Below are 56620 nucleotides of genomic sequence, written 5' to 3'. Positions count from 1 at the left end.
CAGCCGCCGCCCCAGGGTGGCGTTGAGCAGCGGGGACGGGCCGAGGACGTCGGCCTGCCGGATGTGCAGCCTCGGCAGCCGGGCGCGCGCCTCGCGCAGGACCGAGGGGATGTCGGTCTTGGCGTGGAACGCCCGGGTGAGGAGGAGCGGGAGGGCGACGACCTCGTCCGCGCCCTGGGCCGCCAGGCGCTCCAGCACCCGGGGCACGGACGGGGCGTTGAACTCCAGGAACGCCGTCTCCACCCGCAGTCCAGGCCGCTCGGCGCGGACCCGCTCGGTGAGCGCGTGCACGGTCGCGGCGTGCCGCGGGTCGCGGCTGCCGTGGGCGATGACGAGGAGAGTGGGATGCGTCATAGGAGGGCTCAGTTCTTGACGAGGAGACCGCGGCTGCGCAGCACCCACCGCTCCAGCGGACTGAAGATGAGCAGGTCGATGGCGATGCCGACGAACAGGATGAGCAGGATCGAGAGGAAGATCCCGGGCATGTCGAAGTTGCTGCGGCCGTTCTCCAGCAACTGACCGAGACCCAGGCCCAGTTCGGGCGACGAGGCGATGATCTCGGCGGCCATCAGCGAGCGCCAGGAGAACGCCCAGCCCTGCTTGAGGCCCGCCAGATAGCCGGGCAGCGCAGCCGGGAGCACGATGTGCCAGGTCCCGCGCAGCCCGGTCGCGCCCAGCGTGCGGCCCGCCCGGAGGAACAGCGGCGGCACCTGGTCGACGCCGGAGACCAGGCCGTTGGCGATCGAGGGCACCGCGCCCAGCAGGATCACGGCGAACATCATCCGGTCGTTCAGCCCGAGCCAGATCACCGCCGGGGCCACCCACGCCACCGAGGGCAGTGACTGGAGCCCGGACAGGATCGGGCCGATCGCGGCCCGGACCAGCTTCACCCGGGCGACCAGCAGCCCCAGCGGCGTACCGATGGCGACCGCGAGCAGGAAGCCGAGCAGACCGCGCGAGACGCTGGTCCAGACGACCTCCAGCAGCGTGCCCGCCAGCCACATCTCGCGCGCGCTGTCCCACACCGCGGACGGCGGCGGCAGCTTGTACGTCTCCGTGACCTGGGCGCGGACCAGCAGCTCCCAGACCACCAGGACCAGCGCCACCGCCACGACCGGCGGCAGCACCTTGCGCAGCAGGATCTCGCGCACCGGGGTGCGGCGGATCTGCACGGCGTCCAGGGCGTCGAGCCCGGCCTCCAGACCCGCCAGGTCGTCGGGCTTCTTGTCGACCGGTCCGGCCGTCCCGTCCGGCCGTTTCCGGTCGGACGTGATGTCAGTGCTGGCCATGTCGGCGGATCTCCCCACGCAGTTCTTCGGTGATCTCGACGGACAGCTCCGCCACGGCGGTGTCCTCGATGCGGCGCGGCTGCTCGATGTCGACCGTCCACTCCCGGGCGATCCGGCCCGGCCGGGACGAGAGCAGCACGACGCGCTGCGCGAGCCGTACGGCCTCACGCACGTTGTGGGTGACGAAGAGGACCGAGGCGTTCGTCTCCGCCCAGATCCGGGTCAGCTCGTCGTGCAGCACATCGCGGGTGATGGCGTCCAGCGCCGCGAACGGCTCGTCCATCAGCAGCAGTTGGCTGTCCTGCGCGAGCGCGCGGGCCATCGCGACGCGCTGCCGCATACCGCCGGACAGCTCGTGCACCCGCTTGCCGTACGCTCCGCCGAGCCGGACCAGTTCGAGCAGCCGCTCCGCCTCGGTGCGGCGCTCCGACTTCGGCACCCCGCGCAGCCGCAGGGCCAGTTCGATGTTCTTGCCCGCCGTCAGCCACGGGAAGAGGGCGTGCTCCTGGAACATCAGGGCCGGCCGCCCGCCGGGGGTCTCGATGGACCCCTTCGACGGGCGGTCGAGTCCGGCCACCAGATTGAGCAGCGTCGACTTTCCGCAGCCGGACGCCCCCAGGAGGGTGACGAACTCACCCGGAGCGACATCGAGGGTGATGTCGTCCAGCACGAGCTGCTGCCCCGTGGGCCCGGCGAAGGACTTCGAGACATGCGCGAGACGGGCTGCGTGCTCGACCGTCGTACGGTCCTCGGCCTTGGTGAGAGTGGGGGTCGCCATGGTCGTCACCTCCTGGGATTCCTGACGTCCTGCTGCGGATGGGCGGGCTTACTTGACGCCGAGACCGGCGTCGGCGACCTCGGGCAGGCCCTCGGCCTTGAGGATCTTGTTCAGCGGGCCCAGGTCGTAGATGCCCTGGAGGTTCGGGTCCTTGAGCAGACCGGACTTGACCGAGTAACCGGCCTGCGTCTTCAGCGTCTGGGCCAGCGGGTCGTCGGTGATCTCGATGGACTCCCACGCCGGGTCGAGGATCTCCTGCGGCAGCGGCTTGCCGCTCAGCTTCTCCAGCGCCTTGTTGGCGGACGCCTTGGCCTTGTCCGGGTTGGCGTTGATCCACTTGTTGGTGGCGACCGAACCCTTCAGCACCGCCTCGACCACGTCCGGGTGCTCCTTGAGGAACTTCTGCGACACGATGATGTTCGTGATCACGAACTTCTTGTCCGGCCACAGGTCCGTCTCGTCCAGCAGCACCTTCGCGCCCTCGGAGACCAGCTTGGAGGCGGTCGGCTCGGGCACCCACGCGCCGTCCAGGTCACCGGACTTGTAGGCGTCCGGGGTCACCTTGTTGTCCGAGCGGACCACGGAGACATCGCCCTTGCCGCTCTGGGCGTCGACCTTCCAGCCCTTCTCGGAGATCCAGTTGAGGAAGGCCACGTCCTGGGTGTTGCCGAGCTGCGGGGTGGCGATCTTCTTGCCCTTGAGGTCGTCCAGGGTCTTGATCTTGTCCGGGTTGACGACCAGCTTCACCCCGCCGGAGGCCGAACCGGAGATGATCCGCAGCCCCTTGCCCTGGGACTTGGTGTAGGCGTTGATGGAGGGGGAGGGGCCGATGAAGCCGATGTCGATGGAGCCGGCGTTCAGTGCCTCGATCTCGGACGGGCCCGCGTTGAAGGTCGTCGACTCGACCTTGGTGCCGCCCAGTTCCTTCTGGATGGTGCCTTCCTGGATACCGACCAGGGCGGTGGCGTGCGTGAGGTTCGGGAAGTACCCGATCTTCACGGTGTCGGAGGAGAGCTTCTTCCCTCCGGCGGAGACGTTCGTCTTGGCGTCGTCGTCCTTCGATTCGGAGCCGTAGCCGCAGGCGGTGGCCGCCAGGGCGAGCAGCGGCAGGGCGGCGACGGCGGCGAGGCCGCGGCGAACGGTGGAACGGGGGGCAGGCACGGGAGGCTTTCCTCTCGTTGGCCCGGTCTCACGTCCCGCTGTCTGTTCAGGGGGGCGTGGCCGGGAGGTCGGCAGGTCTTCGGCGGTACGGGTGCGGGGGGTGCGGGGCGCGCGAGCGGTGCGCGTACGTCATCACGCACATCGCCCGACCCCGCCCTGGCCGCTGCCGAGGGCGCCGCTGCCCACCCGGCCGCCCTCCTTCGCGAAGGAGGAGAAGAAATCGGTCACGGTCAGAAGTCCCATTCGGCGTCGTCGTCGGCCGCCACGACGGCTTCGGCGGCCGCGGCGAACGCGGCGCCCGCCATCCCGGCGCTCAGCGTCGTACCGTCCGCCGGGTCGATCAGCAGGAACGAGCCGGTGCGCCGCGAGTCCTCGTACGCGTCGAGCGCGAGCGGCTCGGCGGTGCGCACGACGACCCGCCCGATGTCGTTGGCGACCAGCTGCCCGGGCGCCGGGTGCTGGGAGAGGTCGTCCAGGGTGAGCCGGGACGGGATGTCCTTGACGATCGCCTTGACCGTGCGGGTGGTGTGCTTGAGCAGCACCCGCTGGCCCACCGAGAGCGGCTGGTCGGCCACATGGCAGACGGTCGCCTCGACGTCCTGGGTGACCGGCGGGGCGTCGTCGGCGGGGGCGATCAGGTCGCCGCGCGAGATGTCGATGTCGTCGGCCAGCCGGAGCGTCACCGACTGCGGGGCCCAGGCGATGTCGACGCTCTCGCCGAGCGCGTCGATGCCGGTGATCGTCGTCGTACGCCCCGAGGGGAGTACGGAGACGGGCTCGCCGACCCGGAACACCCCGGCGGCGATCTGACCGGCGTACCCCCGGTAGTCGGGGTGCTCGGCGGACTGCGGGCGGATCACGTACTGCACGGGGAAACGCGCGTGGCAGGCGGTGAGGTCATGGCTGACCGGCACCGTCTCCAGGTGCTCCAGGACGGTCGGCCCGCCGTACCAGTCCATGTGCGCGGACGGTTCCACCACATTGTCCCCGGCCAGCGCCGAGATCGGGATCGCGGTGATCTCCGGGACGCCGAGGGACGCGGCGTACGCGGTGAACTCCTCGGCTATCGCGGCGAACACGGGCTCCGCGTAGTCGACCAGGTCCATCTTGTTGACGGCCAGCACCACGTGCGGGACGCGCAGCAGCGCGGCGACGGCGGCGTGCCGGCGGGTCTGCTCGACGACCCCGTTGCGGGCGTCGACCAGCACCACGGCCAGCTCGGCGGTGGACGCGCCGGTCACCATGTTCCGGGTGTACTGCACATGGCCCGGGGTGTCGGCGAGGATGAACCGCCGCCGGGTGGTGGCGAAGTAGCGGTAGGCGACATCGATGGTGATGCCCTGCTCGCGCTCGGCGCGCAGCCCGTCGGTCAGCAGCGCCAGGTCCGGCGCCTCCTGCCCCCGGTTCAGCGACGCCTGCTCGACGGCCTCCAGCTGGTCGGTGAGGACCGACTTGGAGTCGTGCAGCAGCCGGCCTACGAGGGTCGACTTGCCGTCGTCGACGGACCCGGCGGTGGCGAAGCGCAGCAGGGTGGTGGCGCTCAACTGCTCGGCTGTGGTCGTCATTTAGAAGTACCCCTCGCGCTTGCGGTCTTCCATCGCGGCCTCGGACATCTTGTCGTCGGCGCGGGTCGCGCCCCGCTCGGTGAGCCGGGAGGCGGCGATCTCGGTGATCACGGCGTCCAGCGTGGTGGCGTCGGAGTCGACGGCACCGGTGCAGGACATGTCGCCGACCGTGCGGTAGCGCACGAGCCGGGTCTCGGTGGCCTCGTGCTCCTTCGGCCCGCCCCAGTGACCCGCCGTCAGCCACATGCCGTTGCGGTTGAACACCTCGCGCTCATGGGCGAAGTAGATCTCCGGCAGCTCGATGCCCTCACGCTCGATGTACTGCCAGACGTCCAGCTCGGTCCAGTTGGAGATCGGGAAGACCCGGACATGCTCACCCGGCGCGTGCCGGCCGTTGTACAGCTGCCACAGCTCGGGCCGCTGACGGCGCGGGTCCCACTGGGAGAACTCGTCGCGCAGCGAGAACACCCGCTCCTTGGCACGCGCCTTCTCCTCGTCGCGCCGCCCGCCGCCGAACACCGCGTCGAACCGGTGCTGCTGGATCGCCTCGGTCAGCGGCACGGTCTGGAGCGGGTTGCGGGTGCCGTCGGGGCGCTCGCGGAGCTTCCCGGCGTCGATGTACTCCTGCACGGAGGCGACGTGCAGCCGCAGCCCGTGCTTCTTGACCGTACGGTCGCGGTAGTCGAGGACCTCGGGAAAGTTGTGCCCGGTGTCCACGTGCAGCAGCGTGAACGGCACCGGCGCGGGCGCGAACGCCTTCAGCGCCAGGTGCAGCATCACGATGGAGTCCTTGCCGCCGGAGAACAGGATCACCGGCCGCTCGAACTCACCCGCCACCTCACGGAAGATGTGGACCGCCTCGGACTCCAGGGAGTCCAGGTGGCTGAGCGCGTACGGGTTCGATGTCCCCTCGGACACGGTGGTGGTGACGGCACTCACGCCAGGCCCCTCTCGGTGAGCAGCGCGTGGAGCGCCGCCGCTGACTCCTGCACGGTCTGCTGGTGCGACTCGATCCGCAGGTCCGGCGATTCGGGGGCCTCGTAGGGGTCGTCGACCCCGGTGAGCCCGCTGATCTCGCCGGCCGCCTGCTTGGCGTAAAGGCCCTTCACATCGCGTACGGAGCACACCTCGACGGGCGTCGCGACGTGCACCTCCAGGTAGGTGGTGGACTCGGCGGCGTGCCGCTTGCGGACGGCCTCGCGGCTGTCGGCGAACGGGGCGATGACGGGGACCAGCACCTTCACGCCGTTGGCCGCGAGGAGTTCGGCGACGAAGCCGATCCGGGCCACGTTGGTGTGCCGGTCCTCGCGGGAGAAGCCGAGGCCCGCGGAGAGGAACTCGCGGATCTCGTCGCCGTCGAGCACCTCCACCTTGTGGCCCTCGGTCCGCAGCCGGCCCGCCAGCTCGTACGCGATGGTGGTCTTGCCCGCGCTCGGCAGACCGGTCAGCCAGATGGTGGCTCCCGTCTCCGTCACGCTCATCGAACTCTCCTGATCAGTCGTCATCAGCCGTGCAGCCCGCATTCGGTCTTGCCGCGTCCGGCCCAGCGGCCGGCCCGTGCGTCCTCGCCCTCCAGCACCCGGCGGGTGCAGGGCGCGCAGCCGACGGAGGCGTAACCGTCCATCAGCAGCGGGTTGGTGAGCACCCCGTGCTCCAGGACGTACGCGTCCACGTCGTCCTGGGTCCAGCGGGCGATGGGGGACACCTTCACCTTGCGGCGCTTGGCGTCCCAGCCCACGACCGGGGTGTTCGCCCGGGTCGGCGACTCGTCGCGGCGCAGCCCCGTCGCCCACGCGGCGTACGCGGTCAGGCCGTCCTCCAACGGCTTCACCTTGCGCAGCGCGCAGCACAGGTCGGGGTCCCGGTCGTGCAGCTTCTCGCCGTACTCCGCGTCCTGCTCGGCGACCGTCTGGCGCGGGGTGATCGTGATGACGTTGACGTCCATCACCGCGTCCACCGCGTCCCGTGTCCCGATCGTCTCCGGGAAGTGGTAGCCGGTGTCCAGGAAGACCACGTCCACGCCCGGCAGCACCCGCGACGCCAGGTGCGCGACCACGGCGTCCTCCATCGAGGAGGTGACGCAGAAGCGCGGCCCGAAGGTGTCGGTCGCCCACTTGAGGATCTCGGTCGCGGAGGCGTCCTCCAGCTCCCGTCCGGCCCGCTCGGCCAGCTCCCGGAGCTCCTCGTCGGTCAGCTCGCCGCTCAGCAGAGTGTCCGTCATATCGCGTCCCCTTCACCGTCGTTGCGCTGAACGCCCCGGGTCAGCAGACCCAGGAACTTCAGCTGGAACGCACGGTTGCAGGAAGCACATTCCCAGGCGCCGTGACCGGTCTCGTTGGGGCGCAGGTCCTCGTCGCCGCAGTACGGGCAGTAGAACGGGGCGGCTCGTTCGCTCATGACAGCGACTCCGCACTGGCGCGCGCCGCCCAGGTCGCGAAGCGCTCGCCGTCCTCGCGCTCCTCCTGGAACCGGCCGAGCACCCGCTCGACGTAGTCCGGCAGTTCGGCCGACGTGACCTTCAGGCCGCGGACCTTGCGGCCGAACCCGGCCTCCAGGCCCAGCGCTCCGCCCAGGTGCACCTGATAGCCCTCGACCTGCTCGCCGTTCTCGTCCAGCATCAGCTGGCCCTTGAGACCGATGTCGGCGACCTGGATCCGGGCGCAGGCGTTGGGGCAGCCGTTGATGTTGATGGTGATCGGGTGGTCGAACTCCGGGATGCGGCGCTCCAGTTCGTCGATGAGGGAGGCGCCGCGCGCCTTCGTCTCGACGATCGCCAGCTTGCAGAACTCGATGCCGGTGCAGGCCATCGTGCCGCGCCGGAACGGGGACGGCGTGACCTTGAGGTCCAGCGCCTCCAGACCGGCGACCAGGGAGTCCACCTGCTCCTCGGCCACATCCAGCACGATCATCTTCTGCTCGGCGGTGGTCCGCACCCGGCCGGAGCCGTGCGCGTCCGCCAGATCGGCGATCTTGCTGAGCGTGGAGCCGTCGACCCGGCCCACCCGCGCGGCGAAGCCGACGTAGAAACGGCCGTCCTTCTGCCGGTGCACCCCGAGGTGGTCGCGCCAGGTCTGGGCGGGCTGCTCGGGCGCGGGCCCGTCGACCAGCTTCCGCTGGAGGTACTCGTCCTCCAGGATCTGGCGGAACTTCTCCGCGCCCCAGTCCGCGACCAGGAACTTCAGCCGGGCGCGGGTGCGCAGCCGCCGGTAGCCGTAGTCACGGAAGATCCCGATGACCCCGCCGTACACGTCGGGCACCTCGTCCAGCGGCACCCAGGCGCCGAGCCGCACCCCGAGCTTGGGGTTGGTGGAGAGGCCGCCGCCGACCCAGAGGTCGAAGCCGGGGCCGTGCTCCGGGTGGTTCACGCCGACGAACGCGACGTCGTTGATCTCGTGCGCCACGTCCAGGTGCGGGGAGCCGGAGATCGCCGTCTTGAACTTGCGGGGCAGGTTGGAGAAGTCGGGGTTGCCGATGAACCGGCGCTGGATCTCGTCGATGGCGGGGGTGCCGTCGATGATCTCGTTCTCCGCGACGCCCGCGACGGGCGAACCGAGGATCACACGGGGCGTGTCACCGCAGGCCTCGGTGGTGGACAGGCCCACCCCTTCGAGCCGCCGCCAGATCTCCGGCACGTCCTCGATGCGGATCCAGTGGTACTGCACGTTCTGCCGGTCGGTGAGGTCGGCGGTGCCGCGCGCGAACTCCTGCGAGATCTCGCCGATCACCCGCAGCTGCTGCGTGGTCAGCCGGCCGCCGTCGATCCGGACCCGCAGCATGAAGTACTTGTCGTCCAGCTCCTCCGGCTCCAGCACGGCCGTCTTGCCGCCGTCGATGCCGGGCTTGCGCTGGGTGTACAGCCCCCACCAGCGCATCCGTCCGCGCAGGTCGTTCGGGTCGATGGAGTCGAAGCCGCGCTTGGAGTAGATCGTCTCAATACGTGTCCGTACGTTGAGACCGTCGTCGTCCTTCTTGAACTGCTCGTTCCCGTTCAGCGGGGTGTGGTGGCCCACGGCCCACTGACCCTCGCCACGGTGGCGTCCGGCCTTGCGGCGGGGCGTGGCGGTCGCAGGCTGTTCCGGGGTGGCGGCCATGACAATACGTCCTTCGGGACTGCGGGAGGGCGGCTCTGAGCGGCACACTCGCGCTGAGGCGCGGCGGTGCGCAGGTCGGTTCAGAGGTAAGAGAAGAGCGGCGGTGCTGGGGCGGTCAGCTCACCGGACAGATGGCGCTGGACATGCGGCCGAGGTCGACGTGGCGTCGACTCACCAAGGCAATTCCAGTTCCAGACATGACGGAAGCGTGTCACGGGCATCTCGGGGCAGTCCACCACTATCCGCTATGTGGACGGCTGGGTCTCGAAGGGTGGGACGGTGTGGCGCCGGTCACGGAATGCTCCATCGGCATTACCGACAAATCGCCCCGCTTGGCGCCCGGAGGGGGGCGGCCGCTCCGCCGCCCCCTCGGGGTCTCCGCACGGTCAGGAGGCGTACGCCCCGGGCCACGGGCCGGGCGTCGCCACCTCCGGCTCCACCTCGGTCTTCGTGTCGAAGAGCCGGAAGCCGCGCCGCAGGTAGTTGTCCATCGCGTACGGGCCGTCCTTGGAGCAGGTGTGCAGCCAGACCCGCTTCGTCGCCGGCCGCTCCGGCCAGCGTTCCGCCAGGTCCCAGGCGCGTGCCACCCCGTAACCGAGGAGGTGACCGCCGATGCGCCGCCCCCGGAACGCGGGGATCAGCCCGAAGTACATGATCTCGACCACGCCGTCGTCCTGCGGGTCCAGCTCGACGTACCCGGCCGGCGTCCCGTTCGCGTACGCCACCCAGGTCTCCGCGCCGGGCCGCCGCAGGGCCTCCTCCCACTGGGCGTACGTCATGCCCAGCCGGTCGGTCCACCGGATGTCGCCGCCCACCGCCGTGTAGAGGAACCGGCTGAACTCCGGCAGCACCACCTCGGACCGGACGATCCGGATGTCGCCCTCCGGCGCGGCGGCCGGGCGGAGGTCGGCGGGCGAGGTCTGCTCCAGGGACCAGACGGTCACCTCGGTGGTCGGCGCTGCGGGCTGCGGGATGTCGCTCATGACGGCCAGAAAACCATGGAGCGGCACGTCGGCGCACAGCGGCCCCGCACGGGAGCCTTCCGCTGCCCGCACGGCCCGGGCGGGCCTCAGGTCGCCCGCGCCGCCCCGCGGGCCTCCGTCACCACCGGCGCCTGGGAGTGCGGCAGCAGATCCGCGCCGTGCTCCGGGTGGATCACCTCCACCTCCACCCCGTCCCCGAAGCGGTACGGGCGGTGGGCCAGGACCTCCGCCAGATGACGCCGCAGCCGCGAGATCTCGGCCCGGACCGTCACCGTCCGGGTCGCGTCCCCGAAGATGTCCCGGGCCAGCTCCGACGCCGTCCGCCCCTGCCGGTGCACCGCCAGCGCGTACAGCAGCTCCGCGTGGCGCGGCGAGAGCCGCTGCTTCACGCTGCCCAGCGGCCCCGTCACATGCACGGCGAGCGCCCGGGGCCGGCTCAGGTCCAGCACCACCCGGCGCGGCGTGCCCCGCACCGCCCGCACGTCGTCCACATGCACCAGCCAGCCGCCCGGCAGCGGCTCGACCTGGCACATGCCGAGCGAGGGCAGCCACACCGGACCCGGCCGCAGCGACTTCGGCAGCGGCAGCCGGTCCACCGGCGGCATACCGGTCACCGCCGCCAGCCGCCCGTGCACGTCCACCGCCAGCGCCCGCCCGCCGATCCGGCACAGGATCGGCGCGGCCACCGCGCGCAGCCGCTCGATCTCCGCCAGGTGCCGGGTGCGGATCTCGCCCTCGGCGAGCCGGGCCACCGAGTCGACCAGGGCCAGCGTCGCCGGATGGAACGTGGACGCGGGCCCGCTGATGTCGACGATCCCGATCAGCCGCCCGTCGCGCGGATCCCGCACCGGGGCCGCCGCACAGGTCCAGCCGTGCAGCGCCCGGATGAAGTGCTCGGCGGAGTGCACCTGGATGGGGACCCGGGCGGCCAGCGCCGTCCCGATCGCGTTCGTCCCGGTCGCCGCCTCGGCCCAGGCCGCGCCCTCCTCCAGGCAGATGTCGTGGGCCCGGCGCAGCACCCCCGTGTTGCCCTGCCGCCACAGCACCCGGCCCTCGGTGTCGGTCACCACCATGATCTGCTGCGCGGCGTCCGCGATCGAGGCCAGTCCGGACCGCAGCAGCGGCATCAGCTCGCCGAGCGCCGTGCTGCGCCGCCGGTGCTCGATCTCGTCCGCCTCCAGCAGCTCGCTCTCCGGCGACTGGTCGGGATCGATACCGCTGCGCACCACCCGGTCCCAGGAGGCGTCGATCTCCGCCCGGGGCACGACGGCGGACGGCTCGCCCGTCAGCCGGGCCTCCCGAGCCCGGTGCAGCAACCGGGTGGCCTGGCGCCCCGCCCCCTGGCCCGTCACCCGCAGCGCCCCCGCCGAACCTGTCTCCGTCATGGTCCCCGTTCCCCCCGAACGCTCCCCGACCCCCCGGTCCGGCCCATCCTGCCGGGCCACCGAGCAGTCCACACAATGGTTGCAACCCTTTGCAACTCTGGCGATGCCCTGCGGGTCCGTACAAGACTGGCAGAAACACTGTGCGCCGGGTCTCCCGGCCGCCCGGTGTCGCATGAGCATGGAGGGTGGTGCCGTGTCGGCGCAGCACCACCCTCCGTCGCTTCCCGCCGTTCAGTGATTACGCCGCGGACGGCCGGGCCCGCGCCACCACCGAGGCCAGATCCAGGCTGTGCGGCAGCGTCCCGAACACCGCGCCCCCGTCCCCGCCGAGCCGCGAAGCGCAGAACGCGTCGGCCACCTCCGGCGGAGCCCAGCGCACCAGCAGCGAACCCTGGAGCACCAGCGCGAACCGCTCCACCAGCCGCCGCGCCCGCGCCTCGATGCCGTCCAGATCGGCCAGCTCCGTCAGCAGCCCCTTGATCGCCGCGTCCAGCCGGTGATCCGCCCCGCGCGCCTTCCCGACCTCCCGCAGGAACGCGTCCAGCGCCCGCGGCTCCCGCTGGAGCGCCCGCAGCACATCCAGCGCCTGGACGTTCCCCGAGCCCTCCCAGATCGAGTTGAGCGGCGCCTCGCGCAGCAGCCGCGGCATGCCCGACTCCTCCACGTACCCATTGCCGCCCAGGCACTCCAGCGCCTCGCCCACCACAGCGGTGGAGCGCTTGGTGACCCAGAACTTCGCGGCGGGCAGCGCGAGCCGCAGGAACGCCCGCTCCTCCTCGGTGTCCGCGTCGTACGCCACCGCCAGCCGCATCGCCAGCACCGTCGCCGCCTCCGACTCCAGCGCCAGATCCGCCAGCACGTTACGCATCAGCGGCTTGTCGATCAGCGGCCCGCCGAACACCCCGCGGTACGTGCTGTGGTGGACCGCCTGCGCCACCGCCTGCCGCATCAGCGCCGCCGAACCCACCACGCAGTCCAGCCGGGTGGCCGCCACCATCTCGATGATGGTGCGCACCCCGCGCCCCTCCTCGCCGACGAGGCGGGCCCAGGTCCCGTCGAACTCGACCTCGGCGGACGCGTTGGACCGGTTGCCCAGCTTGTCCTTCAGCCGCTGGATCAGGAACACGTTGCGCGTGCCGTCCGGGAGCACCCGCGGCACCAGGAAGCAGCTCAGCCCGCCCGGCGCCCGCGCCAGCACCAGGAAGCCGTCCGACATCGGCGCCGAACAGAACCACTTGTGCCCGGTGAGCAGATACGCGCCCGCGCCGGACAGCGGCTCGGCCCGGGTTGTGTTCGACCGTACGTCGGTGCCGCCCTGCTTCTCCGTCATGCCCATCCCGAAGAGCACTCCGGCCTTCTCGCGCGGATTCCGCAGCCCCTCCACGTAGGTGTGCGAGGTCAGCAGCGGCTCCCACTCGGCCGCCAGTGCCGGATCGGTGCGCAGCGCGGGCACCGCGGCATGCGTCATCGACAGCGGGCAGCCGTGCCCCGCCTCGGCCTGCGTCCAGACCAGGAATCCCGCCGCGCGCCGCACATGACCGGCCGGCCGCCCCCAGGCGTCCGTCAGCCCGGCGGATACGGCATGGCCCAGCAGCCGGTGCCACGCCGGATGGAACTCCACCTCGTCGACCCGATGCCCATAACGGTCATGAGTGTGCAGAACGGGCGGGTGCGCGTTCGCCTGCGCACCCCAATCCTGCGCCTGGGCGGACCCCGCGGCCCGGCCCAACTCCCCGAGTTCCTCCAGCGCCACGGGCAGGATCCCGGGCTCGACGTGCCGTTCGACGGCCTCGGACAGGACCCGGTCGGTGGCGAAGACGTCATGGCCGACCAGCGGCGGAACCTGATTGGTCACGGTGTGGGTGGTGGCTGCCATGCCGATACGGTAAGGAGGTGCAGGCAGCAAAAGAAACACCCGAACGGCCACCGGGCCGGCTTCACCGGGCGCGAGTGCTCTACCGCAACGTCTCCAAACGGCGCATGGCATGGCACTTGCTCAAGGACACCGTCAACTCGTGCATCGAGTACCGCATTCTGGGCCTCGCGGCCGAGGCGGCGTTCTTCACCCTGCTCTCGCTGCCCCCGCTGCTGCTCGGCATGATCGGACTGCTCGGTTACGTCGACGAGTGGACGGCCACCACCACGGTCGCCTCCATCGAGCGCAACATCCTCTCCGCCTCCCAGACGGTGCTGTCCGAACGCGGGGTCAACGACTTCGCCAAACCGCTGCTCGCCGACGTCACGACCGGGGCCCGCCCCGACGTCATCTCCCTCGGCTTCGCCATCGCCCTGTGGTCGGGCTCCCGCGCGGTGAACGTCTTCATCGACACCATCACCGTCATGTACGGCCTCGACGGCCACCGCGGCATCGTCAAGACCCGGCTGCTCGCCTTCCTGCTGTACGTCGTCGCCCTGCTGCTCGGCGCGGTGGTGCTGCCGCTGCTGGTCGTCGGCCCGGACCGGGTGGTCGAGTTCGTGCCCTGGGGCACCGAGGTCATAGCCGTCCTGTACTGGCCGCTCGTGATACTCCTGACCATCGCGTTCCTCACGACGCTCTACCACGTGTCCGTGCCCGTGCGTTCGCCCTGGATCGAGGATGTTCCCGGGGCGCTGGTGGCGCTCGGCATGTGGGTCCTCGGCAGCTTCCTGCTCCGGATCTACCTGACCAGCACGGTCGAGGGCCCGACCATCTACGGCTCGTTGGCCGCGCCGATCGCCGTCCTGCTGTGGATCGGTATCTCCGCCTTCGCGGTCCTGGTGGGAGCCGCGGTCAACGCGGCCATCGACCGGGTGTGGCCCTCGCTCGCCACGGCCGCCGCCCGCGAGGCCACGGAACGCGTCCGGGCCGCCCAGGCCGCCGAGTTCGTCGCCCGTACCCGCTCGGCCGCCTACGTAGGCGCGGACGACGACGATGACGAGGACGAGGAGGACGACGACCCGGCGTACATGCCCTCCGAGTTTCCCGAGCGCTGGTCCCGCTTCCTGCCGCCCGACGACGTGAAGTCCCGGCTCCACGCGACTTGGGAGAAGGAGCCCAAGGACGCGAAGGAACCCAGGGAGGAGAAGGAGACGAGGGAGTCCGCGGAGGTCAGGGAACCGCCCTCCCCCTGACCGCGTTAGCGTGGAAGCATGCCCCGGCGACACCAGCGGTACCAGGAGCGGCCCTCCCGGCTGGACGGCTCGGTCGTCTGGACCCTGGACGTCCCGCCGGGCCCCGAGCAGCCCGCCCGGTCCGTCCTTCCCGACGGCTGCATGGACCTGATCTGGACCGCCGGCCGCCTGGTCGTCGCCGGGCCCGGCACCCACGCGTTCGAGGTCGCCCCGCGCAACCGGGGCTCCTGCGCCGCGATCCGGTTCGCGCCCGGCACCGCCCCCGCACTCCTCGGCGTACCGGCGCACGAACTGCGCGACCACCGGGTCGACCTGGCCGCGCTCTGGCCCCGTACGACCGTCGCGACGCTCACCGAACGGATCGCCGGGGCCGCCGACCCCGCCGCCGCCCTGGAGGAGTTCGCGCTCGCCAGGGCCGCCGACACCGGACCGCCCGACCCGCTCACGTCGGCCGTCGCGGAGGGGCTGCGGCGCGGCAGATCCGTGGCGTCGACGGCCGCCGAGGTCGGCCTCGGCGCCCGCCAGCTGCACCGCCGCTCCCTAACCGCCTTCGGCTACGGCCCGAAAATGCTGGCCCGGATCCTCCGCCTGCAACGCGCCCTGGCCCTGGTCCGCGCCGGCCTGCCCTACGCCGATGCGGCCTGCGCGGCGGGCTGTACCGACCAGGCGCACCTGGCCCGGGAGATGCGCGACCTGGCCGGCACGACCCTCGGGGCCTACTTCGGGGCAGGCGACGCGGAGGCGAACAGCGACACCCCGCACCCGTCCGGGTCCAGCACCACCGCGTAACGCTGCCCCCACACCGCGTCCCACGGCTTCAGATGCCCGGCGTACCCGGCGTCGACCAGCTCCGCGTACAACGCGTCCACCTCCGCCGGACTGTCGCAGACGAACGCCAGGGCGACCCGCTCACCGCCGCCCGCCGGACGCCGCCACTCCGGGTCGAACGAGGCGATGACCTCCTCCGTGTCCCACAGCAGCCGTTGCCCGCCCGGCAGGGTCACCTCGACATGGGGCGCGGACTCCGCACCCTCGGGAATGTCGAGGCCGAGCCGCCGGTAGAAGGCGAGCGAGGCCGCGAGGTCGGAGGTGATGATGCTGATGGCGTCGAGTCGTGGAGTCATGCCCCGACCGTAGGCACGCGGCACCGCGACCGTCTTGTACGAATCGGTCACCCGCGGGTCCACTCCAGGCTTCACCCCAGGCAGTCGGCCGGCGACGTCCCCGGATCGGTCAGCGCGAGACCCAGGGCGGCCCGCTCCGTGACCCACCGCGTCGGGCGGTGGCGCTGATCGCCCGTCGACGCGTGCAGGGCCCGCTGGAGCGCCAGCATCCGTACGGCCCCGATCCGCTCGCCCCACGCCAGCGGACCGGCCGGGTAGCCGAGGCCCGTGGTGACCGCGAGGTCGATGTCGGCGGGCGCGGCCAGCGAGCGTTCCGCGATCGAGCAGCCGACCGCGACGACGGAGGACAGCAGCCGCTGCGCGACCGACCCCGCGGTGTCCCGCACCACCGACACCGCGTACGGCTCGTCGCCCCCGGCGGCCCGCGCCAGCACCGCCCGCGCGTCCCGGGCGGCCGCCGGGTCACCGGCCGCCGTCACCGCGAGGACCCGCCGCCGCCCCGCCGGAGGCAGCACCTCCACGCCGAACGTACGCTCCCGGGGCAGCCCGCCCTCCGCGACCGCCGCCGACACCGGCGTCCCCCACGCCGGCACCAACACCACGGCCCCGGCCGACGGCCCGTCGCCCCGCTCGACGCGAACCCCCGCCGCCTCCAGGGACGCGGTCAGCTCCTCCTCGTACGCCACCGTCTCCGGCCGCCCGGCCGAGGTCAGGAACACCGGGCGATCCGCGTCCCCGGTGACCGGGCTCTCCGAGGCGGGGCCGGACGCCACGTCGCCGTACGCGTACCAGCCCCGGCCCGTCTTACGGCCGTGCAGCCCCGCCACCACCCGGTTCGGGGTCAGGAAGGACGGGCGCAGCCGGTCCTCGTAACGGAAGCCCTGCCAGATGGAGTCGATCACCGCGGCCGTCACATCGAGACCGGTCAGGTCCATCAGCTCGAAGGGGCCCATGCGCAGCCCCAGCACGTCCCGGGCGATCCGGTCGATCTCCGCCGGGTCCGCCACCGACTCCTCCAGCAGCGCCAGCGCCTCGGTCACCAGCCCCCGCCCGGCGTGGTTCACCAGGAAGCCGGGGGTGTCGGCGACGGTCACCGCCCGGTGCCCGCAGCCCTCCACCAGCTCGGTGAGCAGCACCGGGATCTCCGGGCGGGTGGCCGCGCCCGGCACCACCTCGACGATCCGCATCAGCGGCACCGGGTTGAAGAAGTGCAGCCCGGCCAGGCGCGAGGGGTCCTGGAGCGTCGCCGCGATCCGGGTCACGGACAGGGAGGAGGTGTTGGTCGCGAAGACGGCGGAGGCGGGCAGCGCCTCCTCCAGCCTCCCGAACACCTCGGCCTTGGTCTCCAGGTCCTCCCGGACCGCCTCGATCACCAGCTCCACGTCCGGGCCCGCCGCCCACGGCTCGGCGAGCGGCACCAGCCGGGCCACCGCCGCGTCCCGGTCGGCGGCGGTCGCCCGGCCCTTCGCGACCGCCCGGTCCAGCATCGACCCGACGAAGTCCAGGGCCTCCTTCACCGCCTCGGGCCGTACGTCACCCAGCTCCACGGTGTGTCCCGCGCTCGCCGCCCACTGGGCGATGCCCCGGCCCATGGCCCCGGCTCCGACGATCCTGATACGCATGGCAGTTACGGCCCTTTCAGCGGAGATAGACACGGTTCGGGTCGACATCGTCGCGCAGGAGCCGCAGCTCCGCAGCGGTGGGCGGGGCCGTCGTCACGAGCCGGTCGGCGGTCTTCAGCTCCCAGCCGGTCGCGGCCCGCACCTGCTCGACGCTCACCCCGGGATGCACGGCGACCAGCCGCAGCTCGTCCCCGACACCGGCCCGGGCGAGGACACCCAGCTCGGTGATGACCCGGGTGACCCCGGCGCCGAGCGGGCGGATGCCGTCCGCGAGCGCCCGGTCGGGACCCGGCGTCGTACAGAAGTCGAGTACGTCGGCGAAGGAGCGCGGGGTGTGGCGGCGCATCACCACGAACACCTCCCGGGCGTTCGCCATCACCTCGACCGCGCCCCCGGAACCCGGCAGCCGCACCGACGGGCGCTCCCACTCCCCGATCACCGAGGTGTTGAGGTTGCCCCACCGGTCGATCTGCGCGGCCCCCAGGAAACCGACGTCGATGTGCCCGCCCTGGAGCACCGAACCGAACAGCGTGGCCATGGACACCACCGCCTCGGCCCCCGTGATCAGGACGGCGTCCGCGATGGTCTCCGGCAGATGGGAGGGGTGCGCCCCGCAGACCCCGGACTCGTACACCACCTCGATGCCCGGAGCGACGGTCAGCCGCGCCAGCTCGGTCGCGAGCGTCGGCAGCCCGATCCCCGCGAACACCATGCTGCGGCCGGCCAGTTCACGCGCGGCGACGACGGAGAGCAGCTCGGACGGGGTGACGGGCCGGGAGGCCTCCGCCAGGTGCTCGCTCACAGCCGCCTCCGGTCGGTTCGAAGGCCCGCTCACAGCCGCCTCCCGTAGTCCACCGATCCGCTCGGGGCCTCGCCGACCGCGAGCCCCGCCCAGAACTCCTCGCCCAGCTTCGCCACGTACGCGGCGTGGTCGGCGGTCCCGTACACCCACTCCGCCAGCCATCCCCGCAGCCGCGCCGGATCCTTGCTGATCGCGGACCAGGCCCGGTAGAAGGCGTTGTCCCGGTCGTAGTAGCCCTGCGCGAACGACGGGTGCGCCCCGCGCGGACAGACCACCACCGCGTCCACAGCGTGGGCGGGGACGAGGGTGCGGTTCGGGTCCGCGCGGATCACCTCGTCCGCCACCAGCTCCTCCACCACCACGACCGCCTTCTCCGCCGCGTACACCGCCTCGGCCTGGACCCCGGTCAGCCCCCAGATCTGGGTGTTGCCCCGGCGGTCGGCACGCTGGGCGTGGATGAACGTCACGTCCGGGTGGACGGGCGGCACGACGTAGATCTCCTCGGTGGAGCCGTCGGCGGCCGGATAGGGCGAAGTGACCTTGCGGATACCGGGGTTGACCGACGGCAGATCGCTGCCGCCGTACGAACGCAGGGGGTGGAAGGGCAGCCGCTGCGCACCGGCGAGATACCGGCACACCATCCCGTAGTGGCTGTACTCCTCGAACGCCAGCGGCTCCGGATCGGCGTGCTCGATCCGCCGCCGCAGCTCACCGAGCGAACCGGCGGAGGAGTTGCCCACGAACGAGGAGACCAGCCGCGTCACACACCCGGCGGCCAGCATCTGGTCCACCACGATGTCCGCCGTCATCCGGACGACCGTGAGATCCCGGCGGCCCTGCCGGATGATCTCGTGCCCGGCGGCGGTCGGGATGAGATGGGTGAACCCTTCGAGGCTCACGGTGTCCCCGTCGTGGACGAACGCGGCGACGGCCTCCCGCATCGACATGACCTTGCCGGCCTCTTCGCCCGCCCCGGCCGTCCGCTCCACCGTGCCCCTCACCCTCCGTATGCGCCGATCCCACGGTGTCAGGGCCATTGATGGGTGTCCAATACCGAATTAAGGTCGGATCGAGACGCCAGAAGTATCAATGACCCGGGGAAGCTCCATGGAACTACGCCACCTCAACGCCTTCCTCGCCGTCGCCGAGGAGCTGCACTTCGGCCGGGCCGCCAAGCGGCTCCAGATGGCCCAGCCGCCGCTGAGCCAGCAGATCCGCCAGCTGGAGAAGGAGCTCGGCGTCCAGCTCTTCCAGCGCAACACCCGCTCGGTCCGGCTCACCAGCGCGGGGGAGTCCTTCCTCGAACCGGTACGGACCGTCCTGGACGACCTGGACACCGCGGTCCGGGCGGCCAGATCGGCGGGGATCGGCGAGTACGGCCGGGTCACCATCGGCTTCGCCGGGGCCTCCAGCCACGAGACGCTGCCCCGGCTCACCCGGGCCGTGCGCGCCGCCCACCCCGGGCTCGAACTCGTCATGACCGGTCAGACGTACGCCAACACCGCCCTGGCCCGGGTCGCCGACGGCTCGCTGGACCTCGGCTTCGTCCGGCTGCCGGTGACCCGGCCCGGCGTCGCCCACCGGGTGATCGACGAGGAGGAGCTGGTCTGCGCCCTGCCCTCCGACCACCCGCTCGCCCGGCGGGAGACCGTGCCGCCGGCCGTACTCGCCGGCGAACCGTTCGTCTCGTTCCCCGCCAACTCCGGCTCCACCGTCCGCGACGCCATGACCGAGGCCTGCGAGAGCGCCGGGTTCACGCCGCGCATCGTCCAGGAGGCCCCCGACTCGTACACGATCCTCGCCCTGGTCGCCGCCGGGGTCGGCGTCACCCTCACGGTCACCTCCGTCCAGCACATCCAGCAGAACGGCCTGGTCTACCGCCCCCTCGCCGGCCCGACCGTCCGCCTCCGCGCCGCCCTGGCCTGGCGCGCCGACAACCCCTCCGCCGCCCTGCGCGCGGTGCTCGCCGTGGCGGAGGAGGCGCTGCCGACACCCGTGCGTACCCTCGATTGAGACGTACAGCCTCTCAACCCGGTGCGGATTCGATATTGGACCGACTCAGTGCCGGATGCGAAGGTCGTCCCACCGCACCACCCGCCCACCGCAACGCGCCCCTGTTTCCCCGCGCCCGACCCCAGGGAAGGCCCTCCGTGCCGCACGACGTCGTCATCTGCGAACCCCTGCGCACCCCCATCGGCCGGTTCGGCGGGGCCTTCGCCCAGCAGACCCCGGCCGCGCTGGCCGCACGGGTCATCGCGGAGATCGTCACCCGTACCGGCATCGACCCCGGCCGGGTCGACGAGGTGATCCTCGGCCACGCCTACCCGACCAGCGAGGCCCCCGCCATCGGCCGGGTCGCCGCCCTGGACGCCGGGCTGCCCACCACGGTCACCGGGTCCCAGGTCGACCGCCGCTGCGGCTCCGGGCTCCAGGCGGTGCTGGACGCGGCGATGCAGATCCGGGCCGGGTTCAGCGACGTCGTGATCGCGGGCGGCGTCGACGTGATGAGTGCTGCCCCCTACTACACCCACGACGGACGCTGGGGCATCAAGGGCCCCGGCCTCCAGCTCCACGACGCCCTCGCCCGGGGGCGCGTGACCGCCGGTGGCGTCAACCACCCGGTCCCCGGCGGCATGATCGAGACGGCGGAGAACCTGCGCCGGGAGTACGGCATCGGCCGCGCCGACCAGGACGCCCTGGCACTGCGCTCGCAAGCGCGGGCGGCCCGCGCCGCCGCCGAGGGCCGCTACGACGCGGAGACCGTCCCCGTCACCGTACGCACCCGCAAGGGCGAGACGACGGTCACCGCCGACGAACACCCCCGCCCCGACACGACGGCCGAGCAACTCGCCGCCCTCCGACCGGTGATGGCGAAGTCCGACCCGGACGCCACCGTCACCGCGGGCAACGCCAGCGGCCAGAACGACGCGGCCGCCGCCTGCCTGGTCACCAGCGCCGAGACCGCCGAACGCCTCGGCCTCACCCCGCTCGTCCGCCTCGTCTCGTTCGCCCGCGCCGGGGTGCCCGCCGCGACGATGGGCATCGCCCCCGTCGCCGCCACCCGCACCGCCCTGGACCGGGCGGGCCTCACGCTCGCCGACCTCGACCTGATCGAGCTGAACGAGGCGTTCGCCGCCCAGGTGCTGGCCTGCACAAGGGAGTTGGGCCTCGGCGAGAAGGACCACGAACAGCGGATCAACGTCAACGGTTCGGGCATCTCGCTGGGCCACCCGGTCGGCGCCACCGGGGCCCGCATCCTCGCCACCCTCACCCGCGAACTCCACCGCCGCGAGGCCCGGTTCGGCCTGGAGACGATGTGCATCGGCGGCGGCCAGGGCCTCGCGGCGATCTTCGAACGCATCGCGGACTGAGGGGCGTTCGCGGACTGAGGCCGGTTCGCGCGGAGCCCCCTCACCGGCCGACGGCCGCCTCCGGGCCCGCACCGAGGCCGGGGCGGCGCGCGGACGGGGCGGCGGTAGTGGTCGGACCCGCCGCCGTGGTCCCGGCGGCCTTTCCGGGCTCCTCGTAGAGGTAGTGCCACGTCCCTGCCAGCACCCCGCGGAACCAGACGTCCACCTCGTCCTGCCCCATCGCCGGCCAGTCGGGCACCTTCTCGACCAGGGCGCGTCCCATCCGGCGGCCCAGCTCCACCAACTGTGCGCCCGCCGCCGTCCGTTCGTCCGCGTACCGCTCCAGCGCCGTCGGGAGATCCGGTCCCTCGCGCAGGACCCGCTCCAGGCACAGGGCGTCCTGGAGCGCCTTGACCGCGCCGGTCGCGGTGTGCGGCCTGGTCACCCCGGCCGCGTCCCCGGCCAGCAGCAGGGGCGGGCGGGCGACCCGGGGGGCCTGCACATCGGCGACCGGGTGGCAGGCCGTCGCCCGGCGGCCGCCCCGCGCGACGATGTCCGCCCAGGCCGCCGGAAAGTGCTCCTTCGCCAGTTCCTGGACGTACGGTCCGGGGTCGGCGCCCTCGGGCGGCCGGCCGTAAATGGCGTACGCGAGCAGCCGGTTGCCCGCCCCCGTGCTGCCGTCGCCGTCCTGCGGGCCACCGGGGATCAGGTAGAAGATGCCGTGCCCGCCGGGGAAGCCCAGCGTCACCCACGCGCCGCGCAGGAGTTCCAGCTCCCGCGGGTGCCCGGTCAGCGCGCCGAGCGGGATCGCGCCACGCCAGACCAGGTACGGGGCGGGCTCCGGCCGGAGCCCCGGTGCGAGCAACTGCCGGGTGGCCGAGGCGTGTCCGTCGGCGCCCACGACCACGTCGTACGCCTCCTCGCCCCGCGCGGAGGCGATCACCGCGCGCCCGGCCGCGTCCTGCCGGACCGAGGTCACCGGCTCCCCACGGAGATAGCGCACGGCCCCGACGCTCGCGCGCAACGACCGCCACAGCAGACCCCAGTTGCACGGGGTCACGGGGGAGGGCTGGCGGGCCAGTTCGCGCGCGGACCGCCCGCCCGGCTCCCGCGTCAGCCAGACCCGCGTCCCGACGGGCGCCGTCGGCATGTCCGCGTCCAGATAGCCGGACCCGACCAGTTCCGCGTGGAGCGGCGGCGGGATCACGATGCCGACCCCCCGGTCCTGGAGTTCGGCGCCGCTCCGTTCGTACACGGTCACGTCCGCCCCGGCCCGCGAGCCCGCGACGGCCGCCGCGCACCCCGCGATGCTGCCGCCGACCACCCCGATGCGTAACGCTGCTGCCACGTCCCCGGCCCTTCCCGTTCGTCGCCCTGGTGTTCCGCGCGGTGCGTGGTGCGTGGTGCCCCGCTCATCGTTCCACCGCCCGGCCCGGCCTTCCCGGAGAACGGCCCTTCGCACACGCGGAAGGTCCGGCCGGACAGTCCCCGCTGTCCGGCCGGACCTCGTTCTCCCGCAGGAGCTCTATCAGTCCCGCGCGTTACGGGTGCGGCGCATCAGCACCGCACCGCCGAGCAGGAGCGCGGCGCTCGCGCCGGCGGCCAGGCCCAGGTCGGCGGCGCCGGTGTCGGCCAGGTGCGCGTCAGGGGCGTTGGACCCCGGCGCGCCGGACCCGGGAGTGTCCGAGCCAGGGGTGTCGGTGCCGGGCGTGTCGGTACCAGGCGTGTCGGTCGGCGGCTCGTCGACGGGCGGCTGGTCCACGGGCGGCTCGTCCACCGGGGGCTCATCCACCGGGGGCTCGTCCACCGGAGGCTCATCCACCGGCGGCTCATCGACCGGCGGTTCGTCCACGGGGGGCTCATCGACCGGAGGCTCGTCCACGGGGGGCTCATCCACGGGCGGCTCGTCCACCGGGGGCTCATCCACGGGAGGCTCATCGACCGGCGGCTTGACCGGCGGGTGGCCGTGCTTCGGGCCGTCGGCGTTCACGCACTTGTTGCCGAAGGCCGGGTTCAGCAGAGCGATCACATTGACGGTGTTGCCGCACACATTGACCGGGATGTGCACCGGCGCCTGCACGGCGTTGCCCGAACCGACCCCCGGCGAACCGACGGCCGCGCCCTCGGCCGACGCATCGGCGTGCGCGGTGCCGCCCACCGCCGCCAGGAGGCCCGATGCGGCCGCCATGACGATCATGCTTTTATTCAAGACCTGTCGCATTACTTGCCCTTTCTGAGGACATTCGCGAGGACATCGCGTGGGTGCTTCGCGCGCGGACAACGGGCAGCCATCGGGCGGAGCCGCTGCACAGCCGGATCCGGCGGGAAGCCATGGTGAAAGTGGTGAAGACGTGCGCGCTGGACGACTGCCATAACGACACAGACGTCACGCGGGAAACTTGGAGTTGCGTGGAAATTGTGTAATCACCCGTACGGGTGGTTCGGTTGCGCCCCGCCCGTCCCGGTTCGCCGAACGAGAAAAACGATTCGCCCTCAACTGCGCTGCTCTCCGCCGGTGTTGACTGTGTCCGGGTATCCGTTCGCGGCCGTTTCGCGGCGTCAGGTGCAGTGGTGCCCGCCCACCCGTTCGGGCGAAATGAGTCGGAGGGGGCCTGTGCAATTTCTTCACGAACAGACTGCCGTACGAAATAGCTGTACGAAGGAGGGGCGGGGAGCCCCTCGTGTCCGGCATTCGGGTGAATGGGCGGAACCTAATGTCGCGTGGTGAGTTGACCAGGGGGCTCCGCCACGGGGCGACCAGTACGAGAAGGGTTAATCGTGATCAAGAAGGTTCTGGCTACGGGCGTTGCCGCCGCCTCCATCCTCGGTCTCGGTGCGACGCAGGCCATGGCCATCGCCGACGATGGCGGCACCACCACGGTCAACGGCAACGGTGCCTCGCAGTCGTACGGCAACTCCGAGACCCACGGCGACTGGAGCCCGCAGTTCGCGCTCGTCCAGGGCTCGCTGAACAAGCCCTGCATCGCCCTTCCGGCCAAGGCGAACGTCGGTTCGCTCGTCGGTCTCGTGCCGGTCGCGGTCCAGGACATCAACGTCCTGTCGTCCCCGCAGAACCAGCAGTGCACCGAGAACTCCACCCAGACCAAGGGTGACGAGGCGCTGTCGCACATCCTGGACGGCATCCCGATCCTCTCCGGCAACGGCGTCGGCAACAGCTGACCCGCGGCCGCCCTACTCGGGCCCGGGCCCTCGGCGTTCCTCCACCGAGCGGCCCGGGCCCGTTGCTTTCCCCGGACGCGACTGCGGCATTCGGGCGGATATCCAGAAATCCGTCCGACGAACAGTTCCGATTCCGGGTGTTCATCGTTACGTAGGACAGCGCAGGAGTCGTGAGCGATTCAGTATCCGGCTCGGGCGGGGCACGACAGTCGTGACCGCACCGGACTCCGCCGAGGAAAGGGAAGAAACGTGAAGTTCACCAAGGTTGCCGCCGTCGCCGCCGGTACGTTCATGGCGATGGGCGTCGCCGCGCCGGCCATGGCCGACTCGGGCGCCGAAGCCATTGCCGCGCACTCCCCGGGCGTGCTGTCGGGCAACATCCTCCAGGCCCCGATCCACATTCCGGTCAACGTCTGCGGTAACACCGTCAACGTGATCGGCGCGCTGAACCCGGCGTTCGGCAACACCTGCATCAACAAGTAACACTCCGCAGTTCGTCGGGCCCCGGGCGGCACATGCCGTCCGGGGTTTTTTCGTGGACGACGCCGGAGAAATTCCGCGCCCCACAGTTTCCCGGAAGCGGCCTGATCGTTGATCAGGAAGAAAGCGGCAGAAGTCACAGGTAAAGAAGGCTTGTGTGCGGCACGGAGACGTGACCGAAGCAGACGCCGCGCGGAAGGGAACCAGAAAAGTGAAGTACGCGAAGACCGCCGCCCTCGTTGTCGGTTCCGTGGCTGCCCTCGGAACGGCCGCCCCCGCCTTCGCGGCTCCTACGCCCACGGCCCCCAGCTTCAGCCTCGACAGCGGCCTCAACCAGGTGATGGCCAGTGCCCCGCAGGTCGTCGACCCGCTGGTGGACACGGCCGCCGAGACCACCGAGACGCTCTCGGAGGACGGCACGGTCGGCAAGCTGGCGGGCCAGGCAACCGGTGCGGCCGAAAGCGCCGCCCCGCTGCTCGGCGGCGTTCCCCTCGGCGGCTGACCCGCCGCACCACGACCATTCCCCCCGGGCTTCTCCGCCTGATCACGCATCTCTTCCAGAAGGGCTCTTCCATGTTCAAGAAGATCATGTCCTCGGCGGCCGTCGCCGTCTCCATCGTCGGCGTCTCCGCCGCGGCCGCCCCGTCCGCCATGGCCATCGCCAACGACGGCGGCACCACCACGGTCAACGGCAACGGCGCCTCGCAGGCCTACGGCAACTCCGAGACCCACGGCGACTGGAGCCCGCAGTTCGCGCTCATCCAGGGCTCGCTGAACAAGCCCTGCATCGCCCTCCCGGCCAAGGCGAACGTCGGCTCGCTGCTCGGCCTCGTGCCGGTCTCCGTCCAGGACATCAACGTCCTGTCCTCGCCGCAGAACCAGCAGTGCACCGAGAACTCCACCCAGGCCAAGGGTGACGAGGCGCTGTCGCACCTCCTGAACGACATCCCGATCCTCTCGGGCAACGGCGCCGGCAACAGCTGAGACCGCGTGACCCCGGTCCGCTCCCGGTGACCACCTGGGGCCGGCCCTTCCGTACGGCGACCGTTCCTCGCCGGACCGGACAGGGGCCGGCCCCTCGTCATGCGCCCATGTCCCCCCTCGGGTCAACCGGTTGGGCCGGATGCCGTAACCCCGGCTGACGGCCCGTGCCGGGACGGGTAGGGCACCGGCATGGATCCGTACGACAGTCAGACCTCGCAGAGCACCGGACGGTGGCCCGCGCCGGGCGGCGGCACACCGATCTACGACCGGCTCCTCGCCGAATGGCAGGCGGCCGGAGGCGACCACTCCCTGGCGGAACCGCACCCGGACCCCGGCCCCCGCCGCGGTGGATTCGTGCCGGCGGCGCGCACCGCGGACCAGGTCTCCGGGCCTGAGACGCCCGGAAACTGACCGGAACCGTCGACCTTGCGCCGGAACGAACCCATATGAGTGGTACTGCGCAACCGATCAGGGGCAGCGGCAGTTGATCAGTACGTTCCACAACGGGACGCTCCGAAAGGTGAAGTTGATGAAGAAGATGATGGCCGGCGCGGCAGTGGCCGTGTCTCTGCTCGGTCTGTCCGCAGTCGCGGCTCCCACGGCCATGGCGATCGGCAACGACGGCGGCACCACCACCCTCAACGGGAACGGCGCCGAGTCGGAGATCGGCAACGCGGAGACGAAGGGCGACTGGAGCCCGCAGAACCAGCTCGTTCAGGGCACCCTGAACAAGCTCTGCGTCGGCCTGCCCCTCAAGGCGAACGTCGGTTCGCTCGTCGGTGTCGTGCCGGTCGCGGTCCAGGACGTCAACGTCCTGTCCAACCCGCAGAACCAGCAGTGCGCCGACAACTCCACCCAGGCCAAGGGCGACGAGCCGCTGTCGCACATCCTGGACGACATCCCGGTCCTCTCGGGCAACGGCGTCGGCAACAACTGACGCGCCTCAGCCTGACGCAGTTCGGCGCGGGCGGTCCGAGGGTCACTCCCCGGGCCGCCCGTTCGCGTTTCGGCACGGCATCGCGTACACGACGAGGCCCACCACTCCACGGGGGGTGGTGGGCCTCGTCGTACGCGGGGCGGCGGAGCGCCTCAGCCCAGGGAGCGGACCGGGAGCAGACAGTGGGCGGCGGCGCGGACGACCTCCTCGTCGGCGGCGAAGGCCCGCAGCCGGTCCTCGCTGACCGGCTGCCCGGGAACCGCCTCCGGCCACGGGGTCGTCGCGAACATCCCGTACACCTGGCCCTGGGTCTGCGCGGCGGCCAGCCACTCCGCGGGGGCGGGGTACTGCGCGCTGAGGTGAGGCAGCGTCAGGACGGCCTGGCCCGCCTGGACGAGGAGCTTCGCCTGGATGCCCGGGCTCTCGGCGGCGTCCTGGATCGGGCCGCCGACGTGGAGCCCCGCACGCTCCAGCGCGGCGCGCATCGCCTCGCGGCCGACCACCGGGCCGTCCTGCCCGTCGCCGAGCGAGTACGCGAGGAGATAGGCGGTGTCCTGGTCCGCGTCGGGCTGCCGGCCGCTCCAGCCGATCAGGATCTGGGTGCCCAACTGGGCCGGGGTGAACGTCACGGAGGAGGCCTGGGGTGTGGTCATGCTCGGCACCCTAACGGCCACGGACCGGGGCCCATGCACACGTATCACCCGATCGAGGGAGATCACGTCCATCTCTCGCGAATGAGCCCGCTCGAACGTCCCCCGACGGTGGTCCGGAATAAATCGGTTGACGGTGCTCCCGGGCCCCGGGCTAGGGTGATCACCGTTCCGCGGGAAGCCACTTCCAGGAACGCGAGAATCGCAGAACCAGAGGAATCAGGAGGTGAGGACATTGATGACTGTCGTTGCGATGGGCACTGCCCACAACCGGAAGAGCATCGTCCTCATCCCCGTGGCCACCGGCTGACCACCTCTCACCTTTCCGCGCCGAGCGCGCGCGCCGGGGCCACCCTGTGAAGGGTTTCCCTTGTCTTTCTCGTCCTCCTCTCTTTCCTCCCTTTCTTCTTCCGTCGACTCCGCTGTCTCCTCCTCGCACCCGCTGACTCCGTACGGCTGGGACGAGGACTGGGCGGCGGCCTTCTCCCCGTACGCCGCGCAGGGGCTCGTGCCGGGCCGCGTCGTGCGCGTGGACCGCGGGCAGTGCGACGTCATCACCGCCGACGGCACGGTCCGCGCCGACACCGCGTTCGTGGTGCCCCGCGACCCCATGCGGATCGTCTGCACCGGCGACTGGGTGGCGCTCGACGCGGACGGCGACCCGCGCTTCGTCCGTACGCTGCTGCCGCGCCGTACCGCCTTCGTCCGCTCGACCTCGTCGCAGCGGTCCGAGGGCCAGGTGCTCGCCACCAACATCGACCACATCGCCATCTGCGTCTCGCTCGCCGTCGAGCTGGACCTCGGGCGGGTCGAGCGGTTCCTCGCGCTGGCCCTGTCCAGCTCCGAAGGCGCCGCGCTGCTGGGCGACGGCTCCGGCGGGGAGAACCGGCCCCAGCCGATCGTGGTCCTGACCAAGGCCGACCTGGTGCCCGACGCGGTCACCCTGTCCCACCTCGTCCAGGACATCGAGGCCATCGCGCCCGGCGTCCAGGTGCTGCCCGTCAGCTCCACCACCGGCGAGGGGATCGACGTCTTCGGCGCCATCGTCTCCGGCGGTACGAGCGTGCTGCTCGGCATCTCCGGCGCCGGCAAGTCCACCCTGGCCAACACTCTGCTCGGCCAGGACGTGATGGACGTCCGGGCGGCCCGCGAGGTCGACGGCAAGGGCCGGCACACCACCACGACCCGCAACCTCCTGCTCCTGCCGCAGGGAGGCGTCCTCATCGACACCCCCGGGCTGCGCGGCGTCGGCCTCTTCGACGCCGGGACCGGGGTCGAAGAGGTGTTCTCCGAGATCGAGGAGCTGGCCGCGGAGTGCCGGTTCCACGACTGCGCCCACGAGGCCGAGCCCGGGTGTGCCGTCCTCGGCGCGCTGGAGGACGGCACCCTGCCCGAGCGGCGGCTGGAGAGCTACCGCAAGCTGATCCGCGAGAACCAGCGGATCGTCGCCAAGACGGACGCCCGGGTACGCGCCGAGATCCTGCGGGACTGGAAGCGCAAGGGCGCGGAGGGGCGCGCGGCCATGCAGGCCAAGCGCGGCCGGGTGCGGTAGCCGGGGCGTACGGGTTCGATGTCCGAATTCCGCGAGTGCGGCGGCCCCGGCTGTCGCACACTGGACGGTGTGATGGACGATCGGACCCGGTACGAGGCGGTGAGCAGCCGCGACGCACGGTTCGACGGCGCGTTCTTCTTCGCCGTCGTGACCACCGGCATCTACTGCCGGCCCAGCTGCCCCGCCGTCACCCCCAAACGCGCCAACGTGCGCTTCTACCCCACCGCGGCGGCGGCCCAGGCGGGCGGCTTCCGGGCCTGCCGCCGCTGCCGCCCGGACGCCGTGCCCGGCTCCGCCGAGTGGAACGTCCGCGCGGACGTCGTCGGCCGGGCCATGCGCCTGATCGGCGACGGCGTCGTCGACCGCGAAGGTGTCCCCGGGCTCGCCGGGCGGCTCGGCTACAGCGCCCGGCAGGTCCAGCGCCAGCTCAACGCCGAGCTGGGCGCCGGACCCGTCGCGCTCGCCCGAGCCCAGCGCTCCCACACCGCCCGGGTGCTCCTCCAGACCACCCCGCTGCCGGTCACCGAGATCGCCTTCGCCGCCGGGTTCGCCAGCGTGCGGCAGTTCAACGACACCATCCGGCAGATCTACGCCCGTACCCCCAGCGCCCTGCGCGCCGAGGCGGGCACGGGGCTCCCGAGCGGCCGCCGCGAGGGGCTGCGGGCCGGGATCCCGCTGCGGCTCGCCCACCGGGGCCCGTACGCCACCGCCGCCCTGTTCGACCTGCTGGCCGCCGAGGCGGTCGCCCGGGTCGAGGAGGTGGCGGGGGCGCCCGGCGCCCGCACCTACCGGCGCACCCTGCGGCTGCCGTACGGCTCCGGGCTCGTCGAGGTCGACGAGGCCTCGCCGGGCGGCCCCTGGCTGGAGGCCCGGGTCCAGCTCACCGACCTGCGCGACCTGACCACCGCCGTCCAGCGGGTGCGCCGCCTGTTCGACCTGGACGCCGACCCGTACGCCGTGGACGAGGCGCTGGCCGCCGATCCGCGGCTCGCCCCGCTGGTCGCCGCCCGCCCCGGGCTGCGCTCGCCGGGCGCCGCCGACCCGGAGGAGGCAGCCGTACGGACTCTGGTCGGGCGCGCGGAGGCCGGGGAGCTGGTCGAGCGGTACGGGAAGGCGCTGGACGTCCCGTGCGGCGGGCTCACCCATCTGTTCCCGGAGCCGGACGTGCTCGCCGGTTCCGCCGAGGACCCGGCGCTGCGGGCCCTGGCCGCCTCCCTCGCCGACGGCCGGCTGCGGCTGGACGCCGGGGCGGACCGGGACGAGGCGGAGGAGACGCTGCTGACGCTGCCCGGGATCGGCCGCTCGACCGCCGCCCTGATCCGGATACGGGCGCTCGGCGACCCCGACGTGGACCCGTACGGCACCCCGGGCGCCGAGCGGTGGCGGCCCTGGCGCTCCTACGCCGTACGCCATCTGGAGACGGCGGGGGCACAGGCGGCGCCCCTGAGCTGACCCGGACCGCCGGCCGACCGGGCCGCCCGGCTCCCGGGGTCAGCCCCAGAGCAGCGCGCCCAGCCACGCGCCCGCCACCAGCAGGCAGCAGAACAGCTCCACCAGCACCGAATAGCCCGTCGCCCGCATCACCGAGCGCACCGACGTCCGGGCCGCGCCCCGGCTGCCCAGGCGCAGCCGCTCCGCGCCGAAGATGGCCCCCACGTACCCGAGGACCCCGCCCACCACGGGCACCACGAAGAACCCGACGATCCCCGCGACCCCGCCGATCATCAACGTCCGGCGAGGAGCCCCCGACTCGCCCGGGCGGCGCGGTGGCAGCAGTGGTCTGAGGGCCTGGTTGAGCAGCATCAGCCCTGTCGCGCCGATCAGGACGCCCCAGGCGGCCGGCGTCATGTCGGTGAGCGCCCACCACAGCACCGCCGCCCAGACGATCGCCTGCCCCGGCACCCCCGGCAGCAGTACGCCGACCAGACCCAGCAGCATGACCAGGCCGACGGCGACGAGCTGCCACACACTCATCTGACCAGCGTGCCGGAGAGTGTCCGGCTCCGCCCGTCAGCGCACCTCGGCCACCTGCGGCGATGAGGCGGCGGGGCCCCGATCCCCGATCCCCGATCCCGGGCCTCAGGCCTGCGGGCCGGTTCGGGCCACCCAGCCGCGCTCGTACGCGTGCCAGCCCAGCTGGAGCCGGGTCGAGACGCCGGTCAGCTCCATCAGGCCCTTGACCCGGCGCTGCACGGTCCGCAGCCCCAGATCCAGCTGCTTGGCCACGCTGGCGTCGGTCAGCCCCGCCAGCAGCAGGGACAGGATCTCCAGGTCCGTCGGATCCGGTCCGACACCGTCCTCGCGCACCCCGCCGCCCTCGCCGAGACGCAACGGCATGGCATCGCGCCACACCGCCTCGAACAGGCCCATCAGCGACTCCAGCAGACCGCTGGCGTGCACGACGAGGGCCGCGGGCTCCGCGCCCCGCCCGGTCAGCGGGACCATCGCGAGGCTCCCGTCCGCCACCACCAGCTTCGTCGGCACCCGGTCCACCACCCGGCACCGCTCGTCCCGGCTCAGCGCCGCCGACAGCTCCAGGATCCCGTACGGCGTCGACAGCACCTCGCGCTCGACCACCACCCGGTAGCTCACCCCGCGCGCGGCGGCCCGCTCCTCGGACTCGTTCTCCATCCCGGTCACGGCGATCGGCTTCCCCGTCACCAGGGCGCACACCTCGGACACCGCGCCCAGCTGCAACTGGTGGAAACGCTGGGTGACGGCGCTCGCCCCCGTCACTACCTCCACCAGATCGTGCACCGCCGGTTCGCTCGCCTCGGCCCGGTACTCCTCGGCGAGCAGCGCTGACGCCAGCTCCGCCTGCTCCAGCTCGTGCCGCTGCTGGATCAGCAGCGCGCCGAGCGCGACCCCGGGCGGCGCCGCCACCCAGCGGCCGGGCCGGGCCGACGACTGGGCGGCGAGACCCTGCTGCTCCAGCCGCCGCAGTACGCGTTCGGCGTCCGCCTCCGGAAGCGCCAGCCGGTGCGCGAGATCGGTGAGCTCCGCCGCTCCCGCCGCGACGAGCGCGCGGTACGCGGTCTCCTGTCTCTCGTCGAGACCTATGGCCCCCAGCATTCTCCGACCTCCCCGGACGTGGCTGATCGCGCATCGCGGCGCCCCTGCGGCGGGCCCCGCGTGGCGGGAAAGGGCCACGGCGTAAACCCGCCGCCCACATCATCCCCCGTACCCCTGGCCCCTCTGCCACTGTGGCGCCACCGCAGCACCAACAACCTCCGGGATACGGCCTCTTGGGCTGCTTCGTTCCGGAATGACCTGGGGAGAGCGATGCGCCCGATATCGCGTACGGCACTGGGAACGGCGACCGCCGCCGTGCTCGCCGTCACCGTGATCGCGCCGTCGGTGGCCGCGCCACCGGACGGGCGAGACACGAACGGACCGATCACCGGGAGCGCGGCCACCGCCGCCACGGACCCGAAGCCCGTCACGCTGACGCTCGTCACCGGCGACCGGGTGCTGGTGACCACGGACCCCTCGGGCGCGTCCACCGCCACCGCGCTGCCCCGCGAGGACGGCACCGTCCCGCTCGTCCAGACCCGGCAGTCCGGCCCGGACCTGTACGTCTACCCCGAGTCCGCCGTGTCCGCGCTCGCCGCCGGCACCGTGGACGAGGAGCTGTTCAACGTCACCGGGCTGATCCGCCAGGGGTACGACGACCACCGCGCCGACTCCGTCCCGCTGATCGCCACCTACACCGGCGACACCGCCCGCCGCACCCTCGTCACCCCGCGCGGGGCCGAGCGCGGAGCGGCCCTCGACATCATCGGCGGACTCGCCCTCAAGGCCGACAAGGAGCGCGCCGCCGACTTCTGGGCCGACCTCACCGCACCCCGCTCCCGTGCGGGCTCCGGCCTCAAGAAGCTCTGGCTCGACCGCAAGGTTCAGGCCAGTCTCGACAAGTCGACGAAGCAGGTCGGCGCGGACCGCGCCTGGGCCGCCGGCTACGACGGCACCGGCACCAAGGTCGCCGTCCTGGACACCGGGGCGGACGCCGAACACCCCGACCTCCAGGACCGGATCACCGCATCGGAGAACTTCACCGACTCACCCGACACCGACGACCGCCAGGGCCACGGCACCCATGTCGCCTCCACCGTCGGCGGCTCCGGCGCGGCGAGCGACGGGAAGAACAAGGGCGTCGCACCCGGCGCCGACCTCATGGTCGGCAAGGTCCTCAACGACAGCGGCTCCGGCGCCGCCTCCTGGATCATCGCGGGCATGCAGTGGGCCGTCGACAACAAGGCCGACGTCGTCTCCATGAGCCTCGGCAGCGCCGAACCCACCGACTGCACCGACCCGATGAGCCTGGCCGCCGCCGAACTCGGCAAGAACAAGGACACGTTGTTCGTGGTCGCCGCCGGAAACCTCGGCCCGTCCCTCAACACCGTCTCCTCGCCCGGCTGCGCCCCCGGCGTCCTGACCGTGGGCGCGGTGGACCGCGACGACTCCACCGCGAACTTCTCCAGCCGCGGTCCCGCGATCGTCTCGCACACCCTCAAGCCCGAGATCGCCGCGCCCGGCGTCGCGATCTCCGCCGCGGCAGCGGGCGGCCGGGGCTCACAGGCGTACCGCTCCATGTCCGGTACGTCGATGGCGACCCCGCATGTCGCGGGCGCGGCAGCCGTGGTGAAGCAGCGTCACCCCGGGTGGACCGCCCAGCAGATCAAGGCGGCCCTCGTCTCCTCGGCGAGCAGCGCCGTCCCCGGTGACGTACGCGAGACCGGAGGCGGCCGCCTCGACGTCGACCGCGCGATCCGTACGCCCGTGACCGGCGCCCCCGCCGTGCAGGGCGGCACGTTCAACTGGCCGCAGGACAAGAGCGATCGCACCACCGTCGCCGTTCCCTACACCAACACGAGCGGCAAGCCGGTGAAGCTGTCGCTGAAGGTCGCGGGCGTCACCGGCAACGACGGCTCGGCCGTCCGCTCGAAGATCGCCTCGCTCGGCCGCACGTCCGTCACCGTGCCCGCCGGGGAGACCGTCGAGGTGCCGCTCGCCCTCGACCCCGCCGCCCGGCTGACCGCCGCCCAGTACGGCGACGTCACCGGCCGCGTCCTCGCCACGGCCACCGGGGGAGTGAAGGTCTCCACCCCGTTCTCCCTGTACGTGGCGCCGGAGACCGTCACCCTGCGCGTCAAGCTCGTCGACCGCACCGGAAAGCCCGCCGACGGCGTCTCCTCCCTCGACCTCATCGGCACCGACACCGCCTCCGGCGAACGTCGCTTCAACGAGGGCGCCCCCGACCAGACCTTCCAGGTGCGGCCCGGCGCGTACTTCGTCTCCAGCTTCATCGCCTCGCCCGACACCACCGACCCGACGGGTCGGCTCGTCGGGTCCGTCGGCTATCTGGCCCGCCCCCAGCTGAACGTCACCAAGGACACCACCCTCGTCCTCGACGCCCGCAAGGCCCACCGCCTGACGGTACGGACCGAGGACCGGGTCGCCGAGACACGCGGCGCGACCCTCGCGTTCGGGCGCTCCTGGGACGACACCTGGCTGCACTCCGGATCCATCTCCGGCACCGGGATCATCAAGGAATACCTGGTCGACGTCCAGGGCAAAGCCCGCGACGGGGACTTCGAGTTCACCTCCTTCTGGCGCGCCTACGCCCCGCAGATCCAGAAGTTCTCCCTGGTCGGCGGAGCCGCCCTGCACCCCAGGCCCGCCACCACCGGCTCGGACAACCTGGACGGCACCGGCCGCGCCGAGGTCGTCGACGCCGGTGCGGGCAGCGCCGCCGAGCTGGAGGCCGCCGGAGCGAAGGACCGGATCGCCCTGGTGAAGGTCGGCGACGACGCCCCGGGCGTCCTCGCCCAGGCACGGGACGCCCAGGCCGCCGGGGCGAAAGCGCTCCTGGTGCACCGCCCCTCGGCCGGCGACTGGCAGCCGTCCCTCGGCTACGGAGCCTCGCCCCTGCCGGTCCTCGGCCTGCGCGCCGACGAGGCCGCCACGCTGAAGACGGCCCTCGGCAAGGGCAAGGCGGAGGTCTCCTGGACCGCCACCGCCGTCAGCCCGTTCGTCTACAACCTGTCGTTCCCGGAGAAGGGACAGCTCACCTCGGACCGCACCTACAAGGTCCGCGACAAGAAGCTCGGCTCGGTCGTCTCCACCCATGAATCCATGGGCGTGGCCGCCGACTTCGTCGACACGCTCCTCGTCTCCCGCCCCTACGGCGCGACCTACAGCGCCTCCTCCCTCGCCCTGGTCGCCGCCCCCGGGAAGCGCACCGAGTACTACACGGCGGGCGACACGGTCTGGCAGAAGATGCTCTCCTCCAGCTTCCCGTGGGGCGAGCTGATGACCGGCAACGCCCGTACGTACCAGGCGGGCCGGGCCACGACGGAGGAGTGGTACCGGGGCCTGCTGGTCCCCGGCGCGCCGCGCGACGCCAAGGGCGCGGAGCTGCTCGCCGGTGAACGGCAGGACAACCTGATCGGCGTCGCCCCCGCCTTCACGACCGACTCCGAACACGTGGGCCAGCAGGGCTCGTTCGGTGACATCGGCAACATGCGGCTCAAGCGGGAGGGCGACGTCATCGGCGAGAGCGGCTACCCGTTCGGGGTCTTCACCGTCCCCGCCGAGGACGCCGCGTACGAACTCACCCTGATGACCACGAAGATCGGCTCGCCCGCCGCGGTCTGGAAGCGGTCCACGCAGACGGAGACCACCTGGGGCTTCCGCTCCGAGCGGAAGCCGGACGTGGCGTCGCAGGGGCTCCCGCTGCTCTTCCCGCGCTACGACGTGGCCACCGACGGCATGAAGACGGTGCCCGCGAAGGACGGCCGGCGGATCGGGCTCACCGCGACCGGGCACGCCGGGTACACCCCCGGTGAACTCACCGCCGCGAAGGTCTCGTTCAGCTACGACGGCGGCGAGACCTGGCACGCGGCCACCACCGCGCACCAGGGCGGCCGCTGGACGGCGACCGTCGACCACGCGGACGCGTCCGGCAAGTCCGTCACGCTGCGGACGGAACTGACCGACGCGAACGGCAACTCCGTTGTCCAGACCGTGACGGACGCCTATGCCGTGCGCTGAAGGGCGGGGCACGACGAACCGCTGAAACCGAAGATCGGCTGAGCATATGACCGGCTGAAACGCCGAGATGCCGATCGTTCCGACCGGTCCGCCGGGCGTCCTTCCCGTGGGGGGTGGGGCCGCCCGGCGGACCCTGTTTATGGGCCACTTTTTCCCGATGCCCCGTTTTCGGGCCGCCTTCGCGGTGGACAATAAGGGCATGAGTCAGCAGGGGGAGAAGCCCGCCGCCCACGAGGACGACTGGTGGCGCAAGCTGTACGACGAGTCCGCGCCGGACACCGGTCCCAGCCGCGCGGCCGACAGCCTCGACGACCGCTTCGACTCCGTGTCGGACACGGTGAGCGGCCCGGCGGACACCCGCCGGACCACCGCGCGCGAAACGGTCCGCGACCCGTACGGGGACGCCTACGAGGACCCGTTCGCGGACCGCTACGAGTCCCCGGACAGCGACGGCTACGAGGGCGAGGGCCCGTACACCGACCGTTACGAGCCCCCGGGCCCGGACCGGGAGGCGTATCGGCTGCCGTCCGAGCAGGGTCGGTCCGTGGTGGCGCAGCGGGAGCCGGGTGGGGGGCCGGACCCGGGCGCGGCCCGGGATCCGAGCCCGGGCCCCGGAGCGGCTCCCGGCCCGTCAACGGCCGCAGGACTGTCCGCGGCCCCGGGACCGGCAGCGGCTGCGGCTGCGGCTCCGGATCCCGGAGTGGCCCGCGGCCCGTCAGTGAACTCGGACCCGTCCCAGGTCCCGGGACCGGCCCGGGTTCCGGACCTGGGCGTGGGCCCGGGCCGGTCCCCGGCCCCGGACCCGTCAGCGGGACCGGCTTCCGCTCCGCCGGCCCCCGTCCCGGCGGTGATCCCGGATCCGTCCGTGCCGGCGGGGCCCGTTCAGGACTTGGGGCCGGCCCGGAGCCCGAGGCCCACCCAGGACCCGGACCCCGCCCAGAACCCGGACCCGGCCCAGGACCCGAGGCCGGCCCGGGCCCCGGGCCCGGCGGAGGCCCCCGCCCCGCCCGTGACGGCCGCCCCGGCCCCCGCCCCCGTGCCGGACCCCCGCGTGGCGCCGCCGACCCCGCCGCCCCCACCCACCGCACCCCGTACCACCCCTTTCCCCGCGCCCTGGGAGGCCCCCGGCGGGCAGGCCGGGCCCCGGACCTTCGCCGTGCCGCGGGTGCCCGGTCCGGCCGAGGCCGAGGGCGACGCGTCGGCCCAAGTCGGCCTCGCGGCCGACCCCAGCTCGCTGCACGAACTGCCGCCGCAGCCCACGGTTGACGCCGGGGTACGGCCCGCCGTCGCGCATCTCGGGGACCGGCCGCCCACCTACGACGCCGAACCCGCCGCCCTGCCCTCCGCCACCTCGGAGAACCTCGAAGGGCTCGTCCCCGACACCGTTCTCGACGGCGCGCGCTACGGGACGTACACCCTGCGCGCCGCCTCCGTGCGCGGCGACTCCGCGCGGTTCCGTGGCGAACCCCGGCGCGACGGGCTGCTCACCGCCCGGTTCGGGGCCGCCGAGAGCGCCCTCGTCCTCGTCGCCGTGGCGGGCGGCAGGCGCGACGGCGAGGCGGCGCACCTCGCCGCGGCCGACGCCTGCCGCTGGATCGGCGGGGCCGTCGCCCGCAGCCATCTCCGGCTGTCGGAGGACATAAGAGCGGGGCGCCGGGGCGACCTGAAGTCCGGGCTGCACCGGCTCACCGACCGTACGTACGGCAAGCTCCGCGCCCGCGCCGCCGAACTGGGCGTCGAACCCGACGCGTACACCGCGAGTCTCCGCTGCCTCCTCCTTTCCGCCGACCCCGACTGCCGCACCCGGGTCTTCTTCGGCGTCGGCAGCGGCGGCCTCTTCCGGCTCCGCGACGGGCTCTGGCAGGACCTGGAGCCCTTCATCCCGGAGGGCGGCGGCCCGGCCGCGCGGCCCGGCGACGAGCCGGAGGCGGGACCGGACGGGGACCGGCTGACCATGGACCTCCAGATCACCGGTCCGGCGTCGCCGAACGTCGAAGGGCCCCCGCAGCCGCCCGCTCAGCCCTTCCGGTTCCGGGCCTCCGTGGCGCGGCCCGGCGACACGCTCATGCTGTGCAGCAACGGACTCGCCGAGCCCATGCGCGGCGAGCCCGCCCTCCCCGGCGAGCTCGCCGAGCGCTGGGGGAGCGAAGGACCGCCCGGACTGCCCGCCTTCCTCGCCGACACCCAGCTCCGTATCAAGGGGTACGCCGACGACCGCACCTGCGCCGCCGTCTGGGAGGCGTAACCGCGCGCCCCGTGGGTTGATGGATTCCGGAGCCCGGCGGAACGGTGTTTCGCCGGGCTCCGGTCCCGGACAACCGACGTGCACGGAGCACGGGCAAGGAAGGGCGCGCACCCATGGCCAAGCAGAACGTGGCGGAGCAGTTCGTCGACATCCTCGCCAGGGCGGGCGTCAAACGTCTGTACGGTGTCGTCGGCGACAGCCTGAACCCCGTCGTGGACGCCATCCGGCGTAACCCGTCCATCGACTGGATCCACGTCCGGCACGAGGAGACCGCCGCCTTCGCCGCCGGAGCCGAAGCGCAGGTCACCGGCTCGCTCGCGGCCTGCGCGGGCTCCTGCGGGCCGGGCAATCTGCATCTGATCAACGGCCTGTACGACGCGCACCGCTCCATGGCCCCGGTGCTGGCCCTCGCCTCGCACATCCCCTCCAGCGAGATCGGCCTCGGCTACTTCCAGGAGACCCACCCCGAGCTGCTGTTCCAGGAGTGCAGCCACTACAACGAGATGATCTCCAACCCGGAGCAGATGCCCAGGCTGCTCCAGACGGCGATCCAGCACGCCATCGGCCGGGGCGGCGTCAGCGTCGTCACCATGCCGGGTGACATCGCCGACAAACCCGCCCCCGAGAAGTCCATCGAGCACGCCCTCGTCACCGAACGGCCGACCGTACGCCCCAGCGACGACGAGATCGACAAGCTCTGCCGCATGGTGGACAAGGCCAAACGGGTGACGCTGTTCTGCGGCAGCGGCACGGCCGGGGCGCACGCCGAGGTCATGGAGTTCGCCGAGAAGATCAAGTCCCCGGTCGGGCACGCGCTGCGCGGCAAGGAATGGATCCAGTACGACAATCCGTACGACGTCGGGATGAGCGGGCTGCTCGGCTACGGCGCCGCCTACGAGGCGACCCACGAGTGCGACCTCCTCATCCTGCTCGGCACCGACTTCCCCTACAACGCCTTCCTCCCGGACGATGTGAAGATCGTCCAGGTCGACGTACGCCCCGAACACCTCGGCCGCCGATCCAAGCTCGACCTCGCGGTCTGGGGCGATGTGCGCGAGACCCTGCGCTGTCTCGTCCCCCGGGTGAAGCCCAAGTCCGACCGCAAATTCCTCGACCGGATGCTGAAGAAGCACGCGAACGCGCTGGAGGGTGTGGTCAAGGCCTACACCCGCAAGGTCGACAAGCACGTCCCGATCCACCCCGAGTACGTCGCCTCCGTGCTGGACGACATGGCCGACGAGGACGCCGTGTTCACCGTCGACACCGGCATGAACAATGTGTGGGCCGCCCGCTATCTGACGCCCAACGGCAAGCGCAGGGTGATCGGTTCGTTCAGCCACGGCTCCATGGCCAACGCCCTGCCGCAGGCGATCGGCGCCCAGTTCACCGACCGGGACCGGCAGGTCGTCGCGATGGCCGGCGACGGCGGATTCTCCATGCTGATGGGCGACTTCCTCACCCTGGTCCAGTACGACCTGCCGGTGAAGGTCGTCCTGTTCAACAACTCCTCCCTCGGCATGGTCGAGTTGGAGATGCTGGTGGCCGGACTGCCGTCGTACGGGACCACCAACGCGAACACCGACTACGCCGCCATCGCCCGCGCGGCCGGCGCCTACGGCGTACGCGTGGAGAAGCCCAAGCAGTTGCAGTCCGCCCTCAAGGACGCGTTCAAGCACAAGGGGCCCGCGCTCGTCGACGTCGTCACCGACCCGAACGCGCTCTCCATCCCGCCGAAGATCAGCGCCGAGATGGTCACCGGCTTCGCGCTCTCCGCCAGCAAGATCGTGCTGGACGGCGGAGTGGGCCGGATGCTCCAGATGGCCCGCTCCAACCTCCGTAACGTGCCCCGCCCTTGAGGGTTTTCACGCCGGGGTCAGGCGCACCGTCAGGATCTGGAACGGCCGCAGGTCGAGGACCAGTCCGGCCTCGTCGGTCTCCGCCGGGTGCAGCGGCCGCTCCAGCAGATCGGTGATCCGGGCCTCCGCCACGGGGAACGCCACCGTCAGCCGGGTCCGCGCCCGGCCGCCCGCCGACTCGTAGAGCCGTACGATCACGTCCCCGCTCCGGTCCTCGGCGAGCTTCACCGACTCGACCGTCACCGCAGGACTGCCCGTCGACACCAGCGCGGGCGCCACCGGGGCCACCGCCGCCCGCAGCGGGAGGTTCAGCGCGAGGCCCTCCCGTACGGCGTCCGTCACCTCCGCGCCCGGCGCGAGCGCGTAGCGGAAGCGGTGCACGCCCAGATCGGTGTGCGGGTCCGGGCTGTGCGGGGCGCGCAGCAGCGTGAGCCGGACCGTGGTGCCCAGCCCGTCCGGGTGCGGGGTGCGGGTCACATCGTGGCCGTACGTCGAGTCGTTGAGCAGCGCGACCCCGTAGCCCGGCTCGGCGACCCGGAGCCAGCGGTGGGCGCAGATCTCGAAACGCGCCGCGTCCCAGGACGTGTTGTCATGAGTCGCCCGGTGGACATGGCCGAACTGGATCTCGGCGGTGGACCGTTCGGCGTGGACGTCGAGCGGGAAGGCCGCCTTGAGGACCTTCTCCGACTCCTGCCAGTCCACCTCGGTGTCGATGTCGAGCTGCCGGGCCCCCGCCGCGAGCCGCAGCTCCTGCACGACGGTCGACTTCCCGAACGACCGGACCACGCGCACCGACGCCCGCAGCGGCCCTTCCTCGACCAGGGACACCGAGTCGGCGGCGGTGAGGTCGGTGCGGGTGTTCCGGTAGTGCCGGTCGATGTCCCACGCGTCCCAGTGGTTGGGGTGGTCCGGGTGCAGCTGGAGGAGGTTGGCGCGGGCTCCCGGGACCAGCACCTCGCGCCCGGCGGTCAGATCGCGGACCGACGAGACCAGCCCGTCGCCGTCCACCACCACCCGCAACAGCCCGTTGTCCAGGACGATGTCACCGGAACCCGAGGCTTCCGCCGTCACCGGGCGCTCCGGGACCGCCGCACCGTCCAGCAGCCCCGCCCCGAGCCCCGGACTCCGCGCCAGCACCGCGGCCCGACCCTCTCCCAACGCCTGGACGTGTGCCCCCGACGGCAGCACCCCGGCCGCCTCCGCGTCCAGCTCGATCACCTGGACCCGGTCGTACGGCGATGAGTTGAGCGCCACCATGCCCTCGGCCGCGCCCAGCGAGGTCACCGCTTCGGCCACCAGGTCCGCCAGCTCGGCGCGCACCTCCTCGTAGGTGTCCCGGGCCTCGCGGTGCACCCAGGCGATCGACGAACCGGGCAGGATGTCGTGGAACTGGTGCAGCAGCACCGTCTTCCACACCCGGTCGAGCCGCTCGTACGGATAGCAGTAGGAGGGGGAGTGCAGGGCGGCCGCCGTCGCCCACAACTCGGCCTCGCGCAGCAGATGTTCGCTGCGGCGGTTGCCCTGCTTCGTCTTCGCCTGCGTGGTGTACGTGGCCCGGTGCAGCTCCAGATACAGCTCGCCCGACCAGACGGGCGCGCGCTCCCCGTACTCCTCCTCGGCCGCCGCGAAGAACGCCGAGGGCTTCTCGACCGTCACCCGCGGCGAGCCCTCCAGATCCCGCAGCCGCCGGGCCCGCTCCAGCATCTCGCGGGTCGGACCGCCCCCGCCGTCGCCCCAGCCGAACGGCACCAGCGAACGCGTCGCCCGCCCCTTGTCGGCGAAGTTCTTCTCCGCGTGCGCCAGTTCGCGGGCGTGGAGCTGGGCGTTGTACGTGTCGACCGGCGGGAAGTGCGTGAAGACCCGGGTGCCGTCGATGCCCTCCCACCAGAACGTGTGGTGCGGCATCTTGTTGTGCTGGTTCCAGGACAGCTTCTGGGTGAGGAACCACTTCACCCCCGCCAGCTTTGCCAGTTGAGGGAAGGCGGCGGTGTAGCCGAAGGAGTCCGGCAGCCAGATCTCCTCCGTCTCGACGCCCAGCTCCTCCTCGAAGAACCGCTTTCCGTGCACGAGTTGGCGGGCCAGCGCCTCGCCGCCCGGCATATTGGCGTCCGACTCCACCCACATCGAGCCGACCGGTGCCCACTGCCCCGCCGCCACCGCCTCCTTGATCCGCTCCCAGATGCGCGGCTGGTGCTCCTTCACCCAGGCGTACTGCTGGGCCTGCGAACAGGCGAAAACCAGCTCCGGGTAGTCCCGCGCGAGGGCGGTGACATTGGCGAACGTACGGGACGCCTTGCGGACGGTCTCGCGCAGCGGCCACAGCCACGCCGAGTCGATGTGCGCGTGCCCGGCCGCCGAGATCCGGTGCGCGCTCGCCGAGGCGGGCCGCGTCAGCACCTCGGCCAGCGCCGCCCGGCCCGCCGTCGCGGTGCCGGAGACGTCGTGCAGATCCAGCGCGTCGAGCATCGACTCCAGCGCCCGCAGGATCTCGTGCCGCCGCGACCGGTCGTCGGGCAGCTCGCGCATCAGCTCGGACAGCACCTCGACGTCCAGGACGAGGTGCCAGACCTCCTCGTCGAGGACCGCGAGGTCGGCTGAGGCGAAGCGGTACAGGGGGCGGTCGCCGGACGTCAGCACGTCACCGAGCGGGGTCGGGGCGAAACCGTGCTCCAGGACCGCCGGATTGGCGGCCGCCTCCAGGAGCAGATCGACCGGCTCCCCGCCCGCCGCCGGGTGCGCGAGCGTCAGGTGCCGGTTGCGGGGATGAACACCCTTGAGGGGGATGCCCAGATGGTCGTACAGCATCCCTTCCGCCTGGAATCCCGGCCCCTGGCCCGTGAACCCCGGGTCGACGACCACTTCCACCCGGCGCCCCGACCACTCCCCGGGCACCGCTCCCCGCAGCCGGAACCAGCTCGTGGACCAGGGCTTCCCCCACTCCGTACCGGCCGTGAACGGCGCGAAGTCCGCCCCGAGGGCCTCCGCCACCGGCACCGGCTCGCCCGGAACGTGCCACACGGACACGGTGAGCGGGGTGCGGGCGGCGTACTGGGCCGGGCGGACGAACTGGTGGAGGGCCCTCTCCAGGCGGCCCTCCACCAGGGTGCGGTCGTCGTGCATCACAGCTCCTCGGGAAGGTGTGGGGTCCTGGCGTGACAGCTCAGGTTCCCTTCCCGCGGAGCGTGTGGAACACCCCTCGGAAGCGGGGTTCAGCAGCCGTGGTCGACCAGGTCGAAGGAGGCGTAGTGGTCGGCGGTGTAGTAGTCCTCCTCGTTCCGCTCGCCGGTGACGATCCGGCGGGCGCCGCGATTCGGTGAGCCGGGCGTGATGACCGTGTACTCGTGGTAGTAGCCGGTGGACTGATCGGGCAGCAGACCCTCGCGGTTCTGGAAGACCGTGCCGTCCTGCTCGTACGGGAACGGCCCGCCCTGGTCGATCAGATCCAGGGTGTCGTGCGCCTGGGACGGCAGGGCCGAGTAGCAGATGCTGCCCACCGCCGCCGCCCGGAACGCGGTCGCGGAGTAGGCGGTCGTGGAGGTCGTCGCCGGGGTGGCGGCCTGGGCCGTGACCGGGCCCGAGGCGAGGAGAAGGGACAGGAGGGCGGCCGAGCCGCCGAGCCGGGTGATGCGTGGGGGGATGCGCATGCCATCATGATGACGCGCGTAGAAGTTGCGCCGTCAACGTCAACTCGGGTGTATTCGCCGGACGTTAACCGCAGCTGCGCCTATGTGGTGATGGCGTGCGCGGGTGGGATGTTCCGTGCGCCCCTCGCCGCTCCCGACCGTTCACTTATTGATGGATCCGCAAGCGTGACCGTGTGCGTACAGGGGCATGCATCCCGTGAGGCTGTTCGACGGGCAGCCGGATCGAAGGAGGTCGGTTCACTGTGCGGGCGGGGGAAATGGCGAAGCGTCAGAAGAGGACCACGGTCGTCGAGGGGCGCGGCCCGCGGGGCCGGAGACCGGGTGAGGTGCCGCAGCCGGCCCGGATGCGCCGAAGAGTGGGGCACGCCGAGCGGTCGGCGGTGGGGGAGGTCCGCCGGGAGCTGCGGGAGTTCCTCCGACATCGCTCCGGTCAGGAACAGACCGACGCGGCGGAGCTGCTGGTGAGCGAGCTGGTGACCAACGCGCTCATCCACACCCGGCACGGGGCCGTGGTCACCGCCACGGCGACAGCCGCCCGACTGCGGGTGGAGGTACAGGACTTCGCGTCCGAGGATCTGCCCGCGCCGTACGTACCGAACGCCGACGACGGTACGCACGGCAGGGGCCTGATCCTGGTCCGGAGCCTGGCCGACGCCTGGGGCGTGGAAGCACAGGCCCTGGGCAAGACCGTCTGGTTCGAGCTGCACGGCGGAAGGCCCTGAGGGGCCCTCCGCCGGGCGATGAGGATCAGCCGAACTGCTGCTCCAGATCCTTCAGTTTCTGTTCCAGCGAGTCGAGCCGGGGAATCGTCTGGGTGTCGTCCTCGGCGGTGAGGTCGACGGTCCGCGGATCATTTCCCTGGTTCGGCGCGTCCAGGCTCTTCGGGCTCGAACCATCGGCCGTCTGCTTCGGGCCGACGGCTTGCAGGGATGGCCGGGGTCGCAGAGGCAGCTGACCCGGCTCTGCTATGGCGGGCTCCGCGACGGGCGGCGCCGCGCCGCCCGAAGCCGGGGCGAGGGCGGGCACATCCGCCTGCTGCCCGCCCCGGCCGCGTCCCCAGACCCGGTTCTGCCGGTTCAGGGCCTTGATGCGGGCCCGGTCCAGCTTGGCCTGGTCCCGGCGGCGCAGCCGGTCCTGCTCCTGTTCCTTCCGGTCCTCCCGCACCTCGTCCACCGCCTCGTCCAGGGTGCGGACGCCCTCCAGGAGCATCAGCGACCAGGCGCCGAAGGTCTCCCGGGGGGCCCGCAGCCAGCGGACGATCCGGATCTGCGGCAACGGACGGGGCACCAGGCCCTGTTCGCGCAGCGCCGCACGGCGGGTCTGCTTCAGCGCGCGGTCGAAGAGCACCGCGGCCGAGAGGGACATCCCCGCGAAGAAGTGCGGAGCGCCCGCGTGGTCCATGCCCCGGGGGGCGTGCACCCAGTTGAACCAGGCGGCGGCCCCGGCGAACGTCCACACCAGCAGCCGGGAGCCGAGCGCCGCGTCTCCGTGGCTCGCCTCCCGTACGGCCAGCACGGAACAGAACATCGCGGCCCCGTCCAGTCCGAACGGGACCAGATACTCCCAGCCGCCGCTGAGGTTCAGGTTCTGCCGGCCGAAGCCGACGAGCCCGTGGAAGGAGAGCGCGGCGGCGACCGCCGCGCAGCAGAACAGCAGGACGTAACTGGCAGTGGCGTACAGCGCTTCCTTGCGTCTGCGGCGTTCCTCGCTGCGTTCCCAGGAGTCGTCGGCCGCGGCCTTGGCACGCTTACCGCGTGCGACCACCGTCACCGCCGCCATGACCCCCACGAGCAGTACGGCGCCCGGAAGCAGCCAGTCAAGCGATATGTCGGTCAGTCTCATGCGCGGTCCCTTGCGTCACGTAGGGCGTTTCGTGCGCCATCGTGACGGAATTCCCGTCCCGCTCCGGTGGTTTCGGGACAAGAGCACGCCATGGGGGAAGGAGAGGCTATCGATGGGTGGAATCTTCTCGAACTCCCGCCCGGTCGAGCCGGGTTGTGTTCGATTCCACGTCCTTCGGACGGGCGGTGTGGATCAGGAAGCTGCCGCGAGCTTTCGCACCCGGTCCGCGTCACAGGTACGCGGGCAGGTCACGCAGGTGTCCTCGGGGCGCAGGGTGTAGAAGAGGCAGCAGCTCGCCCGGTCCCGGGTCGGCAGCGACTGCCCGTCGGGCCCGGTCAGCTCGCGGAAGCCCGCGGTGCCGACGTACGGCTTCGTCGTGCCGGGGAGCAGCAGCTCCAGCTCGGCCATCGCGCGGCGCTCCTCGCCCATCAGATGCGCGACGTACCAGAGGCCCTCGACGATCTCGTCCGTCGCCATCCCCCACAGGGCCCGCTTTCCGCGTCGCATGCGCGGTCCGAAGCCCTCCAGCACCGGCCCGAGGTGCTCGGTCAGCGAGGCCAGGACCTCGGCCCGCAGCGCCGCCTCGTCCGGGACGACCCGGGCCCCGGGCAGCGTGGCCGCCGGGTCGTCCGGCAGGCAGGCGAATTCCCGCACCCGCACGGTCAGGTGCCCCAGCGCCCGCTGGAAGGCCACGTCCTCGACCGGGATCCGGGGCACCCGGCGCTGGAGGAACCACGGCACGGTCACCAGCAGACAGGCGGGCCAGGCGTACCGGTGCAGACCGAAGCTCGCCACCACGTCCGGGCGGGCCTGCTGGCCGTAGTCGCGCAGCACCTGGGCGTTGTCCCAGGCCAGGAAGGTGTCCACGGCGGCTCCACCGGCCGCCAGCTCCGCCGCGCCGACCCAGCCCGCGCCGGACGGGGCGACGGCGTCGCCGTCGAGCACATCGGCCCGCAGACCGGGGAACACCTCGGTCAGGCGGGTGTACGCGGCGGTCACGGGGGACGTCGCGGCACCGGTGAACGGCGGGGAGAGGGTCATGCAGGGGACCACCGAATCGGGATCGTTTGCAGGTAAGGCTTACCTTACCCGACGCCATCGATGTTTGAACCGCGGCCTCCTCCCTCTATCGTGCACAGGAGGTCCGACGCACGCGAGTCGGCCCGCGGCAGACGGAGGAGGTCCGGTGGAGCAGGGCAGCGCGCGCGAGGGCGCACGTCCGGCGTACGCCCCCGGAGCGTTCCCCTACGTCTCAGGGAGCGCCGCCCGCGTACCGCGGGAGCGGGTGCCGGAGCAGGCCCGGGGCGAGCACACCCACAGTGAGCCCCCCGCGCCGCGTGCCGTACGGCGCCACTCCGTGCGCGGCCAGATCCTGGACGCCCTGCGTGCCGCCCTCGTCGACGGGGAGCTGGTGCCCGGCCAGGTGTACTCCGCCCCCGCGCTCGGTGCCCGCTTCGGGGTCTCCGCCACGCCGGTGCGCGAGGCCATGCAGCGGCTGGCCGTCGAGGGCGCCGTCGAGGTCGTGCCGAACCGGGGCTTCCGGGTCACCGAGCGCGGCCCCCGCGAGCTGGCCGAGCTGGCCGAGGTGCGGGCGCTGATCGAGGTCCCGGTGATGCTGAGCCTGGCCCGTACGGTCCCGGCGCACCGCTGGAGCGTTCTTCGCCCGCTGGCGGAGGCCACGGTCGCGGCGGCGGCCGTGGGGGACCGGGCCGCCTATGCCGAATCGGACCGGGCCTTCCACCGGGCGGTCCTCACCCTGTCGCGCAACGAGCAGCTGGTGACCATCGCCGACGAACTGCACCGGCGGGCCCAGTGGCCCCTGGTCGCGGGCCCCGCCACCCGCCGGGCCGAGCTGCTGGCCGACGCCGCCGAGCACACCGCCCTGCTCGACGCCCTGATCGCCCAGGACCTCACCGTCGTCCAGGCCCTGGTCCGCGAACACTTCACCGGCGCGGACGGCTGACCGGGCGGGGTCGATCAGCCCGCCACCGGTCAGCCCTGCCGCCGATCAGCCCCGTCTCCGCTCAGCTCGCCTCGGCGGTGCGCTGGGCCGGGGGCCCCAGATACGGGGCCAGCCAGGTCGGCACGCCGCCCAGGAGCCGGAACAGCCGGCCGGCCTCGGCGCGCAGCCGGGCCGCCTCCGATTCGTCCTCCGCCTCCGCGAGCGAGATCAGCGCCGGGGCCGTCCCCACCAGGAACCCCAGCTCCTCCCGGATCCGCAGCGACTCCGCGAAGCCGTGCCGGGCCTCGGCCAGCTCCCCCTCGCGCAGCGCGAGCGCGGCCAGATGCCGCCAGGTGGACGACAGCAGGAGCTCGTCGCCCAGGTTCGCCGCACCGGCGTGCGCCCGGCGGAAGGCGGCGCGCGCGGCCTGCGGCGACTCCGCGATGTTCTGGGCGATCAGCCCGCGCCGGAAGTCCAGCAGTGGCCGGGCGGGCGACGCGGGAGCCAGCAGGGCCGCCGACCGGCTGAGCGCCACGCTCGCCTCGTCGGCCCGGTCCCGTACCGCCAGGAGGGTGGAGGCGTACGCCAGATGGCCCCGCTCGGAGGCGGCGGCGCCGCGCTCGTCGTCGCTGCGCGCGATGGCCTCCGCCGTGCGCAGGGCGTCCTCGGCCTCGGTCCAGCCCTGCCCGGTGTAGAGACACCGCTCGGTCAGCAGCGCGGTGCGCTGGAGCGCCGCGGCCGGGTCGGTGCCCGCGTCGTGCTCCAGCAGTGCGGCCGCGTCCGTCCAGCAGGCGCGCGACCGCAGGCGCCATACCGCGGTCTGGAGCGGCGGATCGTCATCTGCTGTCGTTCCGGAACCAGACATGGCGGTATGCGCCACATTGCCCTCCCCGAGCGCGCCATTGTGCTGTTGGGTAAGGCGCATCTCAGCATGGATCGGCACTCCGGGCCAAGAGGTCCGGGCAATGTCAGGTGAAATATTTCACAATCGCGCGGAGGGCGGCGGGGCCCCGGCGGACCCCGTACGCGGCCGGAGAGTCAGCTCATGCGCAGGGCGAGGAAGAAGTCGAGCTTGTCCTCCAGGCGCGAAAGGTCACGCCCCGTCAACTGCTCGATGCGGCCGACGCGGTAGCGCAGTGTGTTGACGTGCAGATGCAGCCGGGCCGCGCAGCGGGTCCAGGAACCGTCGCAGTCCAGGAAGGCTTCCAGCGTCTCGATCAGCTCCGCCCGGTGGCGCCGGTCGTAGTCGCGCAGCGGGTCCAGCAGCCGGGCGGTGAAGGCGCGCCGGACATCGTCGGGGACGAACGGCAGCAGCAGCACGTGCGAGGCCAGCTCGTGGTGGCCGGCCGCGCAGACCCGCCCGGGACGGGCCGCGGCCACCCGGCGGGCGTGCCGGGCCTCCTCCAGCGCGCCGCGCAGCCCTTCGGCGGAATGCACAGCCGCGCTGACACCCAGTGTCAGCCGGCCGTCGTCGGCGAGCCCCGCCGAGAGCGGTTCGCGTACGGCGGCGAGCAGCGCGTCGGCGTGGAGTCCGGGCTCCCCGGCCAGGGCGTCGGCATCCTCGCCGTCCGCCCGCGCTCCGTCGCCCTCCTCGTCCTCGCCGGGCTCCGGGGCCGCGGTGACGATCGCGGGCAGCGGCACCAGGGCGATGGCCTCCTCGCCCGTGTGAGCGACGGCGATCCGGTCGGCGGAGTCGGGGCCGCTGACCGCAGGGTCGACGAGGATCTCCTCCAGCAGCGCCTGGGCCACCGGACCGCTCGCGATCTCGCCCGCGGCGGCGGCCTGGCCCGAGGCGCTCCAGTCGACCCGGGCCACCACGACCTGCCACTGCGGGGCCACGCCGAGGCCGGGCAGCAGGACCGGTGCGGCGACCCGCAGCCGGGCCGCGATCTCGGCGGGGGCGGCGCCCGCCTGGACCAGCTCCAGCACCTCCTGGGCGAGCCTGCGGCGCACCGTACGGGCCGCGTCGCGGCGGTCGCGTTCGACCGCGATCAGCTGGGTGACGCCCTGGAGCAGGTCGAGCCGGGCGGCGGGCCAGTCCGAGGCGTCCGCCTCGACCGCCAGCAGCCAGTCGGAGAGCACCGACTCCCGTACGTCACGGGCGGCCGGCACAGCGCCCCGGCCGGTGTTCCGGATCGGGAAGAGCGAATACGTCGTACCGGCGACCGCGGCGCGGTGCGGGGCCCGGCGGCCGGTCCGGGTCGCGGCCAGGTGGTGCCCGGCCAGCGTCGCGCCCAGCGGTCCGGGCAGCGGGGCACCCGCCCCGGCGATCCGGCGGCCGGTGGGGGAGAGCACCCAGGCCCGCAGGTCCAGGTCGGAGGTGAGGAGGTCCAGGACCACCTCGGGGCCGCCGCCCGCCGGGCCCGAGGTCATCAGCCGCCGGTGCCGGTCCACCACCGCCGCCAGATCGCCCGCCCGCTCGCCGGAGACCTGACGTACGACGTACTCCGTGATCGTTGCGAACGCAACGGTCTCGTGCACCGCGAAGAGGGGCAGACGGTGGCGGCGGCACGCCTCGACGAGATCGGCGGGGATGTCACCGAGCTCCGCCTCGCCGGCCGCGAGCCCGGCCACCCCGGCGCCCGCCAGGATCCGGACGAACGGCTCGGAGTCCGCCGCGTCCCGGCGCCAGGCGAGGCCCGTGAGCACCAGTTCGCCGCCGGAGAGGTAGCGGCTGGGGTCGCGCAGGTCGGTCGTCATGACGCCCCGGACCGCGCGGTCCAGCTCGTCCTCGCCGCCGAGCAGCCGCAGGCCCAGCGCATCGGTCTCCAGCAGTGCGCGCAGCCGCATCTCGTCGCCGCCGATCTTTCGTAGGGGAGCAGGTGAAGCTCGTCAGGGGAACAGGTGGGAAGGAAGTGGGTGAAGGGGGCCGTGGGGTGGGGGAGCGTGGTGCGAACGGGGTATCTGTGAATTGCGGTGAGGTTACCGATCCCCGTCATTCGTTCGAATCTACAAGACGAGGGCGGACACCAGCCAACTCCTTCAGTGTTTCGGTGACTGCACCGGTCGGGTCCTGGCTTGTGTACTGGGCCACACACCACGTGAACACCACATGAACGAGCCAGTCAGGGCAGGCCGTCCCCGGCCCCGGCGAACGACCGATTGAGAAGAAGAGAGCCACTCATGGACTTCCTTCGCCCCGCCAGCTGGGAGGAGGCGCTCGCCGCCAAGGCCGAGCACCCCACGGCTGTACCCATCGCGGGCGGCACCGATGTGATGGTCGAGATCAACTTCGACCACCGGCGGCCCGAGTACCTCCTGGACCTGAACCGCATCGGTGAGCTGTCCGAGTGGGAGGTGGGCCAGGAGAGCGTGCGGCTCGGCGCCTCCGTGCCGTACAGCAGCATCATGGAGCACCTGCGGACCGAGCTGCCCGGTCTGGCGCTCGCCTCGCACACCGTCGCCTCCCCGCAGATCCGCAACCGCGGCGGCGTCGGCGGCAACCTCGGCACCGCCTCGCCGGCCGGTGACGCGCACCCGGCCCTCCTCGCCGCCGACTGCGAGGTCGAGGCCGAATCCGTACGCGGTACGCGGCTGATTCCCATCGACGCTTTCTACACAGGCGTCAAGCGCAACGCCCTGGAGCCGGACGAGCTGATCCGCGCCGTGCACATCAGGAAGGCCGACGGACCGCAGCAGTACTCCAAGGTCGGCACCCGCAACGCCATGGTCATCGCGGTCTGCGCGTTCGGCATCGCCCTGCACCCCGAGACCCGCACCGTGCGCACCGGCATCGGCTCCGCCGCCCCGACGCCCATCCGGGCCAAGGAGGCGGAGGCCTTCCTGAACGCCGCGCTGGAGGAGGGCGGGTTCTGGGAGAGCGGAAAGATCATCACCCCCGCGATCGCCAAGCAGTTCGCCGCTCTCGCGTCCGGCGCCTGCAACCCGATCGACGACGTGCGCGGCACGGCGAAGTACCGCAGGCACGCGGTCGGCATCATGGCCCGCCGCACGCTCGGCTGGACCTGGGAGCAGTACCGCGGCGCGGGCCGCACGCTGGAAGGAGCTGCGTAACCATGCGAGTCAATTTCACGGTCAACGGCCGTCAGCAGGAAGCCGACGACGTGTGGGAGGGCGAGTCCCTCCTCTACGTCCTGCGTGAGCGCATGGGCCTGCCCGGCTCCAAGAACGCCTGCGAGCAGGGCGAGTGCGGCTCCTGCACCGTCCGCCTGGACGGCGTCCCGGTCTGCGCGTGCCTGGTGGCCGCCGGACAGGTCGAGGGCCGCGAGGTCGTCACCGTCGAGGGTCTCGCCGACTACGCCAAGCACCGCGAGGACGCCCACCCGGGCGGCGGCTGCGCCTCCGGCGCCTGCGGCACCACCCTGGACTCCGCCAAGCGCTGGCAGGCCCGGCCCACCGACGGCCAGACCGGCGAGGCCGTCGAACTGGCCCCGATCCAGCAGGCGTTCATCGACGCCGGAGCCGTCCAGTGCGGCTTCTGCACCCCCGGCCTGCTGGTCGCCGCCGACGAACTGCTGGAGAACACCCCCTCCCCGTCCGACCAGGACATCCGCGAGGCGCTCTCCGGCAACCTCTGCCGCTGCACCGGCTACGAGAAGATCCTCGACGCGGTCCGCCTCGCGGCCGCCCGCCAGGGAGAGGCGGTCCAGTCATGACGACGCGCCCCGAAGCCACTACCCGCCCCGAAGCGACGACGCGCCCCGCGGCCACCATGCCGAAGGCCCAGAACGTGCCGTCCGGAACCCCGACCAAGATCACCCAGGGTTCGCCCACCAAGGGCGGCATCGGCGAGTCCACGCTCCGCCCCGACGGCACCCTCAAGGTCACCGGCGAGTTCGCGTACTCCTCCGACATGTGGCACGAGGACATGCTGTGGGGCCAGACGCTGCGCTCCACCGTCGCCCACGCGGAGATCGTCTCCATCGACACCTCCGAGGCGCTGGCCACCTCCGGCGTCTACGCCGTGATGACGTACGACGACCTGCCCGCCGAGATGAAGAACTACGGGCTGGAGATCCAGGACACCCCGGTTCTCGCCCACGGCAAGGTCCGCCACCACGGTGAGCCGGTCGCCATCGTGGCCGCCGACCACCCGGAGACGGCCCGCCGCGCCGCCGCCAAGATCAAGATCGAGTACCGCGAGCTGCCGCTCATCACCGACGAGGCCTCCGCGACCGCCCCGGACGCCGTGCTCGTCCACGAGGGCCGGGACGACCACCACATCGGCCATGTCCCGCACCCCAACATCGTGCACCGCCAGCCGATCATCCGCGGCGACGCCGACGAGGCCGCCAAGCGCGCCGACGTCATCGTCACCGGCGAGTACGTCTTCGGCATGCAGGACCAGGCCTTCCTCGGCCCCGAGTCCGGGCTCGCCGTGCCCTCCGAGGACGGCGGCGTCGAGCTGTACGTCGCCACCCAGTGGCTGCACTCGGACCTCGGCCAGATCGCCCCCGTCCTCGGCCTCCCCGAGGACAAGGTCCGTATGACGCTCTCCGGCGTCGGCGGGGCCTTCGGCGGCCGCGAGGACATCTCGATGCAGATCCACGCCTGCCTGCTGGCGCTCCGCACCGGCAAGCCGGTCAAGATCGTCTACAACCGGTTCGAGTCCTTCTTCGGCCACGTCCACCGGCACCCGGCGAAGCTCCACTACGAGCACGGCGCCACCAAGGACGGCAAGCTCACGCACATGAAGTGCCGCATCGTCCTGGACGGCGGGGCCTACGCCTCCGCCTCCCCGGCCGTCGTCGGCAACGCCTCCTCGCTCTCGGTCGGCCCGTACAAGATCGAGGACGTCGACATCGAGGCGATCGCCCTCTACACCAACAACCCGCCCTGCGGCGCGATGCGCGGCTTCGGCGCGGTCCAGGCGTGCTTCGCCTACGAGGCGCAGATGGACAAGCTCGCCGCGAAGCTGGACATGGACCCGGTGGAGTTCCGGCAGCTCAACGCCATGGAGCAGGGCACCCTGCTGCCCACCGGACAGGCCTGCGACTCGCCGGCCCCGGTCGCCGAGCTGCTGCGCCGGGTCAAGGCCCGCCCGCTGCCGCCCGAGCAGGAGTGGCTGACGGCCGGCGCCGAGGGCACCTCCGTCGACGTACGCGCCCTGCCCGGCGGCCTCTCCAACACCACCCACGGCGAAGGCGTCGTCCGGGGCGTCGGCTACGCGGTCGGCCTGAAGAACGTCGGCTTCTCCGAGGGCTTCGACGACTACTCCACCGCCCGCGTGCGGATGGAGGTCATCAACGGTGAACCGGTCGCCACCGTGCACACCGCGATGGCCGAGGTCGGCCAGGGCGGCGTCACCGTCCACGCCCAGATCGCCCGGACCGAACTCGGCGTCAACCAGGTCACCATCCACCCCGCCGACACCCGCGTCGGCTCCGCCGGATCCACCTCCGCCTCCCGTCAGACGTACGTCACCGGCGGCGCGGTCAAGAACTCCTGCGAAGCCGTCCGGGAGAAGGTCCTGGAGCTGGGCCGCACCAAGTTCGGCACCTACCACCCGGCCTGGGCCACCGCCGAACTCCTCCTGGAGGGCGGCAAGGTCGTCACCGACGGCGGCGAAGTCCTCGCGGACCTGGCCGACGTACTGGAGAACGAGGTCATCGACATCGAGCTGGAGTGGCGCCACCGGCCCACCGAAGCCTTCGACCTCCGTACCGGACAGGGCAACGGCCATGTCCAGTACTCCTTCGCCGCGCACCGTGCCGTCGTCGAGGTCGACACCGAACTCGGCCTGGTCAAGGTTATCGAACTGGCCTGCGCCCAGGACGTCGGGAAGGCGCTCAACCCGCTCTCCGTCCTCGGCCAGATCCAGGGCGGCACCCTCCAGGGCATGGGCGTCGCGGTGATGGAGGAGATCATCGTCGACCCGCAGACCGCGAAGGTGCGCAACCCCTCCTTCACGGACTACCTGCTCCCCACGATCCTCGACACGCCGACGATCCCGGTCGACGTGCTCGAACTCGCCGACGAGCACGCCCCCTACGGGCTGCGAGGCATCGGCGAGGCCCCCACCCTGTCGTCCACCCCGGCCGTCCTCGCGGCGATCCGGAACGCGACGGGCCTTGAGCTCAACAGGACACCGGTGCGGCCCGAACACCTCACCACCACCTGAGAGCCTGCCGGGTGACCTCCCACCGGTCGTCACCCGGCAGCCTCCGAGCGGTCCCCCCCCCAACTCTCCGGGCGGTGCGCAGCGCCGAGAACGTCACACTTTTCCGCACCCCGCACCGCCCGGAGGTCCGAGTACCGCACCGCTCGCGGTTCTTCTCCGCCGTGCCCGTGAGCACGGCAGCGCCTCACGGATCATCCGTGCCGCCGGCACATCCGTTCTGCTTCAACAGTCCGTCCCGGCCGTCCCCGGGTCGTGCAGCCGACGCAGTCATCCCAAATCCCGCATTCAGGAATCTCCAAGCGGGTGCCCCTGTGAACCTTGGGAGTCAGGCATCATGACCCAGCAGTCAGTGGAACCGAAAACCAGCCCGGAAGGCGCGGGCCCCGGCTCGCGCGTCCCCGCCGGAAGATCATGGCTCGACCGGTACTTCCACATATCCGAACGAGGATCCACGGTCGCGCGCGAACTGCGCGGCGGCGTCACGACCTTCATGGCGATGGCGTACATCCTTCTGCTCAACCCGCTGATCCTGGGCGGGGAGGACGTCAACGGCAACCTCCTCAGCCAGCCCGGCCTGATCACCGCGACCGCCTTCGCGGCGGCCGCGACGACCCTGCTCATGGGCTTCGTCGGCAAGGTGCCCCTGGCGCTCGCCGCCGGGCTCAGCGTCTCCGGTGTGCTCGCCTCGCAGGTCGCGCCCAACATGACCTGGCCGCAGGCCATGGGCATGTGTGTGATCTACGGTGTGGTGATCTGTCTCCTGGTGGTCACCGGCCTCCGCGAGATGATCATGAACGCGATCCCGCTCGCGCTCAAGCACGGCATCACCATGGGCATCGGGCTCTTCATCGCCCTCATCGGCCTCTACAAGGCCGGATTCGTCCACCAGGGCGAGGCGACCCCCGTCACCCTCGGCCCGGCCGGTGAGCTCGCCGGCTGGCCCGTCCTGATCTTCTGCGTGACCCTGCTGCTCATCTTCATGCTCCAGGCGCGGAACATCCCCGGCGCGATCCTGATCGGCATCGTCGTCGGCACGCTGGTCGCGATCGTCATCAACACGATCGTCGACATCGACCCCAAGACGTGGAGCAGCGGCCCGCCGGAGCTGGAGGGCAGCGCGGTCTCCACACCGGACTTCTCGCTCTTCGGGAACGTCGAGTTCGGCGGCTGGGGCGACGTCGGCGTGATGACGGTCGGCATGATCGTCTTCACCCTGGTGCTGGCCGGCTTCTTCGACGCCATGGCCACCATCATCGGCGTCGGCACCGAGGCCAAGCTCGCCGACGACAAGGGCCGTATGCCGGGCCTGTCCAAGGCGCTGTTCATCGACGGCGCCGGCGGTGTCATCGGAGGTGTCGCCTCGGGCTCCGGCCAGACGGTCTTCGTCGAGTCGGCCACCGGCGTCGGCGAAGGGGCCCGGACCGGGTTCGCCTCCGTCGTCACCGGCCTCTTCTTCGCCGCCTGCCTCTTCTTCACCCCGCTCACCGCGATCGTGCCGACCGAGGTGGCCTCCGCCGCCCTCGTCGTCATCGGCGCGATGATGATGCAGAACGCCCGGCACGTGGACTGGGGCGACCGTTCCGTCGCCATCCCGGTCTTCCTGACCGTGGTCCTGATGCCCTTCACGTACACCATCACCACCGGTGTCGCCGCGGGTGTCATCTCGTACAGCGCCATCAAGCTCGCCCAGGGCCGGGCCCGTGAGGTCGGGGCCTTCATGTGGGGGCTGACGGTGATCTTCATCGTCTTCTTCGCCCTCAACCCGATCGAGAGCTGGCTGGGCGTCCACTGACGCCCGGGTCCCCTTCCCGCTTAAGGAGAGAACGCCATGCTGGACATCGCCGAAGAGCTGCACCGGTGGGTCTCGCAGGGACGCGAGTTCGCCGTCGCCACCGTGGTGGCGGTCGGCGGCA

At 72.2% G+C, this 56620-nt stretch carries 51 protein-coding genes (2 of these 51 only partly in view); 22 read left to right on the top strand and 29 right to left on the bottom strand.

Going from position 1 to position 56620, the window contains the following annotated elements:
• The 14 genes from A3Q37_RS04240 to A3Q37_RS04180 form a co-directional block, all read right to left on the bottom strand.
• Positions 1–354 carry the beginning of a sirohydrochlorin chelatase gene (locus A3Q37_RS04240; RefSeq protein WP_065477638.1) on the bottom strand. Its footprint begins 399 nt before the window's first position, so 354 of the gene's 753 nt are visible here — the first part of the coding sequence; the start codon lies at positions 352–354; its stop codon lies off the left edge, out of view.
• A gap of 8 nt (positions 355–362) precedes the next feature.
• Positions 363–1289, bottom strand: coding sequence for an ABC transporter permease (locus A3Q37_RS04235; protein WP_065477636.1), 927 nt, complete (start codon positions 1287–1289; stop codon positions 363–365).
• Positions 1276–2067 (bottom strand): ABC transporter ATP-binding protein, encoded by a 792-nt coding sequence (locus tag A3Q37_RS04230; protein ID WP_032771159.1) that lies wholly within the window; start codon positions 2065–2067, stop codon positions 1276–1278. Before A3Q37_RS04230 ends, A3Q37_RS04235 begins: the two co-directional genes overlap by 14 nt.
• Before the next feature lie 48 nt (positions 2068–2115).
• Positions 2116–3228, bottom strand: coding sequence for an aliphatic sulfonate ABC transporter substrate-binding protein (locus A3Q37_RS04225; protein ID WP_065477634.1), 1113 nt, complete (start codon positions 3226–3228; stop codon positions 2116–2118).
• Between the two features lie 230 nt (positions 3229–3458).
• The gene (locus tag A3Q37_RS04220) at positions 3459–4793 is read right to left on the bottom strand and encodes a sulfate adenylyltransferase subunit 1 (RefSeq protein WP_065477632.1); all 1335 of its coding nucleotides are present in this window, start codon (positions 4791–4793) and stop codon (positions 3459–3461) included.
• On the bottom strand, positions 4794–5732 hold the full coding sequence (gene cysD, locus A3Q37_RS04215) for a sulfate adenylyltransferase subunit CysD (protein WP_065477630.1): 939 nt from the start codon (positions 5730–5732) through the stop codon (positions 4794–4796).
• Positions 5729–6298: an adenylyl-sulfate kinase gene (cysC, locus tag A3Q37_RS04210; RefSeq protein ID WP_076966733.1), complete on the bottom strand. Its 570-nt coding sequence runs from the start codon at positions 6296–6298 to the stop codon at positions 5729–5731. Before cysC ends, cysD begins: the two co-directional genes overlap by 4 nt.
• Positions 6298–7014 carry a phosphoadenylyl-sulfate reductase gene (locus tag A3Q37_RS04205; protein ID WP_065477628.1) on the bottom strand — a complete coding sequence of 239 codons (717 nt, stop codon included), beginning with the start codon at positions 7012–7014 and terminating at the stop codon, positions 6298–6300. The genes cysC and A3Q37_RS04205 overlap by 1 nt, the downstream gene beginning before the upstream one ends.
• Positions 7011–7190 (bottom strand): hypothetical protein, encoded by a 180-nt coding sequence (locus tag A3Q37_RS04200; protein WP_010059284.1) that lies wholly within the window; start codon positions 7188–7190, stop codon positions 7011–7013. Before A3Q37_RS04200 ends, A3Q37_RS04205 begins: the two co-directional genes overlap by 4 nt.
• Positions 7187–8884, bottom strand: coding sequence for a nitrite/sulfite reductase (locus A3Q37_RS04195; RefSeq protein WP_065477626.1), 1698 nt, complete (start codon positions 8882–8884; stop codon positions 7187–7189). Before A3Q37_RS04195 ends, A3Q37_RS04200 begins: the two co-directional genes overlap by 4 nt.
• Before the next feature lie 115 nt (positions 8885–8999).
• The gene (locus A3Q37_RS38290) at positions 9000–9083 is read right to left on the bottom strand and encodes a putative leader peptide (RefSeq protein WP_309474722.1); all 84 of its coding nucleotides are present in this window, start codon (positions 9081–9083) and stop codon (positions 9000–9002) included.
• A 187-nt stretch (positions 9084–9270) separates the two neighbouring features.
• On the bottom strand, positions 9271–9867 hold the full coding sequence (locus tag A3Q37_RS04190; protein ID WP_065477972.1) for a GNAT family N-acetyltransferase: 597 nt from the start codon (positions 9865–9867) through the stop codon (positions 9271–9273).
• A gap of 86 nt (positions 9868–9953) precedes the next feature.
• Positions 9954–11252: a GAF domain-containing protein gene (locus A3Q37_RS04185; RefSeq protein ID WP_065477624.1), complete on the bottom strand. Its 1299-nt coding sequence runs from the start codon at positions 11250–11252 to the stop codon at positions 9954–9956.
• A 238-nt stretch (positions 11253–11490) separates the two neighbouring features.
• On the bottom strand, positions 11491–13128 hold the full coding sequence (locus tag A3Q37_RS04180; protein ID WP_065477622.1) for an acyl-CoA dehydrogenase family protein: 1638 nt from the start codon (positions 13126–13128) through the stop codon (positions 11491–11493).
• A 74-nt stretch (positions 13129–13202) separates the two neighbouring features.
• Between A3Q37_RS04180 and A3Q37_RS04175 the strand changes: the two genes are divergently transcribed.
• The gene (locus tag A3Q37_RS04175) at positions 13203–14363 is read left to right on the top strand and encodes a YihY/virulence factor BrkB family protein (protein ID WP_065477620.1); all 1161 of its coding nucleotides are present in this window, start codon (positions 13203–13205) and stop codon (positions 14361–14363) included.
• A gap of 18 nt (positions 14364–14381) precedes the next feature.
• Positions 14382–15152: a helix-turn-helix domain-containing protein gene (locus A3Q37_RS04170; RefSeq protein WP_065477618.1), complete on the top strand. Its 771-nt coding sequence runs from the start codon at positions 14382–14384 to the stop codon at positions 15150–15152.
• Here A3Q37_RS04170 and A3Q37_RS04165 read toward each other — a convergent pair.
• The 4 genes from A3Q37_RS04165 to A3Q37_RS04150 form a co-directional block, all read right to left on the bottom strand.
• A complete protein-coding gene (locus A3Q37_RS04165; protein WP_065477969.1) occupies positions 15080–15487 on the bottom strand; it encodes a VOC family protein in 408 nt (135 codons plus the stop codon). The genes A3Q37_RS04170 and A3Q37_RS04165 overlap by 73 nt on opposite strands.
• Positions 15488–15558: 71 nt before the next feature.
• Complete coding sequence (locus tag A3Q37_RS04160; RefSeq protein WP_065477616.1) at positions 15559–17109, bottom strand: 3-hydroxyacyl-CoA dehydrogenase; 1551 nt, start codon at positions 17107–17109, stop codon at positions 15559–15561.
• A gap of 16 nt (positions 17110–17125) precedes the next feature.
• Positions 17126–17911 (bottom strand): CoA-transferase subunit beta, encoded by a 786-nt coding sequence (locus A3Q37_RS04155; protein ID WP_065477613.1) that lies wholly within the window; start codon positions 17909–17911, stop codon positions 17126–17128.
• A gap of 29 nt (positions 17912–17940) precedes the next feature.
• The gene (locus A3Q37_RS04150; protein ID WP_176711347.1) at positions 17941–18858 is read right to left on the bottom strand and encodes a CoA transferase subunit A; all 918 of its coding nucleotides are present in this window, start codon (positions 18856–18858) and stop codon (positions 17941–17943) included.
• A 160-nt stretch (positions 18859–19018) separates the two neighbouring features.
• On the opposite strand from A3Q37_RS04150, the gene A3Q37_RS04145 reads away from it, so the two are divergent.
• A complete protein-coding gene (locus tag A3Q37_RS04145) occupies positions 19019–19924 on the top strand; it encodes a LysR family transcriptional regulator (RefSeq protein ID WP_065477608.1) in 906 nt (301 codons plus the stop codon).
• A 137-nt stretch (positions 19925–20061) separates the two neighbouring features.
• Positions 20062–21282 (top strand): acetyl-CoA C-acetyltransferase, encoded by a 1221-nt coding sequence (locus A3Q37_RS04140; RefSeq protein ID WP_065477604.1) that lies wholly within the window; start codon positions 20062–20064, stop codon positions 21280–21282.
• Between the two features lie 40 nt (positions 21283–21322).
• On the opposite strand, the gene A3Q37_RS04135 is transcribed toward A3Q37_RS04140, so the two are convergent.
• Both A3Q37_RS04135 and A3Q37_RS38200 read right to left on the bottom strand, forming a co-directional pair.
• On the bottom strand, positions 21323–22609 hold the full coding sequence (locus A3Q37_RS04135) for an FAD-dependent monooxygenase (RefSeq protein WP_255311729.1): 1287 nt from the start codon (positions 22607–22609) through the stop codon (positions 21323–21325).
• 180 nt (positions 22610–22789) lie between these two features.
• Positions 22790–23482 (bottom strand): chaplin, encoded by a 693-nt coding sequence (locus A3Q37_RS38200; protein ID WP_065477598.1) that lies wholly within the window; start codon positions 23480–23482, stop codon positions 22790–22792.
• A 557-nt stretch (positions 23483–24039) separates the two neighbouring features.
• On the opposite strand from A3Q37_RS38200, the gene A3Q37_RS04125 reads away from it, so the two are divergent.
• The 6 genes from A3Q37_RS04125 (at position 24040) to A3Q37_RS04100 (ending at position 26842) form a co-directional block, all read left to right on the top strand.
• Positions 24040–24441 (top strand): rodlin, encoded by a 402-nt coding sequence (locus tag A3Q37_RS04125; RefSeq protein WP_065477595.1) that lies wholly within the window; start codon positions 24040–24042, stop codon positions 24439–24441.
• 249 nt (positions 24442–24690) lie between these two features.
• Entirely contained in the window at positions 24691–24924 is a 234-nt protein-coding gene (locus A3Q37_RS04120) for a chaplin (protein WP_006128515.1), read from the top strand.
• Between the two features lie 208 nt (positions 24925–25132).
• Positions 25133–25423 (top strand): hypothetical protein, encoded by a 291-nt coding sequence (locus A3Q37_RS04115; RefSeq protein WP_065477592.1) that lies wholly within the window; start codon positions 25133–25135, stop codon positions 25421–25423.
• A 71-nt stretch (positions 25424–25494) separates the two neighbouring features.
• Positions 25495–25905: a rodlin gene (locus A3Q37_RS04110; RefSeq protein ID WP_006128517.1), complete on the top strand. Its 411-nt coding sequence runs from the start codon at positions 25495–25497 to the stop codon at positions 25903–25905.
• A 189-nt stretch (positions 25906–26094) separates the two neighbouring features.
• The gene (locus tag A3Q37_RS04105; protein WP_065477590.1) at positions 26095–26316 is read left to right on the top strand and encodes a hypothetical protein; all 222 of its coding nucleotides are present in this window, start codon (positions 26095–26097) and stop codon (positions 26314–26316) included.
• Positions 26317–26434: 118 nt separating this feature from the next.
• Entirely contained in the window at positions 26435–26842 is a 408-nt protein-coding gene (locus A3Q37_RS04100) for a rodlin (protein WP_010072578.1), read from the top strand.
• Positions 26843–26994: 152 nt separating this feature from the next.
• On the opposite strand, the gene A3Q37_RS04095 is transcribed toward A3Q37_RS04100, so the two are convergent.
• Positions 26995–27495 (bottom strand): DUF5949 family protein, encoded by a 501-nt coding sequence (locus A3Q37_RS04095; RefSeq protein WP_065477587.1) that lies wholly within the window; start codon positions 27493–27495, stop codon positions 26995–26997.
• A 367-nt stretch (positions 27496–27862) separates the two neighbouring features.
• Between A3Q37_RS04095 and rsgA the strand changes: the two genes are divergently transcribed.
• Both rsgA and A3Q37_RS04085 read left to right on the top strand, forming a co-directional pair.
• Positions 27863–29044: a ribosome small subunit-dependent GTPase A gene (gene rsgA, locus A3Q37_RS04090; RefSeq protein ID WP_065477583.1), complete on the top strand. Its 1182-nt coding sequence runs from the start codon at positions 27863–27865 to the stop codon at positions 29042–29044.
• Positions 29045–29116: 72 nt separating this feature from the next.
• Entirely contained in the window at positions 29117–30496 is a 1380-nt protein-coding gene (locus tag A3Q37_RS04085) for a DNA-3-methyladenine glycosylase 2 family protein (RefSeq protein WP_065477582.1), read from the top strand.
• A 39-nt stretch (positions 30497–30535) separates the two neighbouring features.
• Here A3Q37_RS04085 and A3Q37_RS04080 read toward each other — a convergent pair whose 3' ends face one another.
• A complete protein-coding gene (locus tag A3Q37_RS04080; protein ID WP_065477580.1) occupies positions 30536–31018 on the bottom strand; it encodes a DUF456 domain-containing protein in 483 nt (160 codons plus the stop codon).
• 105 nt (positions 31019–31123) lie between these two features.
• Entirely contained in the window at positions 31124–32116 is a 993-nt protein-coding gene (locus A3Q37_RS04075; protein WP_065477578.1) for a LuxR family transcriptional regulator, read from the bottom strand.
• 210 nt (positions 32117–32326) lie between these two features.
• Between A3Q37_RS04075 and A3Q37_RS04070 the strand changes: the two genes are divergently transcribed.
• From A3Q37_RS04070 to A3Q37_RS04060, 3 genes are all read left to right on the top strand, one after another.
• Entirely contained in the window at positions 32327–36097 is a 3771-nt protein-coding gene (locus A3Q37_RS04070; protein WP_065477576.1) for a S8 family serine peptidase, read from the top strand.
• A gap of 199 nt (positions 36098–36296) precedes the next feature.
• Positions 36297–38342, top strand: coding sequence for a protein phosphatase 2C domain-containing protein (locus tag A3Q37_RS04065; RefSeq protein ID WP_065477574.1), 2046 nt, complete (start codon positions 36297–36299; stop codon positions 38340–38342).
• 113 nt (positions 38343–38455) lie between these two features.
• Positions 38456–40198 carry a pyruvate dehydrogenase gene (locus A3Q37_RS04060; RefSeq protein WP_065477572.1) on the top strand — a complete coding sequence of 581 codons (1743 nt, stop codon included), beginning with the start codon at positions 38456–38458 and terminating at the stop codon, positions 40196–40198.
• Between the two features lie 6 nt (positions 40199–40204).
• Here the strand turns inward: A3Q37_RS04060 and A3Q37_RS04055 are convergent, their stop codons facing one another.
• Both A3Q37_RS04055 and A3Q37_RS04050 read right to left on the bottom strand, forming a co-directional pair.
• On the bottom strand, positions 40205–43318 hold the full coding sequence (locus tag A3Q37_RS04055; RefSeq protein ID WP_065477570.1) for a glycoside hydrolase family 38 C-terminal domain-containing protein: 3114 nt from the start codon (positions 43316–43318) through the stop codon (positions 40205–40207).
• 89 nt (positions 43319–43407) lie between these two features.
• Positions 43408–43842: a ribonuclease domain-containing protein gene (locus A3Q37_RS04050; protein ID WP_065477568.1), complete on the bottom strand. Its 435-nt coding sequence runs from the start codon at positions 43840–43842 to the stop codon at positions 43408–43410.
• A 356-nt stretch (positions 43843–44198) separates the two neighbouring features.
• Here A3Q37_RS04050 and A3Q37_RS04045 point away from each other — a divergent pair, with 356 nt between their 5' ends.
• On the top strand, positions 44199–44564 hold the full coding sequence (locus A3Q37_RS04045) for an ATP-binding protein (RefSeq protein WP_065477566.1): 366 nt from the start codon (positions 44199–44201) through the stop codon (positions 44562–44564).
• 25 nt (positions 44565–44589) lie between these two features.
• Here the strand turns inward: A3Q37_RS04045 and A3Q37_RS04040 are convergent, their stop codons facing one another.
• Together A3Q37_RS04040 and A3Q37_RS04035 are read right to left on the bottom strand one after the other, a co-directional pair.
• Entirely contained in the window at positions 44590–45684 is a 1095-nt protein-coding gene (locus A3Q37_RS04040) for a DUF2637 domain-containing protein (RefSeq protein ID WP_065477565.1), read from the bottom strand.
• A gap of 192 nt (positions 45685–45876) precedes the next feature.
• Positions 45877–46725: a (2Fe-2S)-binding protein gene (locus tag A3Q37_RS04035; RefSeq protein ID WP_065477564.1), complete on the bottom strand. Its 849-nt coding sequence runs from the start codon at positions 46723–46725 to the stop codon at positions 45877–45879.
• A gap of 145 nt (positions 46726–46870) precedes the next feature.
• Here A3Q37_RS04035 and A3Q37_RS04030 point away from each other — a divergent pair, with 145 nt between their 5' ends.
• Positions 46871–47647, top strand: coding sequence for a GntR family transcriptional regulator (locus A3Q37_RS04030; RefSeq protein ID WP_065477561.1), 777 nt, complete (start codon positions 46871–46873; stop codon positions 47645–47647).
• Positions 47648–47708: 61 nt separating this feature from the next.
• Here the strand turns inward: A3Q37_RS04030 and A3Q37_RS04025 are convergent, their stop codons facing one another.
• Both A3Q37_RS04025 and A3Q37_RS04020 read right to left on the bottom strand, forming a co-directional pair.
• The gene (locus A3Q37_RS04025) at positions 47709–48491 is read right to left on the bottom strand and encodes a hypothetical protein (protein WP_065477559.1); all 783 of its coding nucleotides are present in this window, start codon (positions 48489–48491) and stop codon (positions 47709–47711) included.
• A 173-nt stretch (positions 48492–48664) separates the two neighbouring features.
• Entirely contained in the window at positions 48665–50416 is a 1752-nt protein-coding gene (locus A3Q37_RS04020; RefSeq protein WP_065477557.1) for a PucR family transcriptional regulator ligand-binding domain-containing protein, read from the bottom strand.
• 333 nt (positions 50417–50749) lie between these two features.
• Between A3Q37_RS04020 and A3Q37_RS04015 the strand changes: the two genes are divergently transcribed.
• The 5 genes from A3Q37_RS04015 to A3Q37_RS03995 form a co-directional block, all read left to right on the top strand.
• Entirely contained in the window at positions 50750–51640 is an 891-nt protein-coding gene (locus tag A3Q37_RS04015) for a xanthine dehydrogenase family protein subunit M (RefSeq protein ID WP_065477554.1), read from the top strand.
• A gap of 2 nt (positions 51641–51642) precedes the next feature.
• Positions 51643–52242, top strand: coding sequence for a (2Fe-2S)-binding protein (locus tag A3Q37_RS04010; RefSeq protein ID WP_010064299.1), 600 nt, complete (start codon positions 51643–51645; stop codon positions 52240–52242).
• Positions 52243–52298: 56 nt separating this feature from the next.
• The gene (locus tag A3Q37_RS04005; RefSeq protein WP_065477966.1) at positions 52299–54707 is read left to right on the top strand and encodes a xanthine dehydrogenase family protein molybdopterin-binding subunit; all 2409 of its coding nucleotides are present in this window, start codon (positions 52299–52301) and stop codon (positions 54705–54707) included.
• A gap of 334 nt (positions 54708–55041) precedes the next feature.
• The gene (locus A3Q37_RS04000) at positions 55042–56499 is read left to right on the top strand and encodes an NCS2 family permease (protein ID WP_065477552.1); all 1458 of its coding nucleotides are present in this window, start codon (positions 55042–55044) and stop codon (positions 56497–56499) included.
• A 36-nt stretch (positions 56500–56535) separates the two neighbouring features.
• Positions 56536–56620: the 5' end (the start) of an XdhC/CoxI family protein gene (locus A3Q37_RS03995; protein ID WP_065477550.1), read on the top strand. Its footprint extends 1058 nt past the window's final position; 85 of the gene's 1143 nt are visible here — the first part of the coding sequence; its start codon is at positions 56536–56538; its stop codon lies beyond the right edge, outside the window.

The sequence above is a fragment of the Streptomyces sp. PTY087I2 genome (assembly GCF_001687325.1).
In the GTDB taxonomy this organism is placed as follows: Bacteria; Actinomycetota; Actinomycetes; order Streptomycetales; family Streptomycetaceae; genus Streptomyces.
Note: the sequence above shows the minus strand (reverse complement) of the source record. Positions and strands in the feature narration are given on the sequence as shown.

Coding starts and splice junctions, on each gene's coding strand:
- A3Q37_RS04025 (WP_065477559.1), bottom strand. CDS start 48,491: ATGTCTGGTTCCGGAACGACAGCAGATGACGATCCGCCGCTCCAGACC.
- A3Q37_RS04005 (WP_065477966.1), top strand. CDS start 52,299: ATGCCGAAGGCCCAGAACGTGCCGTCCGGAACCCCGACCAAGATCACC.
- A3Q37_RS04105 (WP_065477590.1), top strand. CDS start 26,095: ATGGATCCGTACGACAGTCAGACCTCGCAGAGCACCGGACGGTGGCCC.
- A3Q37_RS04020 (WP_065477557.1), bottom strand. CDS start 50,416: ATGCGGCTGCGCGCACTGCTGGAGACCGATGCGCTGGGCCTGCGGCTG.
- A3Q37_RS04195 (WP_065477626.1), bottom strand. CDS start 8,884: ATGGCCGCCACCCCGGAACAGCCTGCGACCGCCACGCCCCGCCGCAAG.
- A3Q37_RS04100 (WP_010072578.1), top strand. CDS start 26,435: ATGAAGAAGATGATGGCCGGCGCGGCAGTGGCCGTGTCTCTGCTCGGT.
- A3Q37_RS04050 (WP_065477568.1), bottom strand. CDS start 43,842: ATGCGCATCCCCCCACGCATCACCCGGCTCGGCGGCTCGGCCGCCCTC.
- A3Q37_RS04180 (WP_065477622.1), bottom strand. CDS start 13,128: ATGGCAGCCACCACCCACACCGTGACCAATCAGGTTCCGCCGCTGGTC.
- A3Q37_RS04000 (WP_065477552.1), top strand. CDS start 55,042: ATGACCCAGCAGTCAGTGGAACCGAAAACCAGCCCGGAAGGCGCGGGC.
- A3Q37_RS04035 (WP_065477564.1), bottom strand. CDS start 46,725: ATGACCCTCTCCCCGCCGTTCACCGGTGCCGCGACGTCCCCCGTGACC.
- A3Q37_RS04085 (WP_065477582.1), top strand. CDS start 29,117: ATGGACGATCGGACCCGGTACGAGGCGGTGAGCAGCCGCGACGCACGG.
- A3Q37_RS04205 (WP_065477628.1), bottom strand. CDS start 7,014: ATGACGGACACTCTGCTGAGCGGCGAGCTGACCGACGAGGAGCTCCGG.
- A3Q37_RS04150 (WP_176711347.1), bottom strand. CDS start 18,858: ATGTCGATGCGGGAGGCCGTCGCCGCGTTCGTCCACGACGGGGACACC.
- A3Q37_RS04070 (WP_065477576.1), top strand. CDS start 32,327: ATGCGCCCGATATCGCGTACGGCACTGGGAACGGCGACCGCCGCCGTG.
- A3Q37_RS04065 (WP_065477574.1), top strand. CDS start 36,297: ATGAGTCAGCAGGGGGAGAAGCCCGCCGCCCACGAGGACGACTGGTGG.
- A3Q37_RS04110 (WP_006128517.1), top strand. CDS start 25,495: ATGTTCAAGAAGATCATGTCCTCGGCGGCCGTCGCCGTCTCCATCGTC.
- A3Q37_RS04095 (WP_065477587.1), bottom strand. CDS start 27,495: ATGACCACACCCCAGGCCTCCTCCGTGACGTTCACCCCGGCCCAGTTG.
- A3Q37_RS04190 (WP_065477972.1), bottom strand. CDS start 9,867: ATGAGCGACATCCCGCAGCCCGCAGCGCCGACCACCGAGGTGACCGTC.
- A3Q37_RS04080 (WP_065477580.1), bottom strand. CDS start 31,018: ATGAGTGTGTGGCAGCTCGTCGCCGTCGGCCTGGTCATGCTGCTGGGT.
- A3Q37_RS04040 (WP_065477565.1), bottom strand. CDS start 45,684: ATGAGACTGACCGACATATCGCTTGACTGGCTGCTTCCGGGCGCCGTA.
- A3Q37_RS04170 (WP_065477618.1), top strand. CDS start 14,382: ATGCCCCGGCGACACCAGCGGTACCAGGAGCGGCCCTCCCGGCTGGAC.
- cysC (WP_076966733.1), bottom strand. CDS start 6,298: ATGACGACTGATCAGGAGAGTTCGATGAGCGTGACGGAGACGGGAGCC.
- A3Q37_RS04055 (WP_065477570.1), bottom strand. CDS start 43,318: ATGCACGACGACCGCACCCTGGTGGAGGGCCGCCTGGAGAGGGCCCTC.
- A3Q37_RS04145 (WP_065477608.1), top strand. CDS start 19,019: ATGGAACTACGCCACCTCAACGCCTTCCTCGCCGTCGCCGAGGAGCTG.
- A3Q37_RS04235 (WP_065477636.1), bottom strand. CDS start 1,289: ATGGCCAGCACTGACATCACGTCCGACCGGAAACGGCCGGACGGGACG.
- A3Q37_RS04200 (WP_010059284.1), bottom strand. CDS start 7,190: ATGAGCGAACGAGCCGCCCCGTTCTACTGCCCGTACTGCGGCGACGAG.
- A3Q37_RS38290 (WP_309474722.1), bottom strand. CDS start 9,083: ATGTCTGGAACTGGAATTGCCTTGGTGAGTCGACGCCACGTCGACCTC.
- A3Q37_RS38200 (WP_065477598.1), bottom strand. CDS start 23,482: ATGCGACAGGTCTTGAATAAAAGCATGATCGTCATGGCGGCCGCATCG.
- A3Q37_RS04060 (WP_065477572.1), top strand. CDS start 38,456: ATGGCCAAGCAGAACGTGGCGGAGCAGTTCGTCGACATCCTCGCCAGG.
- A3Q37_RS04160 (WP_065477616.1), bottom strand. CDS start 17,109: ATGCGTATCAGGATCGTCGGAGCCGGGGCCATGGGCCGGGGCATCGCC.
- A3Q37_RS04230 (WP_032771159.1), bottom strand. CDS start 2,067: ATGGCGACCCCCACTCTCACCAAGGCCGAGGACCGTACGACGGTCGAG.
- A3Q37_RS04185 (WP_065477624.1), bottom strand. CDS start 11,252: ATGACGGAGACAGGTTCGGCGGGGGCGCTGCGGGTGACGGGCCAGGGG.
- A3Q37_RS04075 (WP_065477578.1), bottom strand. CDS start 32,116: ATGCTGGGGGCCATAGGTCTCGACGAGAGACAGGAGACCGCGTACCGC.
- A3Q37_RS04010 (WP_010064299.1), top strand. CDS start 51,643: ATGCGAGTCAATTTCACGGTCAACGGCCGTCAGCAGGAAGCCGACGAC.
- A3Q37_RS04220 (WP_065477632.1), bottom strand. CDS start 4,793: ATGACGACCACAGCCGAGCAGTTGAGCGCCACCACCCTGCTGCGCTTC.
- A3Q37_RS04165 (WP_065477969.1), bottom strand. CDS start 15,487: ATGACTCCACGACTCGACGCCATCAGCATCATCACCTCCGACCTCGCG.
- A3Q37_RS04015 (WP_065477554.1), top strand. CDS start 50,750: ATGGACTTCCTTCGCCCCGCCAGCTGGGAGGAGGCGCTCGCCGCCAAG.